This window comes from Pseudomonas sp. HD6422 (assembly GCF_025377065.1).
Classification (GTDB): Bacteria; Pseudomonadota; Gammaproteobacteria; order Pseudomonadales; family Pseudomonadaceae; genus Aquipseudomonas; species Aquipseudomonas putida_U.
In genome coordinates, this window is sequence record NZ_JAHWIW010000026.1 from 1 (window position 1) to 57,103 (window position 57,103).

Sequence of the window (57,103 nt, forward strand, 5' to 3'; positions counted from 1 at the left end):
GTCCCCGTACATGTGTCCACCATGTGTCCGGTCCATACACCAAGACAAAAGGGACCCGCCGTAAAGGCGGAAGGGGCTAGTAGCGCCGCTACACACAATGGATCAACTCACGATCTAAATGCCAAGCCAAGCCAAGCCAAGCCAAACCAAACCAACTCCCCGACACCCCGCGAAGAACCAAGTGTGTAGCGGTCCACCGCGGGTGCAGGTCAGCCGGCGAAGCCGCTACGGGCACCGATGCCTCACGCGTCGTCGGCCACCCCATCGGCGCGCCAGTAAGCTGCGGCCTTGAGCGCGTCGTCCGCCACGCCCCGGTCCAGCAGCAGCGCCTTGACCTGGCGGGTCAGGGATTTCTCCAGGGCCACCCAGCTATACAACTTGCCATCGGGCAGAGGCAGCGACTCGATCAGCGCCAGCAGGTTCTCCCCACGTTTCACCCAGAGCACCTCGAGCTGCGCCTGGCTTGGTAGCGGCTGGCGCTCCTGGTCGTCCTCGATCTGGATTACCGCCAGCACCTTGCGGCCCGCGGGCAGTTCCTCAAGGCGCCGACCTATGGCCGGAATGGCGGTTTCGTCGCCGATCAGCAGATAGCTGTCGAAGATATCCGGTACCACCATCGAGGCCCGTGGTCCGGCGATGTTCAACTCCTGCCCCGGAGCCGCCTGGGCCGCCCACGTCGAGGCAGGGCCGTCGCCGTGCAGTACGAAATCGATGTCCAGCTCGTTGATCGTAAGGTCGATTCGTCGCGGTGTGTATTCGCGCATGGTCGGCCGCACGCCGCCGTCCCGGCCCAGGCCGCCTGCCTCCAGGGCCTGTTGTTGCTCAGGCGTTTCGGCAAACAGCAGCTTGACGTGGTCATCGCTGCCCAGGCTGATGAAACCCTGCAGCTCGGGGCCGCCCAAAGTGATACGGCGCATGCGCGGGGTCAGATCGGTGACGCGCAGCACTTGCAGGCGACGGCGACGGATTTCGTGGTTGACGCGATGAATGGTGTCACTCATGGGGGATCTCCGTGACGGGTGCGGCTGGCCCGGAGGCGATGGCCTTGGCGGTTTCGTTGAGCAGGCCACGGACCCGTTCGATTTCTTCGGGGGTCCAGTGGCCACTGTGCATGTGCAGGGCATGGCGGAGGTTGCCCACCGCCTCGTGGATTTCTGGCGGACGGTCATGCCCACGCAGGGCTCGCTTGCTGACATCGATGCGCATGCGCACCCCATCCAGGGCGACGGCCTGTTCGGTCAGAGCCTGGCGGCCAGCATCGGTGATGCCATACAGGCGTTTGCTGCCTTGCACCTGGCCGCTGATCAACTCGGCTTCTTCGAGGAAGTTGAGGGTGGGATAAATGACCCCCGGGCTAGGGCTGTAGCTGCCATCGAAGAGTTTTTCGATTTGGCGGATCAGGTCGTAGCCGTGTCCCGGCTGCTCGGCCAGCATCGACAGGATCAGCAGCTTGAGGTCGCCAGGGGCGAAGACCCGAGGGCCGCGCTCACCCCGCCCTGGGCGGCGCTCCAGAGGGTCATGGGCGTAAGGGTCGCGCATGGGCAGAGGCTCCGTGTGTTTAGATATATCGGAAGATATTACTCAAGATATATCTAAACACAAGCCTCGGAATGCTGATGATTATCATCTAGCTTTTCGATGGGTTGGCCGAATGCATCGCCACCTGGGGCGGTTTGCATTCGTTCGGGTTGCCAGGTTGCAAATAGGGCATGAGGATCGGTGCCATGCCCTTGAGCACTTGCACCGGCAGCGCCGAGGTGAACGTGAAGGCCTCGGCGCTTCTGCCTGGGACGAAGGCGGTAAGGGTGCCGAAGTGGTTGTCGCCCAGGTAGAACACGAACGTGGCGGTCCGGTTGAGCGAACGCGAGCCGATCAACCGACCGCCGGCGCCGAAACTCTCGATACGGTTATCGCCGGTTCCGGTCTTGCCGCCCATGACCAGCGGGGTGCCGTCCTGCAGCTTGAAACTGCCGGAAATACGCCGCGCGGTACCGGCATCGACCACCTGCGACATCGCACCTTTCAGAGCCCGCGCCACTTCCACCGGCAAGATGCGCTGACCCCGGTCCGGATCGCTGATCAGTTTGGTCTCATAAGGCGTATTGGCAGCGAAGTGCAGCGTGTCGATGCGCAGCGTCGGCAGGCGCACGCCATCGTTCTGGATGATGCCGACCAGCTCGGAGAGGGCGGCAGGGCGGTCGCCGGAACTGCCAATGGCGGTGGCCAATGAGGGCACCAGGTGGTCGAAGGGGTAGCCTACGCGTTTCCAGCGTTGGTGGATCTCGGTGAAGGCTTCGATCTCGACCATGGTGCGGATGCGGCTGTCGCGTGCGCCTTGGTGGCGGCTCTTGAACAACCAGCCGTAGACCTCCTGGCGTTCGAAGTAACTGGCGTTGAGCATTTCGGTGAGGGTGGCGCTGGGGTTCTTCAGCAGGTAGCCCAGCAGCCAGAGGTCGAGCGGGTGGACCTTGGCGATGAAGCCCTGGTCGGGCAGATTGTACCTGCCTGGGCCGTAAGCGTCGTACATCTCCACCAGGCGGCTGTCGGTGAGTTTGGCCTGGGCTGCCTTGTCGTCCTTGCTGTGTGCACGAACGAAGGCGTTGAAGGTGTCCTGCCCGGCCTCCGGGAACAGGTAGCGGTGCACTGCAGCCAGTCGCTGCGGCGTGACCCGCATGCTGTCGAGGAAGGTATCCAGACGCTGCTGGGAAGTCTTGCGCTGGTATTTTCTCCAGAAGCGCATCAGGTAGGTGCTGCCTTCCTTGTTGGCGAAGCGCGCCAGGTACTCCTGGCGGCGTGGATCGGAATCATCCTTGAGCAGCGGTACTCGGTTGTACGGCTGCTGGTAGGTGACGTAACGCACGAGGTCACGCATCAGGCGGATGAAGGGCAGGTTGATCGATTCGCGCAGGGCATCCTTGAGCGTCGGGTTGCGGCCGTTGTCCTCTTTGCGGAAGTTGTTGAACACGTGCATGCCGCCACCGGTGAAGAACGCTTCGCCGGTGTTGGCCGAGTATTTGCGTTCGAGCGCCGCGTCGAGCATGGCGTCAAGGCTCTGGTTCTTGCTGTTGAGCGCCAGCCACTCCAGCGACCACTGGGTGATGCGATCGAGGTCGGCGACCTCGACCTTCTTCAACTCGGCAGGTGGCTTGCCGGCGTATTTGTCGTGCAGCTCGGCGATGATTTCCAGGTAGGTGGTGAGCACGCGGAGCTTGGCGGTCGAACCGAGCTCTAGTTTGCTGCCTTCGTTGATATCGAAGGGCTGGTCGGTACTGTCGGTTTGCACCCGTACCCGTGAGCCATCGGCGGTGCGCTCGAACAGGGTAAAGCTGTAGCTCACCTTGTCCGTGGTCTTGGCAGTCAGCAGGCGCTCGCCGATCAGCCCCAACTGCCCGGCGAACTCGGGGTCGGCGAGGTTTCTCAGGTACTGGCTGACCTGCACCTGCAGGTCGGCCTGCAAGGTACTGGTGGCTGACAGATCGAGGCGGTCGAGGTCGTAGAGAGGTCGGTTGAGCATGCCTGCCAGGCGGTTGCGGGCCAGGCTGATGCCCTTGTTGGTGACGATCGGGACGATGGTCGGCTGGGCCACCCAGTCGCGGTAAACCGCTTTGCTGGCCAGTGCCGCGTCGGCCAGCGGCTGGTCGATCACATGGTTGGCGGCCAGCACGCGAATGTGCGAGTCGGTGAGTTCGGCCAGGTCGATGCGGCCCTTGGACAGGTAATAAGACGGCCGACGTTGGGCGATCATCAGTGACAGCACCTCGCGCAGGGCCAGGCCACGTGCCGCCATGCTTTCGGCGTCGCTGGCGGTCGAGGTCAGGGCCTGGTTGACCTTGTCGAAGTCGGCGCCGTACCACACCCGAAGGCCTTCGGCCATGCCATGCACCTCGCCGTGCCCCGGCACCGCCGACAGCGGCACGCTGTTGAGGTAGTCGCGGACGATGCGCTGGCGTGCCTCGGTGGTGTCCGGGCCGCCCTGATAGGCGCGCACGCTGGCGGAAATCATCTGGCGAATCTTCTCGGCGCCCGAGACGGTCAGGCCGTCGGGCGAGTGACGGTACTTCTCCAGTTGTGTCGCCAGGGTACTGCCCCCGGCAGACTGGCCAGGCAGGGCAAGGTACTTGGCGACCTGGCTGTAGGCAGCCTTGGCGAAACGAGGCCAGTCCACTGCCGGGTTGTTGCGCGGGTCCTGGGCGTCCAGCAAGTCGCGGTTCTCGATGAACAGCAGGCTGTTGACCATCACTGGCGGGATGGCGGCGAAATTGGGGTAGACGTGCTGCGGGTAATTGTACTGGTAGAGCGATTCGCCTCGGCAATCGGTGATCGACAGGCCCGCCTGGCTTTTCTCGATGAAGGGTGGGAACAGGCCGTGCTCGACATAGCTCATCAGGGCCGGTGAAAACTTGACTTGGTCGCTGATCAGGTAGTCGCGCTTGAGCAGGCGCGGAAGAAATTCGCCCAGCGCGCTGTAGCCCAGGCGTTTGTCGAACGGGCCTTCGCCGGGGTACACGATGGCATCGCTGGGGCCAGGCTCCAGGGAGTAGGTCAGGGTGCTGGCCAGGCGGCTGAACTCGCGCGACTGCAGTTCCGAGGTGCGGAACTCGTCATAGGCGGCGAATCCGATGGCGACGAACGCCACCAGCAGGATCAGCAGGATCAGCCGCCACCACAGCCGGCGCTGACGGGGTGACTTGGGCTGTGGCGCTTCGGCCTGAGGTGTCGTGGGTGCTTCCGTTCTGCTTGGTTCCGATTGCCACAGTGCGCCCATAGTCTTCAATCCGGCCAGGTGTTTTCGTCTTGCTTGACTGAAGCTTAGACGGTCGCCAGATGAGGTGAAAAATTTGTCGAAGCCCCCGCAGGTCTATTCGTCAGGCGTGGCCAGCATGCCGTGCGCGCAGGCTGTTGATCTCACGTTCCCGAGGCTCACCACGCGTTTGGCTCAAAACTGTCGGCCCGGGCCATGTGCCACATCCGCGAATAGAACTCGCCGTCGATCTCGCCGGTCAGCAACTCGCCGGGTTTGAGAAACACATGCATCTGCGAGAACAGCTTGATCTCGGTGGCCGACACGCGTCGCACCAGGTGCTTGGCCTCCAGTTGCGCCGGGTGCTCCAGCCCTGCCGCAGCGAGCATTTCGGCCAGTGCGCGCAGGGTGTTGTGGTGGAAGTTCAGCACCCGTTGCGCCTTGTCCGGCACCACCAGCGCACGCTGGCGCAGGGGGTCCTGGGTGGCCACGCCGGTCGGGCACTTGTTGGTATGACAGCTTTGCGACTGGATGCAACCGATGGCGAACATGAAGCCACGCGCCGAGTTCGCCCAGTCGGCGCCGATGGCCAGTACGCTGGCGATGTCGAAGGCGCTGACGATCTTGCCGCTGGCGCCGAGCTTGATCTTGTCGCGCAGGTTGAGGCCGACCAGGGTGTTGTGCACGAACAGCAAGCCTTCGCGCAGCGGTACGCCGATGTGGTCGGTGAACTCCACCGGTGCTGCGCCGGTGCCGCCTTCCTTGCCATCGATGACGATGAAGTCGGGCAGGATGCCGGTCTCGAGCATGGCCTTGGCGATGCCCATGAACTCCCAGGGATGGCCCAGGCACAGTTTGAAGCCCACCGGCTTGCCTTCAGACAACTCACGCAGTTGGGCGATGAAGTGCATCATCTCGACCGGTGTGGAAAACGCGCTGTGGCGCGAAGGCGAAATGCAGTCCTCGCCCATCAGCACGCCACGGGTCTCGGCGATTTCCTGAGTCACCTTGTGCTTGGGCAGGATGCCGCCATGGCCTGGCTTCGCGCCTTGGCTCATCTTGATCTCGATCATCCGCACCTGGGGGTTGCGCGCCTGTTCAGCGAAGCGCTGTGGGTCGAATCGCCCATCGGCGGTGCGGCAACCGAAATAACCGCTGCCCAGTTCCCAAACCAGGTCACCGCCGTGTTCTCGGTGGTACGGGCTGATGCTGCCCTCGCCGGTGTCGTGGGCGAAGTTGCCGAGCTTGGCGCCTTCGTTGAGGGCACGGATGGCGTTGGCGCTGAGGGCGCCGAAACTCATCGCCGAGATGTTGAAGATCGAGGCCGAGTAAGGTTGGGTGCACTGCGGCCCGCCGATGATGATGCGAAAGCTCGCCGGGTCGGACAGCGGGGCCGGCCGCATGGAGTGGCCGATGAACTCGAAGCCCGACTGGTACACGTCGATCAGGGTACCGAAGGGCTTGTCCGCCCCTTCGTTCTTGGCCCGCGCGTACACCAACGAGCGCTGCGCGCGGGAGAACGGCAAGGCCTCGCTATCAGCCTCGAGCAGGTATTGGCGGATCTCTGGGCGGATGCCTTCGACCAGGTAGCGGATATTGCCGAGGATCGGATAGTTGCGACGCACCGCGTGGCGGGTCTGCAGCAGGTCGAACAGGCCGATCAGGCTGAGAACGCCGGTGGTCAGGGTGAAGGGCCACAGCCATTCGTGGTGCAACAGCGGCAGACTGGCCAGGGTGAACAACACACAGGCGGCGAAGACGGCATAGCGACTGAGAAGTGACAGGCTCATACAGGGTCCTTGCGATGGCTCGGTCAGGCTCAGGGCCTGGGCAAACCCCGACCATAGCCGGGATGGGCGGCGGTTGAAAATTAAAAATCGCGGTAGCGAAAATCATTCGCGGATGAAAGGGCTCAAAGCGTGTCGCGCAGCAGCTTCTGCCGCCAGCTCTCCTGTTCAATGGGCGGTGCGTCGACCAGGTAGGCGTAGTGCCCGGCAACCCGTGTCGCCACTGGCAGCCCGTCGCGGTACAGCAAGCGGTTGCCGCCGATTGCCGGAACCTTCGTCCCAGGCAGCAATGAGCCGACCAGGTTCAAGGGATCACTGGCGCTGATTACCGTCAGTGCGCCGTCGGGCGCGCGCCGACGGACCTGCCTGAGCAAGCCGACGGCCTCCGGCAGGGCGAATTGCTCGCCAGCCAGCCCAGCGATGAAGCGCCCGCCGCGGATCTCGCCGCGTGCCTCCAGACGGTGATAGCAGCGCAGCAGGTCGCGCCAGGGCGGCAGTACATCGCTTTCGCGCTCCAACAGCCGCCAGCAGATCACCCCATAGCGGCGCAGCAGCGCATGGGCGATATGCTCCAACCGCTGCTGCTCGTCCAGCGTACCTGAACCCCGGCGCAGCAGGGCCCAACGCCCAGCGTGGGCCATGCTGCTGGCGAGTGGCGCGTGGCCGCGCCGGCTATTGCGCGATGAGCGTTTAGCCGCCGGCGTGATCAGGCTGCGCAGGCCGCTGAAGCTGTCGGCACCGACCAGCCCGGCACCGACCAGCGCCTGCAGGGCGGTTTCGAGCTCGCTGGGCAACAGGTGGGCCTCCTGGCTCAGTTCATCGAAGAACAACGCCCCTTGCTCCAGCAATACGCCATGCACACGTTGCGCCCGGGCGCCCAGAGTGTCCGGCGCGACAGCCGGAGCGAGGCTGCGCCAATAGCCCAGGTGTTCCCTTGGCAGCAGTACCAGCGGTGTACTGGACAAGGTGCTGCTGGACACGCTCGTCGCCAGCCGACACCAGCTGAACTGGCCGCTGCGGCAGGCCTCATCGAGCCAATGCGGGCTATAGTCGGCGATTCGTGCTGGCAGCAGCTCGGCCTCCCACGCTCCCGCCGCACTGGGAAAACCCTGCAACTGGCCCAGCACCTCGGCCACCGCCTGAGGCCCACGCAAGCGCTCGGCGCCGGCCAGATGCTGCCAGTCGAAGAGAAAGCGCATGAAGTCCTGCAGGCTGACCGGTTCGATCTCCCGCCTCAGGCGTTTGACCGTGTAACGATGGATGCGCGCCAACAGGTGGCGTTCGCACCACTGCACATTGGCCTGTCCTGGGGTGAAATGGCCGCGCAGCACATAGCCTTCGGCTTCCAGGCGAGCCAGAGCCTGTTCGATTGCAGGTCCGGATTTGCCCAACGGCGCGGCAATCTGCGTCAGGGTCATGGGGCCATGTCCGCTCAGGCGCGCGCGCAGCAGTTCGCACAGTGCGGTGTCGGGGTCGATGACTTGGTCAAAACCAGGTAGCAGCTCCAGCGCGGGCTCCATCGGCAGGTTGGGATATAGCGCCTGCAACAGGTTCTGCCGCTCACGGGCCAGCCACAGTTTGTGTTGCGCCAGACGCAGGGCACGTCCGCCCTTGGCCAGTTGCCGCAGTAGCAGATCCCAGCTGGGGTTGGCCTGGACTTCATCCTGGCTGATAGCGCCCAGGCTCATCAGGGCTTCGTGCATCTCATCCGCCCCGTTGGGTTGTGGCCAGGCTTCCATGGCCACGGCAGCGATCGCATCGGCATCCAGCGCGCCCAGATCGTCGCCGCTGTGCACCTCGTTCCAGCGCCGGTTGAGCACCGCCTGGGTGCGCCGCTCCTCCAGCGGCGCATCGTCCAGGAAGGCATAGGGACGCGCATTGAGAATGGCCGAGGCCAGCGGCGAAGGGGCGGGCAGGTCGCGGCTGAGCAGGCGCACTTCACCACGCTCCATGCGCCGCAACAGGGCCAGCCAGCCTTCGCTGTCCATCGCTTCGTGCAAGCAATCGTCGAGTGTCTGTTCCACCAGGGGATGTTCGGGAATCTCCCGCTCGCCGGCGAGGTTTTCCAGGCAAGCGATCTGGTCGGGGAACACCGCGGCGATCAGGTCTTCGCTTTTCATCCTCTGGATCTGCGGCGCCACCTTGCGACCGCCCACATAGCGCGGCAAGGCCATGGCCACGGCGGCGTTCCAGCGCCAGCGCACGCCGAACAACGGCGCGTCGAGCAGCGCCTGGATCAGAATGGCTTCGGCGCTGCGGCTGTTCAGGTAACGCCACACCTCATCCAGTTCGAAACTGTGACTGGTCGACAGCGATAAGACGATCGCATCCTCGCTGGCTGCCGCCTGCAGCTCGAAGTTGAAGGTGCGGCAGAAGCGCTTGCGCAAGGCCAGCCCCCAGGCCCTGTTGATCCGGCTGCCGTAGGGCGAATGGATGATCAGCTGGGTACCGCCGGACTCGTCGAAAAAGCGCTCCATCACCAAGGTTTGCTGGGACGGCAGGGCACCGAGCACTTCGCGGGTACGCCCCAGGTAGTCGAGCAGTTGGCTGGCGCTGTCCTCGCCCAATGCGAAGGTCGCCTGCAGCCAGGCCAGCACCTGCGCGCAGTCGCCACCGGCCAGTGTCAACTGCTCATCGAGGCGAGCCTGCAGCCGCGCCACGGCGGCGGACAGTTCGTCACTGCGCCCCGGTGCTTCGCCAAGCCAGAATGGGATGGTCGGCGGCAGCCCGTGGGCGTCCTCCACGCGCACGCGCCCTGGCTCCACGCGCAGGATGCGGTAAGAAGCATTGCCCAGCTGAAAGATATCGCCGGCGATGCTCTCCACGGCGAAGTCCTCGTTGACGCTGCCGATGTTCAGCGCCTGGGGTTCGAGTAGCACGGCATAGTCGGCGGTTTCGGGAATGGTCCCGCCACTGGTCAAGGCGGTCAGCTGGCTGCCCCGGCGCCCGCGCAGCATGCCGCTGACGGCATCGCGGTGCAGGTAGGCGCTACGCACGCCCTGGCGACCGTTGTAGCCCTCGGCGAGCATGTGCAACAGAGCCTGGTAGTGGGCGAGGTCAAGGTCGGCGTACGGGGTGGCCTGACGCAGGCAATCGAACAGCGCCTGCTCGGCCCAGGGTTGGTTGCTGGTCTCGGCCACGATCTGCTGGGCGAGCACGTCCAACGGCGCCTTGGGAATGTGCAACTGGTCGAGTTCGCCCCGGCCGATGCAGTCGAGCAGCGCCACGCATTCGATCAAGTCGTCCCGCGAGGTGGGGAACAGGCGCCCTTTGGGAATGCCCTCGACTTGGTGGCCGGACCTGCCGACGCGCTGCAGGAATGCGGCAATCGAGCCCGGCGAGGCGATCTGGCAGACCAGGTCGACATCGCCGATGTCGATGCCCAGCTCCAGCGAAGCGGTCGCCACCAGCACCTGCAACTGGCCATTCTTCAGGCGTTGTTCGGCCTCCAGACGCAGCTCCTTGGCCAGGCTGCCGTGATGTGCGGCGACTGCGTCCTTGCCCAGACGGTCGCTGAGGTGGCGGGTCAGGCGCTCGGCCAGGCGGCGGGTGTTGACGAATACCAGCGTCGTGCGGTGTTCGCGGGCCAGGGCCGCCAGGCGGTCGTACACCAGGTTCCAGACATCGGTGGCCATGACCGCGCCCAGTGGTACAGGTGGTACCTCGATGGCCAGGTCGCGTTGGCGCGCATGGCCGACGTCGACGATCGCGCATGGCCGTTGCTGGCCAACCAGAAACTGCGCCACCCGTTCGACCGGGCGCTGGGTGGCGGACAGCCCGATGCGCCGCAGCGGTCGGCCGCACAGGCTTTGCAGGCGCTCCAGGGTCAATGTCAGGTGACAACCGCGCTTGTTGCCGGCCAAGGCGTGGATCTCGTCGACGATCACCGTGCGCACGTCGGCCAGCCCCTGGCGACCGGAGGCCGATCCCATCAGCACATACAGCGATTCAGGAGTGGTCACCAGGATGTGCGGAGCCAGCTTGCGCATGGCGGCCCGCTCCTTCTGCGGAGTATCGCCGGTGCGCACCGCGGTGGTGATGTGGGGTGCCGGCAGGCCTTGCTCGGTGAGGACCTGGCCGATGCCTTCCAGCGGGGCTTGCAGATTCAAGCGGATATCGTTGGACAGTGCCTTGAGCGGCGAGATATAGACCACCTGGGTGCGTGCGGGCAGCTCGCCGCCGTGGGCCAAGCCCTGGCGAAACAGCTCGTCCAGGACCGCGAGAAAAGCGCTGAGGGTCTTGCCCGAACCGGTCGGGGCGGCGAGCAGCATCGACTGGCCGGCATGGATCAGCGGCCAGGCGCGGGCTTGGGCGTCGGTGACCGTGGCGAAATGGCGACGGAACCAGGCGCCGACGGCTGGGTGGAACAGCTCGAGCACCGGGTGTTGGTGAGCTGGCAGGTTCATAGAGTGGTTATGGTGGGAACGACCGGTTTTAGCAAGGGGCCGTTCGTCGCGGATCACGGTAGACTGCTGCGCCTCTTCACTTCTGTCCAGCGAGCTCCTCATGCCCAACACCATTCGCATCGCCGCCGCCCTGCTGATCGACTCTCAAGGTCGCACCCTGCTGGTACGCAAGCGCGGCACCCAGGCCTTCATGCAACCCGGTGGCAAGATCGATGCAGGGGAGACGGCAGTCCAGGCCCTGGCGCGCGAGCTGCACGAAGAGCTCGGCCTGTGCATCGACCCGGCCCAGGCTGTCCATCTGGGCCAGTTCAGCGCCCCTGCGGCCAACGAGCCGGGTTTCGAGGTACAGGCGCAGTTGTATCGGGTCGAGACCGATGCCGTGGTCACCCCCGCTGCGGAAATCGAGGAAGTGTTCTGGTTGGCCCCCGATCAGGTGCCGGCCCTGGAGCTGGCGCCACTGACCCGTGACCTGATCCTTCCGTTGTACCGCCAGGCCATCAGCGCACTGCGCTGACGCCGTCGAGGGTGGCGAACGAGGTGTCCTTGGCGGTCAGCAGGAAGTCGCGCATGTACGGCGCATCGAGCATGTCGGTGCGCACCGCTGCGTAGAGTGTGGCGAACAGGCCTTTTTCGCCGAGGCGCTTGCCTTTCACGTAGCCGCGCGAACTGTACTCGTGCAATGCCCAGTGCGGCATGCCGCACACGCCACGGCCGCTGGCCACCAACTGCATCATCATCACCGTCAGTTCCGAGGTGCGTACCGCAGCCGGCTCGATGTCGGCGGGTTCGAGGAACCGGGTGAAGATATCCAGGCGATCGCGTTCCACTGGATAGGTGATCAACGTCTGGTCGATCAGGTCCTGAGGCACGATGTAGGGTTTGTTCGCCAGCGGATGCTGGTTGGCCACCGCCAGCATGGCTTCGTAGGTGAACAGCGGCACGTAAGTGATGCCTGCCAGGTCCAGGGGATCGGACGTCACCACCAGATCCAGGTCGCCGCGAGCCAAGGCGGGCAGGGGGGCGAAAGCGAAGCCCGAGGCCAGGTCCAACTCGACCTCAGGCCAGGCGTCGCGGAACTGGTCGATGGTCGGCATCAGCCACTGGAAGCAGCTGTGGCATTCGATGGCCATGTGCAGGCGTCCGGCGGTGCCGCCGGCCAGCCGGGCAATGTCGCGTTCGGCACCCCGCAGCAGCGGCAGGGTGGCGTCGGCCAATTGCAGCAGGCGCAACCCGGCACTGGTGAAGCGGATCGGCTTGGTCTTGCGCACGAACAACGGCAGGCCCAGACGCTCTTCAAGCTCCTTGAACTGGTGCGACAGCGCCGACTGAGTCAGGTGCAGGCGCTCGGCGGCCTCCACCAAGCTGTCGGCTTCGCGCAGGGCATGAAGGGTTTTCAGGTGGCGCATCTCCAGCACGGCTGACTCCGGGAACAAGAATAGGGTGATAGACGGGATAAGTTGAGTTTCCCTCATGTTGGCGGCGCTGTCGACAGGTGCTTGTCGCTGACCGCTCGGCAGCGGTCACCAAACTGTCACTGAACTGTGGCAGCGCGACCGTCGGGAATTCATCAGACTCCCGATCTACTGGGGATCTGCATTCTGGTGTTTTTTCATGCGGGCTTTACTTGCTTTTGTCTTCTTTCTGTTCAGCACCTGCACGGCGTTCGCCGAACAGCGTTGCGACACCTCTGTCACGGTGCAACGTGCCGAGGTGGGCGCAGTCAGCCTGGTCTATCAGAGCGTGGGCGCGCCCCGTGACCCGGCATTGCTGCTGGTGATGGGGCTGGGCGGACAGTTGATCCACTGGCCCGACGACGTGGTCGAGGCCTTGTGCCGCCAAGGCTTCCGGGTGATCCGCTATGACAATCGCGACGTCGGTCTTTCGCGTTGGAACCAGCCGCCACCGGGGGCCAACCTCACCGTCGAACTGCTGCGTTACAAGCTGGGGCTGCCGGTGGCTGCGCCCTACACCCTGACCGACATGGCCGCTGATGGCCTCGGCCTGATGGATGCACTGGAAGTCCGTCAGTTCCACGTGCTGGGCGTGAGCATGGGCGGGATGATCGCCCAGCACATGGCGGCCATGGCGCCTGAGCGGGTGCGCAGCCTGACCTTGGTGATGTCGAGCTCCGGTGCAGCTGGGCTGCCGGCCCCTGCCCCGGCGCTGGTCACCCTACTGGCCCGGCGTAGTGCGCCCAACCGCGAGATGGCCATCGAGCAGCAGGCCGATCTGCTGGCAGCGCTGGGCAGTCCCCAGGTCCAGGATGATCGTCAGGCGCTGTTGCAACAGGCCGCGGAGGCCTACGATCGGGCGTTCAATCCCGAAGGGGCGAAGCGGCAGATCATGGCGATTCTCGCCGAGCCGAGCAGGGTCGAGTTGCTCAACCGACTACGGGTGCCGACCCTGGTGGTGCATGGCACGGCCGATCCGTTGCTGCCGGTGATGCATGGCGTGCACCTGGCGGCGCACATCCGGGGCAGCCAGCTGCGGCTGATTCCAGGTTTGGCCCATCGCTTCCAGGAGCCGTTCAAGGCGCCTTTGCTGGGGGCCGTGCTGCCCTATCTGCAAGCGCACCGGCAGGACATGACCCATCTGGCCGGGCTGTAGGCCGGCGCTGCCTCAGTGCAGTCGCACCCACAGCGTCACCAGCACCGTCGCAGCCATCAGCCAGGCGACCGTGGCCAGGGCCAGCGAAGCCTCCAGGCGCAGGCGATCGACCAGCACATACAGCGTCGCCAGGTACACGAAGTACGGAATGATCGACCACATGCCGAAAGCGATGGTGGTCTTCAGGTCGTCCACGCCGCGCCCCTTGCCGACGATATAGTGGGCAATCAGGGCAAAGGTCGGGAACAGCGGTACCAGGCCCGCGATGTAGTAGTTGCGCGTCTTCGACAGAATCGCCAGCAGTACCACCACGCCAGCGCCCAGGGCAGCTTTGAAAACCAGGTCCACGTCGTCTATCCAGCAGAGGTTGAGGTCAGCCGAGGCCGTATTTTTTCACTTTGTCGAACAGAGTGGTCTTGGCCATGCCCAGCTCCTGGCTGGCCTGGCTGAGGTTGCCACCGGTGCGTTGCAATGCATCGCTCAGCAGGTTGCGCTCGAACGCCTCCACCGCCTCGGCGAATCCCAAGCCCTGGTTGGCACTGCCGCTGGGCCCTTTCTTGAATGCCGGCAGGCCAAGGGCATAGCGCTCGGCGACGTTGCGCAGTTCGCGCACGTTGCCCGGCCAGTCATGGGTCATCAACCGCGACAGGGTCTGGCTGTCGAGCGTCGGTACCTCCCGGTCGAAGCGCAATGCCGATTGCTGCAGGAAGTGCTCGAACAATTGCAGGATGTCTTCCCGGCGCTCGCGCAGCGGTGGCAGCTCCAGGGTCACCACGTTCAGGCGGTAGTAGAGATCGCTGCGGAACTGGCCGCTCTGGCCCAGGGCATCGAGGTCGGCCTTGGTGGCGGCGATCACCCGGCAATCCACCGGGATGCTTTGGTTCGAACCCAGGCGCTCCAGGGTACGTTCCTGCAGCACACGCAATAGCTTGATCTGCAGATTGATCGGCATGCTCTCGACCTCGTCGAGGAACAGCGTGCCGCCGTTGGCGTGTTCGATCTTGCCGATGCGGCGCTTGCCGGCACCGGTGAAGGCGTTGGCCTCGTGGCCGAAAATTTCGCTTTCGAACAGGTTTTCCGGCAGCCCACCGCAGTTCAAGGCGACGAAGGGTTTGCCCTGGCGTCGACTGGTGTCGTGCAGGCAGCGTGCGACCAGCTCCTTGCCAGTACCGGTCTCCCCTTCGATCAGCACGTTGGCCGAGGTGTCGGCGACGTTGGCGATCAGTTCGCGCAGCTGCTGCATGGCCGGCGAGCGACCGATGATCCGGCCCTCCAGGCTGCCCTGTTCGGCCAGTTGCCGGCGCAGGGCCGACACTTCGCGCGACAGCCCGCGTTGCTCCAGGGCGCGGCGTACCACGTCGACCAGGCGCTCGGGGGAGAACGGTTTCTCCATGAAATCGTAGGCGCCATTGCGCATGGCACCGACCGCCATGTCGATATCGCCATGACCGGTGATCAACACCACAGGCAGGCTACGATCGCGAGCCTTGAGGCGATTGAGCAGCTCCAGGCCGTCGATGCCGGGCAGGCGAATATCGCTGACGACGATGCCGGCGAAGTCATCGTCGATGCGCTCCAGGGCCTGCTCGGCGCTGCCGACGCCTTCACAGGCGATGTCTTCCAGGGCCAGAGCCTGTTGGCAGCCGAGCAACACATGCGGGTCGTCTTCGACGATCAGGACGGTGAGAGGCGTTGGCTTCATGGGTGCTCCGCAGGTTCCTGAAGGGGGTTGGTCAGGGGCAGGACGAGGATGAATGCCGTGCCGCCGCTGGCGGGGTGCTCGACGTTCAGGCTGCCCTTGGCGGCGGCGGCCAGGCTCGCCGAGAGAGTCAGGCCCAGGCCGAGGCCGTGCTCGCCGGGCTTGGTAGTGAAGAACGGCTCGAACAGGTGCTTGCGCGCCTCGTTGTCGATCCCGTGGCCGTTATCACGCACGCGCAGACGGTACTTGTCACCCTGCAGCTCGCCTTCAAGCCAGAGTTGCGGCTGCGGCTGGTGGGTCATGGCGTCGAGGGCATTGCCGATGAGATTGACCAGGATTTGTTCCAGGCGGGTCTGGTCGATGGCCAGGCCCACGTCATCGAACTGACTGTGCGTGCGCAACTGACAGGCGCTGATACGGTTACCCAGCACCTGCAGGCTGGCCTCCACGGCTTTGGCCAAGGACGCCTGGCCGCTGTCGTCGGCGCGTCGGGCGAACGAGCGCAGGCTTGCGGTGATCCGACCCATGCGGTCGATCAGGTCGTTCATGGTGCGCAGGTTGGTGCTGGCGGTGTCCAGCGCGCCGCGCTCGAGAAACCGCACGGTATTGCCCGACAACGTGCGCAGTGCGGCCAGCGGCTGATTCAGTTCGTGGGCGATACTGGTCGACATCTGGCCGATGGCCGCCAGTTTACCGGCTTGTACCAGTTCGTCCTGGGCATGACGCAGGGTCTGCTCGGCATGGCGGCGCTCGCGGATCTGGCCCTTGAGTCGTTCATTGCTGGCGCGCAGGTCGGCGGTGCGCTCGGTGATGCGCCGCTCCAGCTGGCTGTTGGCTTCTTCCAGCGCTTCGCGAGCAGCCAGTCGGGTGGCGATCACCTTACGCCGCTCGTTCCAGGCAATGCCGAGGATGGCCAGCAAGGCGAAGGCTACGCCGACCAGTATGCCCTGCACCATGGATTCACGGCGTAGGTCCTGCAGGGGGGTGAGCAGCGTGAAGTGCCAGGGGGTGTCCACCAAGCGCCGGGTCTGGGCCAGGTACGCCACTTCGTGGGGCTTGCCCTGTGCGATTTCGCTGTTGGCCGGGAAGGTGAGTTTTTCCACGCCGTCGGCGAGGATTTCGCGATCCAGCGGCTGCAGCTCGTTGAGCGGCCACCAGTAGTATTGCAGGCTGCGGGCGAGGCGCTCTTTGATCTGCGGGGTCAGCGGGCGCACCGACTTCAGGCGCCGGGCCGGATCGCTGGAGAGAATGATGATGCCGTTCTCGTCGCTGACGAAGGCTTCCAGACGGGCGCGCTGCCAGCGTTCCTCGAGAGTATCGAGGCGCACCTTGATCACCGCCACGCCAATGATCTTGCCATGCTCTTCCAGGCCGTGGGCCAGGTAGTAGCCGGCCTCCCCAGTGGTGCTACCGATGCCGTAGAAGCGCCCGGGTTCGCCGCGCACGGCAGTCTGGAAATAGGCACGGAACGACAGGTCTTCGCCGAGAAACGAGTCGGCATCGCGCCAGTTGCTGGTGGCCTGGACGCGGCCATTGGTATCGAGGACGAAGATCGCCCGGCTGCGGCTGCGCCGATTCAGGCCTTCGAGGTATTCGTTGACGGTCTGACGGTTACCGCCGTCGGGATTGGTGAGCAGTTGCGAGACGCTGTCTTCGAGTTCCAGCAGGCTCGGCAGGTAGGTGTACTTGCTGATTTCGCTCTCGACCGTGCGCGCGTGCAGCTCGAGCTGGCGCTCGCCGTTTTCGCTCAGGGTGCGGATGCCGTTGTTCTCGCTGATCAGGTAGCCGGCAAAACCCAGGCCGACCATCAGCAGGATGATCAACGGTGGCAGCAGCAATTGGCGGATCAGGCGGGATTTCACGACAGGCTTGGCAGGGAGAAGAAGCGAGGGGTCGCATTTCATCACAGTGGCCTTGTCACGACCAGCGTCCGCTGCCCGAAGGCGCTCGGGCAGCGGAAACGGGAGCCGACTTAGTGTTGCAGGATCTTGCTGAGGAAGTGCTGAGTGCGTTGGTCGCGGGCGCTCTGGTCACCGAAGAACTCTTCCTTGGTGCAGTCCTCGATGATGCTGCCTTTGTCCATGAAGATGACCCGGTTGGCGACCTTGCGGGCAAAGCCCATCTCGTGGGTCACGCACATCATGGTCATGCCCTCCTGAGCCAGTTGCACCATCACATCCAGGACCTCGCTGACCATCTCCGGGTCCAGTGCCGAGGTCGGTTCGTCGAACAGCATGACGATCGGGTCCATCGCCAGTGCACGGGCAATCGCCACGCGCTGCTGCTGGCCACCGGAGAGCTGGCCAGGGTGCTTCTTGGCGTGGGCACTGAGGCCGACGCGCTCGAGCAGGGCCAGGCCTTTCTTGCTGGCCTCCGCCTCGCTGCGACCGAGCACCTTGCGCTGGGCGATGGTCAGGTTCTCGGTGATGGTCAGGTGCGGGAACAGCTCGAAGTGCTGGAACACCATGCCCACCCGTGAGCGCAGTTTCGGCAGGTTGGTCTTGGGATCGGCAATGGAGGTGCCATCGACCACGATGTCGCCCTTCTGGAACGGCTCCAGCGCGTTGACGCACTTGATCAGGGTCGATTTACCCGAGCCCGATGGGCCGCAGACCACCACCACCTCACCCTTCTTGACCTCGGTGCTGCAGTCGGTCAGTACCTGGAAGTCGCCGTACCACTTGTTGACGTTCTTGATGGAAATCATACGGTGATCCTTTTTTGCAGGCGCTTGACCAGCCAGGAAGCGGAGAAGCTGATGAGGAAGTAGACGACGCCGGCGAAAATCAGGAACTCGTGTGAGCGCCCGATGATGTCGCCGTTGGAGCGTGCCGAATTGAGGAAGTCCACCAGGCCCACGGTGTACACCAGCGAGGTGTCCTGGAACAGGATGATGCTCTGCTGCAGCAGCAATGGGGTCATCTTGCGGAAGGCCTGGGGCAGGATGATCAGGCGCATGGTCTGCGCGTAATTCATGCCCAATGCCTGCGCCGCGCCCATCTGTCCTTTGGAGATCGACTGCACGCCGGCACGGACGATTTCGCAGAAGTAGGCGGCCTCGAACATCATGAAGGCGACCACGCAGGAGGTGAACGCACCGACCGGGGTATCCTCGCCGGTGATCCAACGCAGCACGAACGGCACCGCCAGGTAGAACCAGGTGATCACCAGCAGCAGCGGGATCGAACGGAAGTAGTTGACGTAGGCGCCGGCCAGATTCGACAGCAGCTTGCTCGAGGACAGCCGCATCAACGCCAGTATGGTGCCCAGCACGATACCGCCGATCACGCCCATGACCATCAACTTGAGGGTCATGATCATGCCGTCCCAGAGGGCGGGCAGGGCGGGGATGATTTCGCTGAAATCCATGTCCATTTACTTGCCTCCCACGGAAATCAGACCGGGCACGGCGACTTTCTTCTCGACCAGACGCATGAGCAACATCAGGCCCATATTCAGGGTGAAGTAGATCAGCGTGGCGAGGGTGAACGCCTCGAACAGGTTGGCGGAGAATTCGGCGGTCTGCTTGGTCTGCGCCAGCAGCTCCATCAGGCCGATCAGCGAGGCCACCGAGGAGTTCTTGAAGACGTTGAGAAACTCGGAGGTGAGCGGCGGAATGATGATCCGGTAGGCCTGTGGCAGCAGCACGTTGTTGTAGATCTGCGGGAGGCTGAAGCCCATTGCCCGGGCGGCGGCTTCCTGGCCTCTGGGCAGCGCCTGGATACCGGTACGTACCTGCTCGCAGACCCGCGCGGCGGTGAACAGCCCCAGGCAAATGACCACGCTGATCAGTGCCGAGGTCGTCGGGTTGAGGTCTTGCTTGAACCACACCTGCAGGCCCTCGGGCAGCAGGTCCGGCACCAGGAAGTACCAGATGAACAGTTGCACCAGCAGCGGTACGTTGCGGAACAGTTCCACATACGCGGTGGCGATACCCGATACCAAGCGGTTGGGTACGGTACGCATGACGCCGAGGACCGACCCCAGCAGCAGCGCGATGATCCAGGCGGTGATGGCGATGGCGATGGTCCAGCCCAGACCGGTGATGTACCAGTCCAGATAGGTTTCGCTGCCCACGCCGGTGGACTTGAAGAACACGCCCCAGTCCCAGTTGTAATTCATCGGGATTTCCCCTCAGACGGTTGTTTCACGGGCACCTTCGAACATCCGGGGGCGCGAACGCCCTCGGATGAAAGGTTAGACACTAATGGGTGGCCTGCAGGATTGATTGGCGCCCGTGGGCGCCGGGCCACAATCAGAGGGTCAGGACTTCTTCTCGTCCGCCGCCTTGTCGGTCGGCTCGGCGATCAGCTTCTTCAACTCGTCGCTCATCTTGAAGTTGAGGTTCAGGCCTTTCGGAGGAATCGGTTGCTGGAACCACTTGTCGTAGCTCTTGTTGACCTCGCCCGACTTGAAGTAAGCCACGATGGCATCGTCTACGGCTTTCTTGAACGGAGCATCGCCCTTGCGCATCATGCAGCCGTAGATTTCGTAGGACTGAGGGGTCCCGGTGATGACCCAGTCCGACGGCTTGCGGGCTTTGGCCATTTCGCCGGCCAGCAGGGCGTCGTCCATCATGAAGGCGACAGCGCGGCCGCTCTCGAGCATGTTGAAGGCTTCGCCGTGGTCCTTGGCGGAAATCACGTTCATCTTCATCTGCTTGTCGGCGTTCATCGACTTGAGAATGCGCTCGGAAGTGGTGCCCGCGGTGGTGACCACGTTCTTGCCAGCCAGGTCCTGGAAGTCCTTGTAAGCGGGTTGACCATCCTTGACCTTGGTCAGCAGGCGGGTACCGACCTCGAAGATGCCGACCGAGAAGTCAACCTGCTGCTGGCGCTCGACGTTGTTGGTGGTGGAGCCGCACTCAAGGTCGACGGTGCCGTTCTGCACCAGCGGAATACGGGTCTGGGAGGTGACGAGGTTGTAGCGCACCTTGATGTCGGTGCCCAGTTGCTTCTTCAGGGCATCGACGACAGCCAGTTGGATGTCGTGGGAGTAGCCCACCGGTTCCGGCTTGCCAGCCAGGTAGGAAAACGGAATGGAGGAGTCGCGGTGGCCCAGGGTAATGGTGCCGGATTCCTTGATCTTCTTCAGGGTGCCGGTCAGCTCATCGGCCATGGCCGGCGAAGCGATGACCGCAGCCGCGATAGCGGCACCCAGCAATTGACGAACGATACGCATCAAATTTTCCTCGACGTGTTTGTTTTTCTTATGGAGCCGTTGGCGGGGCTCTTCGTTCAACGAATACAGCATGAAGCGATGTGCATTCGGTTGAAGAGTGTAGAGCATGAGTCGTGCCAAGCTACCGATATCGATCATAGCGCCCGAGAACCCTAGGTATCAGAGTTTTCATACAGATTAAATCGGACGTAAATCCGAACGATGCGCACTTGGGCGTCCGGAAATCCGAATGAATGGTCTCCGTGACATATCCTGTTACCTCAATGGTCGCTGCATTGCTCGTCTAATGGTGTGCTTTCTTGTCAAGGAGGCCCCATGGTCGCTGCGAGCTTCGCCCCAGATACAATCGACGCCCTTATCACAACGCGCCTGCCAGCATGGCTTCGTACGGCGAGCGTTGACAGGTTCAACGGCTTGCGCAGGGCGCTACTGCGCCAGCAGCAAGCCTCCTATCTGCTCCAGGGCATACTTGGCCAGATCCCTGACTTGGATACCTTTGCCGAGCCATTGCTCACGCAGGCGCTGGGCAAGGTGGGCCTGACGGAGGTCCAGCCACGCCAGGCGCAGGTATGGATCGAGCAAACCCTCGTGTTGCCAACAGCGGCCCCCCATTTACCGCCCCCCAGGGTGCCGCATTGTTCCAGGCAGTCCCTGCTGACGGCAGCGTTGCACAATTACCACAGCGACGAGACGCGTAATGGCTTGCAGCGGCGCGGCTACTTGCGAGCTGCGCAGAAGGGGCCGGACCTGCCCTTGTCCTTCGAGCGGTTCGCCAGTCTGTGTCGATCGTTGGATATCGGTAAGCGCTACCAGACAGTGTTGAAACATCATCTCAAGCCCATGGATGGCCCAGGGGAGCCTGTCGGGCAAGCCGCAGGCAGGGTGCGTGCGCGCATAGCGTCGAGCGTGCAGGCGCATTTCGAGGTCGCCATACGCCAGGCTGCCCTCCAGGGGGAGCTGGATGAATCGGTATTTCTGCAACTGTTGCCGTTGGTATCGTCCAAGCCCGTCGTACCGCCTGCTGCCGGGACGCGGACGGCTCGGCAGTTGTACCTGTTGGGCAAGTGCGTACGCGGCATCGTCACCGTCGAGTTACGGCAAAAGCCCGATGGACCGGTTACCGGTATCGTGGTCTGGATCCCTGGCGACCCGCGCGCTAGCGTGGGCCACTACGGTTCCTGGCAAGCCTTGTCCGATGAGTTGGGCATGCGGTTGGCGGTTGTCGAGTACAGGCAATTCTTCGGCCGATTCATCAGCGAACGCGATCGCCCGCAGTTCTTCGGCGTCCTTAAGCAGCGCTTGGAGTCGGGTTCGACGGCCGCGAAGGTTGAGCTCGATGGTCGCAATCTGCCCATTGAGACGGGACTGTTCGATCACTTGGCCAACCAGTTCGTGGAAAAGTTGCTCGATGATGCCCGGGTACTGGCCGTGCCAACCGACGATGAAGATGAGCCGGCGCGCCGCCGGCGGCTCGATGCCTACGTCGAACTGTCGCTGGATGTGGTCAGTCTGGCGGCGCTGTTCGTGCCAGTGTTGGGCGAGGTGCTGCTGGCGGTCGGCGCCGTGCAGATTGCGGGGGAGGTCTACGAAGGGTATCAGGATTGGCAAATCGGCGATCGGCAAGGCGCGCTGGATCACCTGTTCAATGTAGCGGGCAATGTCGTGGCAGGGCTGGCCATAGGCGCTGGCAGTTCCGTGGCCATGGGCGCGTTGGCCCGGGTTCCCTTTGTCGACGATCTGGTACCGATTCGCAACGCTTCGGGGCAGGTCAAGTTGTGCGCGAAGGACTTGCCTGGATATCGCCTGGGTGAAGCGGATCTGGTGTCCCTGGCGCCCGCTTCGGACCCCTCGTATTGGCAGTTGCATCAAGGTGACGCCATCTTCAAGGCTGAGACGGATCCCGCGACCGGAGCGAGCCGGCTACGCCATCCGCAACGCAGCGGCGCATACGCCCCGGCGCTGGAGGAAAATGCTGCCGGCGGCTGGCGGCACGCCTTGGAGCAGCCACAGGAATGGCAAGGCGCCCGCAAGCTAATGCGTCGCTTGGGGCTGGCGCTATCCGAACTGGACGATACGACTGCCGAATACCTGATGCTGACGACCGGGTTCGACGAGGCCCGTTTGCGCCGTCTGCACCTGGAAAATGCCAATGTCCCGGCCAGGCTGCTCGATGCCTTGGAGTGGTATCGACTGCATGAGCAGTTCACGACGTTGCCTCGCAATGGCTTGGAGATGCAGATCAGCGCGCGTCAGGCACAGCCAGGTTCACTGGAGGCCCTGTTGTTGCGCGATTTTTCAGGTCTATCGGTACGCACAGCGCGCGAGCTCGTCAGCCAGGCCAGTGGCGACGAAATGGATGCCATGGTGGCTCGCCGACGCGTGCCGTTGACGCTAGCGGAGCGAGCGCGCTGGGTGGCCCGTGACAGCCGCTTGGACCGCGCCTTGGCCGGGGTGCGGTTGCCTCGTCTGATGAACGCCGACGGTGAGCGCCTGGTCCTGGGATTGTTGCCCGAGACAGGATCGTGGCCCAGTGAGGTCGGTATCGAACTGCGTGACGGGGCGGCCGGCGGGGCGTTGCTGGGTAGGCTGGGCGCGGAGGCTGCGCAAAGCCTTCGGCACATCATCCGGGGGGCTGAAGGTTACCAGTTGGCGGGTAGTTCGACGTCGCCTTCAGGTTTGCTGCAGGTTGTGGTGCAATGCCGGCCTGAGGTCGATGTTGCGCTCACATCGGAGCAATTGGCCTCGCGCCTGTTGGCGCTCGCCGCAGCCGATCGCGAACGAGCTGCTCAGTTAGTTGGCATCGCGCCGATAGGCGGTGGCTTCCGTCCTCCCAGGCGTCTGGGCGATGGCCGACTGGGTTATACGCTGAGCGGGCGCGGTGAAAGCAGTCGCCAGGCCATCCGGCGCGGCATTCACCAGATTTTCCCTCTGATGAGCAATGGGGAGCTGGATGCTTACCTGATGGCATTGCTCGAGCGTCGGGAGGATCTCTGGGCGCACTATGCACGCTTGCAGGAGCAGTTGACGGGTATCCGCACCAGCCTTCGCGCATGGCAACGCACTGCGAGCAACCCGCTGGACGCCATCCGCAGGCGTCGAGTCGCCAACCAGCTGCGCAGAAGTTGGCGCCGCAAGCTTGTCAATGAGGGCGGAGAGTACGTACTGGTGATCGAGGGCGAGCGGGTGGGGCAGATGCCAAGCTTGCCGGACGGCGTTGACTATTCCCATGTCAGGCGTCTGGTGCTGCGCGGTATGAATCTCGCTGATCTCGACGAATCGTTCCTGGGGCGTTTCACCCGGTTGTACGAATTGGATCTGCGGGACAATCACCTGACCGCTATCCCTCCGGGCATCGAACTCATGAGCCAACTGCGTCAACTTCATTTATCGAGCAACCGCATCGTCATGGACGTGTCGGGTGAGCGTCGGCTTTCGGCCTTGCGCCACTTGCAGGTGCTGGATCTGAGTCATAACCCGCTCGGGCGTGCGCCCATTCTCCCGCGACTGCGTAATCTACGTGACGTGCGGCTGCGCAGCGTCGGATTGCAGGTCTCGCCTTCGCGCAGTTACTGGCGAGCCTATATCGACGCCCGTGATAACCGCATTCGAGAGTTGCGGCAGGGACTGCGCCAGCTGGGGGACAGGTTGGGGCGAATGGCTCTGCACGATAACCCACTCGATCAAGCCAGCGCTGCTTTGGTCGAGGGCCAAGGGGGCGTCCATCCGGGTGCACGGCGTAGCCCCGCTTATCAACATGAAGCGGTGACGGAGACTGTGCGCGACCGTTGGCTGGGAAGTGTCCACGTGAGTTTACGGGCCGAGCGGGAGCGGCGCTGGGAAGCCTTGCGGGCCGAGCCGGGTTCTGATGGGTTGTTTCGCTTTCTGGCCGATTTCTCTCGTAGCGAGGACTTCGATGCCCATCCGGGCCACTATCGAAACAGGGTGTGGCGCATTCTGGAATTCTGCGAGCTTCATGAGCACGTTCGCACCCGTCTGTTCCACGAGGCATCCGGCCCGCGCACCTGCGAAGATCGCTTGCTGTATACCCTTGGCCAGCTTGAGCTTGGGGTGTTGGTCGAGCGAGCGACAGGTGAAGGAGGGCGAGCGATAGCGGAGTCTCGGCTGGTGCGTCTGGCGAGGTCGTTGTTCCGCTTGGATGAGGTCGATCGGCTTGCTGCCCGGCATTTGCAGCGTATGCGTACACAGGCTTCGCGCCTGGTGGACGATATCGAGGTGCGAATGTTCTATCGAGCCAAATTGCGGCGGCCACTCGGGTTGCCGATTGAGCCTGTATCAATGCATTACGAGGCATTCGCCCACGTCGACATGGCAGATGTGCTCGCTGCACAGGAGCAGGTCATCGCTGCAGAAACCGCCGAAGCGCTGATCGACTCGCTTGCCCAGCGTCCTTTTTGGGAAACCCATGTGCGTGAGTACCACGCCGCACGGTTCGAGCAGGCGACCGAGCGCTTTCAGAGCCAGCTCGAGGCGAATGAATCCGAGCGGGAACGGGGGGCGCTTGGTGAGTGGGAATTTCTCCAGCGCAGCAATGCACTGATGCACGAGTATGAGGAGGCCGAACGTGCACTGATACGCACTTTGGCCCGTGAGGCTTACGAACGGCTCGAGCCTTGATTGCGTAAATGGTTTGGGCAGGCCGACATGGCCTGCCCAATTGACTACAGCCGGTCAGGCTGCTTGGGTCTGCCTGCTCTGTGCGTGCATTCGCTGCAAATACTCGCGTAACGCCTGTTGTTCCGCGGCACTGGTGAAGAGGCCCAATTTCGTCCGGCGCCAGAGGATGTCGTCGACATCCGTCACCCATTCTTCGCGGCACAGGTAATCCACTTCCCGGGAGAACAGGCCTCCACCAAAGGCCTGGCCCAAGTCATCCGGTCCATGAACGCTGTCGAGCAATTGCCAGACGCGGCTGCCGTAGGTCACCGCCCAACGCTTGGCGATCTCTACCGGCAACCAGGCATGTTTGCCCTGCAGCTGCTCGACCAGCGCTTGCGCGGTGGTCATGTGTTCGCCACCGGGCAGCGGCGCGTCGGCAGTCCAGCTACCGCCCATGGTGCTGAAGAATGGCTTGAGTTCGGCCATGGCCGATTCCGCCAGCTTGCGGTAGGTAGTCAGCTTGCCGCCGAATACCGACAACAGCGGCGCCTCGCCGGTGCTGGCCGAGAGGGCCAGGGTGTAGTCGCGGGTTACCGCCGAAGGGTTGTCCGACTCGTCATTGCACAGAGGGCGCACGCCGGAGTAGGTGTGCAGGATGTCCGCACGGCTCAACGGTTGATTGAAGTGCTGGTTGACCACCTTCAGCAGGTAATCGGTTTCCTCCTCGGTAATTGCCACCTTGGCCGGGTCGCCGCTGTACTCGCGGTCTGTGGTGCCGATCAGGGTAAAGCGCTCGAGGTAGGGAATGCAGAAGACGATCCGTTGATCTTCATTCTGCAAAATGTAGGCATGCTCGCCTTCGTACAGACGCGGCACGATGAGATGGCTGCCCTGGATGAGGCGAATGCCATAAGGCGCATCGAGTTTGAGGTCGTCTTTGATGAAGGTCGCGACCCAGGGGCCGGCGGCGTTGACCAGCGCCCGCGCGCGGATGCTGCGCTGGGAGCCATCGGCCAATTGCAGTTCGACCTGCCACAGGCCGTCGACGCGTTCAGCATGCAGGCAGCGTGTGCGGGTATGGATGTGCGCGCCGTGTTCACGGGCAGCCATGGCGTTGAGTACCACCAGGCGGGCATCGTCGACCGCGCAATCGGCATATTCGAAACCACGGGTGATCTGCGGCTTGAGCGGGTAGCCCGGGCCGAAACGCAGGCTACGTGAGGCGCCCAGGCGCTTGCGCTTACCCAGGTGGTCGTACAGGAACAGGCCTGCGCGAATCATCCAGGCCGGGCGCAGATGCGGGCGGTGCGGGAGTACGAAGCGCATCGGCTTGACGATATGCGGAGCCTTGGCCAGGAGTACCTCGCGCTCGGCGAGTGCTTCACGCACCAGGCGGAATTCGTAATGTTCCAGATAACGTAGACCGCCATGGATCAGCTTGCTGCTGGCCGATGAGGTGTGCTGGGCAAGGTCGTCTTTTTCGCAAAGGAACACCTTCAGCCCACGCCCGGCGGCGTCGGCAGCGATGCCCACGCCATTGATGCCTCCGCCGATCACGGCGAGGTCGTAGCAGTCGGCAAGGGGCGGCTGGGACGAAACGGGCTGGGACACGGGCAAGGCCTCCTGAGGCTGTTCACATCGAATATGAACATTGATGTTCGTTTTCGAAAATACTAGCGCAACAAGGCACTGCTCGCCAGTCAGTCTTTATAGAAAATACTGATCGGACTACAGCAAAATGAACAAAAGCGAACATGGGGTGAGTGGGTTTCACAGCTGCCAAGCTGCGCACAGCGAGCACCGCCGGCGCGGCGCTCGACCGAAGGAAGCCAGGAGTATCGCGGTCTGCGCGGCCGGCGCTCAGACCACCTCGAGCCGCACCTTGTAGCGGTTCAGCAGCTCGCCCAGTGCCACTGTCGGCGCCTGGTCGGTCACCAAACAATCGACCAGGTTGATCGAACCCAGGCGAACCATGGCGTTGCGCCCGAACTTGCTGGAGTCTGCGGCCAGGATCACCTGCCGTGCATTGGCGATGATCGCCTGGGAAACCCGCACTTCCTGGTAGTCGAAGTCGAGCAGGCTACCATCTTCGTCGATACCGCTGATGCCCACCAGGGCGAAGTCGACCTTGAACTGGCTGATGAAGTCGACACTGGCCTGGCCCACCACGCCGCCATCACGACGCACCGTGCCGCCGGCCACCAGGACTTCGAAATCGTCCTTGGCAGCGAGGATCGCCGCAACGTGCAGGTTGTTGGTGATCACTTTGAGGTGGCTGTGGTTGAGCAGTGCCCGGGCGATGGATTCGGTGGTGGTGCCGATATTGATGAACAGGGAAGCATGGTCCGGGATCTGCCGTGCCACCGCTTCGGCGATACGCTGCTTCTCATCGCGCATCTGGTCGGCACGCATGGCATAGGCGGTATTCTCGATACTCGAATCGTAGGCAGCACCGCCATGATACCGGCGCAGCAGGTTGAGTTCTGCGAGCTGGTTGATATCGCGGCGGATGGTTTGCGGGGTGACGACGAACAGCTGCGCCATTTCTTCGATGCTGACGTAACCGCGTTCGCGCACCAGCTCGAGTATTTGTTGTTGGCGAGGAGGCAGATTCATGGGCGGTCCTTTTGGGCTGCCGGACAAATTCTGCAATGATGCCGTAGGAAATGGATGACGGCCAGTGACGATCGGGGTACGAAACGTCCGGATACCGGTCAGCCGTTTCCCCTTCGGAGCCGCAGCTGGGGTGAAAACGCTGCGGCATCCGGGGGATCCGGCTTGTCGGTGAACGTCGGTCGCGGGTGATCAGGCTTCGTGATCTTCCCAGTCTCGGGTGCGCTCGACCGCCTTCTTCCAGCCGGCATAGAGCTTTTCTTTGTGGGCCTCGTCAAGCTGCGGGCTGAACTCGCGCTCGATGATCGCCTTGTTGCGCAACTCGTCCAGGCCGCTCCAGAAGCCACAGGCAAGGCCAGCCAAGTACGCTGCGCCAAGTGCTGTGGTCTCACGCATTTTCGGGCGTTCGACGCAGGTGCCGAGGATGTCGGCCTGGAACTGCATCAGGAAGTTATTAGCCACTGCACCGCCATCCACGCGCAGCTCCGACAAGCGCTCGCCGCAATCCTGTTGCATGGCGTCAAGGACATCGCGGGTCTGATAGGCGATCGATTCGAGTGCCGCCCGGATGATGTGGTCGACTTTCACTCCGCGAGTCAGTCCAAACAGTGCGCCGCGGGCATAAGGGTCCCAGTACGGGGCGCCGAGGCCGGTGAATGCCGGCACCAGATAGACTCCGTTGCTGTCCTTGACCTTGCTGGCGAAGTACTCGGTGTCCAGGGCGTCGTTGACGATCTTCAGTTCGTCGCGCAACCACTGCACAGTGGAGCCGCCGTTGAATACCGCACCTTCCAGGGCATAGGCCACCTCGCCCCGAGGACCGCAGGCGATGGTGGTGAGCAGACCATGGGACGACTTCACCGCCTTGTCACCGGTGTTCATCAGCAGGAAGCAGCCGGTGCCGTAGGTGTTCTTGGCCTGGCCGGGCTCTACGCACATCTGGCCGAACAGTGCCGACTGCTGGTCGCCGGCGATACCGGCGATGGCGATACCGCTCTTGGTGTGGCCGTAGATTTCCGAGGACGGGCGGACCTCGGGCAGCATCTGCCGGGGGATGCCGAGAATCTCCAGCAGCCTCTCGTCCCACTGCAGGCTATGGATGTTGAACATCAGGGTGCGCGAGGCGTTGGTGTAGTCGGTGACATGCACTTTGCCGCCGGAGAATTTCCAGATCAGCCAGGTATCGATGGTGCCGAACAGCAATTCGCCGCGTTCGGCGCGCTCACGCACGCCTTCCACGTTGTCGAGGATCCATTTCAGCTTGGTGCCGGAGAAGTAGGGATCGGTGACCAGGCCGGTGGTTTCGCGAATGTAATCCTCATGCCCATCGCGCTTGAGCTGGGCGCAGATTTCGGTGCTGCGGCGGCACTGCCAGACGATGGCGTTGTACACCGGGCGACCGCTTTCCTTGTCCCAGACCACCGTGGTTTCACGCTGGTTGGTGATGCCCAACGCCGCGACTTGAGCATGGCTGATGCCTGCCTGGGCCAGCGCCTCGACCATGGTCGCGCTTTGCGTGGCGAAGATCTCCATGGGATCGTGCTCGACCCAACCGGCTTGCGGGTAGTGCTGGGCGAACTCGCGCTGGGAGGTGCCGACCACGTTGGCATCACGATCGAAAATGATGGCTCGCGAGCTGGTGGTGCCCTGGTCCAGGGCGATGATGTAGTTCTTATCCTGGGTATCTGTCATGGTCATAGGCCTTGCAAATGAGGAGGTCGGGGGCGTGTAGGATGGCCAGGTCAATTGACCTGGGCATCGGCCCGGCGATTGTCGTTCGGTTCAGCGTCAGCGTCCGGTGCCTGCGGCAAGTTGCGGGCAATCAGGCCGCGATAGATGGCTGCACCCAGGCATGCGCCCAGGATCGGTGCGAACACCGGTACCAGGAAATAAGGAACGCTGCGTCCACCCGTGAAGGCGATTTCGCCCCAACCGGCGAAGAAAGTCATTAGTTTTGGGCCAAAATCGCGGGCGGGATTCATCGCGAATCCGGTCAGCGGGCCCATGGCGCTGCCGATCACTGCGATCAGCAAACCAATCAGCAGCGGCGCCAGCGGGCCGCGTGGCAGGCCATTGTTATCGTCGGCAAGGGCCATGATCACTGCCATGAGGATAGCGGTGATCACCACTTCGACCAGAAACGCCTGGCCGATGGAGAGCGCAGGGTGTGGGTAGGTGGAGAACACCGAAGCCAGCTCCAGGCTGGCCGGGCTGCCGCGCAACATGGCGTGGGCTTGTTCGAAGTCGAAGAACAGGTTGCTGTACAGGGTGTACACCAACGCGGCACCACAGAAGGCGCCGGTGACCTGCGCGAGAATGTAGAAGGGCAGTTTGCGGCGTTCGAACCCACTGAACACCGTCAGCGCGATGCTCACCGCCGGGTTCAGGTGCGCACCGGACACACCGGCGGTGAAGTAGATCGCCATGCTGACCCCCACCCCCCAGATGATGCTGATTTCCCAAAGCCCGAAGCTGGCGCCCGCGACTTTGAGGGCGGCGACGCAGCCGGTTCCGAAGAAGATGAGGAGCGCGGTGCCGAGAAATTCCGCCAGGCACTGGCTGGACAGCGTAGGTTGGCGCAGAGCAGTCGTCATGTATGACCTCGTTTGTTTTTGTTGTGAGGCACGTGGCGCTCGACAGCAATGCCCGGTATCGATCCCCATTGAGACCGGGCAGATGTTGAAATATGCACATTTTGAGTGCACTGATTATTCACAAACGAAAAAATATAGACAAGAAACGCTGATGTCAAAGGTCGAAAGTGAACGCTCGGTCACGATTTGGCCCCGCATCACGGGTGCATATCCCGCCCTAGACGCATTGCTGCGTGTCTGGTTGGCTGGCGGGCGGGATTTGCCCTAAAGTAGCCGCCGACCTGTACCAGATCGGAGCACCACATGACCCCAGCCCTCGACCTGCTCAAGAAGGTGCGCGCCAAACACCGGGTGCGCAGCTACGAGCACGACCCCAAGTCGGCCTCTTATGGGCTTGAAGCGGCAGAAAAGCTTGGCCTGGATCCACGCCAGGTGTTCAAGACGTTGCTGGCGGCCAGCGAAAAGGGCGAATTGCTCGTGGCGGTCGTGCCGGTGGGCGGCACCCTGGACCTCAAGGCCCTGGCCCAGGCCGCCGGGGTGAAGAAGTGCGAAATGGCCGACCCGATGGCGGCGCAACGCGCCACTGGCTACTTGGTCGGAGGCATCAGCCCGCTGGGACAGAAGAAACGCTTACGCACGTTCATCGATCAATCGTCGCAAGACTTTTCGACCATTCATGTCAGTGCTGGGCGGCGAGGCTTGGAAGTGGAACTGGCCGCGGCGGTGCTGGCCGAGCATACCCAGGGGGTGTTTGCCGGGATCGGTCGGGAATGAAGGAGCCTGGAGCTGCGGCGCAGCCCCAGGTCATAGGATCAGCTGGCTGAGCTGTAACGGCGCACGCTGGTTTCCTGGCGCGACAGTTGGGCGGCGACACTGCCCGGTACCGGGAACAGCACCAGGTGATCGGCGGCCACACTGATGCCGACCTCGTCGCCAACCTGGTGATCGATATGGCTTGGGAAGATCGCCTCCAACTGGCTGCCGGTGGGCAATTGCAGGCGGTACAGGGTCGAGGCACCAAGAAAGCTCTTGCCAGTGATGCTGGCACGCAGGCCACTGTTGGGGGCGTACACGATGTCGTCGGGGCGCAGCAACACGTCCACCGAGCTGCCGGGTGCCATGGTATAGGCGCGGTTGCCACGCAGCTCGCCCAGCTCGGTATTGACCGCTTCGTGACTGCTCATCTGGCCGCGAATGAAATAGCCCTGGCCGACGAAGCTGGCGACGAAGGGGGTCTGCGGTTCATGGTAAAGGTTGTAGGGGGTATCCCATTGCTCCAGGCGGCCTTCCTTGAACACCCCGACGTGATCGCTGACGGCAAAGGCTTCTTCCTGGTCATGGGTGACCAGGATCGCACTGGTGCCTCGGTTCTTGAGAATGTCACGTACCTCGTGACTCAAGCGCCGGCGCAGCTCGACATCAAGGTTGGAAAACGGCTCGTCGAGCAGCAGCAACTGGGGTTCCGGGGCCAGAGCGCGAGCAAGCGCCACCCGCTGTTGCTGGCCGCCGGAAAGTTCATGCGGATAGCGTCCGCCCAAGCCGCCGAGCTTGACCAGTTCCAGCATCTCATCGATCACCTCACCCTGCCGGGGATGTTTGGCGATGCCGAAGGCGATGTTCTGGGCCACCGTGAGGTGAGGAAACAGTGCATAGTCCTGGAACACCATGCCGATCCGGCGTTTTTCCGGCGCAAGCGTGAACCCGGCTCGGGATATGACTTCGCCCGCCAGCTGGATTTCACCGGCATGCACTGGCTCGAAGCCGGCGATGGCGCGCAGGGTGGTGGTCTTGCCGCAACCGGAGGAACCCAGCAGGCAACCGATGTCGCCTGCGTTCAGGTGCAGATTGAGGTTCTGGACGATGCGCTGGTCGCCATAGCCGCAGGCAAGGTCGCGCAAGTTGAGCAGTAGGGTTTGACTCATGCGTGGTGGTAAGCCGGTTCTACAAGGAATTCGAGAAGGGCCTTCTGCGCATGCAGGCGGTTCTCAGCCTGGTCCCAGGCGACCGAGCGAGGGTCGTCGAGCAGGTCCTGGCTGATTTCCTCGCCGCGGTGGGCGGGCAGGCAATGCATGAACAGGGCGTCGGGTGCCGCCAGGTCGAGCAGTTCGCGGGTGACCTGATAAGGCGCGAAATGCGCCAGGCGCCGTGCAGTTTCCTCTTCCTGCCCCATGGAAGTCCATACGTCGGTGGTCACCAGGTGCGCGCCCCTCACCGCTTCACGCGGATCGCGGACGATCTGTACGCGCTCGCCACCCAGGGCCAGGAAGCGTGGATCGGGCTCATAGCCTTCCGGACAGGCGATGCGCAGCTGGAAATCGAACTGCACGGCTGCTTCGATGTAGGAGTTGCACATGTTGAAGCCGTCACCGACCCAGGCCACGGTCTTGCCCTGGATGGCGCCACGGTGCTCGAGGAAGGTCTGCATGTCGGCCAGCAGTTGGCAGGGATGCGACTCGTCGGACAGTCCGTTGATCACAGGGACGCGGGAATTGGCGGCGAACTCGGTCAAGGTGGCGTGGGCATGGGTACGAATCATCACGGCGTCGAGCATGCGCGACATGACGATGGCACTGTCGCTGATCGGCTCGCCGCGGCCCAGTTGGGTGTCGCGTGGCGAGAGGAAGATCGCCTGGCCGCCGAGTTGGATCATGCCGGCTTCGAACGACAGGCGGGTACGCGTCGAGGATTTCTCGAAGATCATGCCCAGCACCCGGTTCTTCAGCGGTTCGAACAGTACGCCGCGGTTACGCAGGTCCTTCAGCTCGATGCCTCGACGGACCACGGCGAGCAATTCGTCAGCGGTGAAATCCATCAGGGAGAGAAAGTGCCTAGCGCTCATGTTTGACTACCTTATCTGCAACGGTATGCAGGTCGACCGTATGGTTTTTTTTGACAACGGGAGTGACCTGCGGCGTAAGCCGCACGGGGCGGACGAAATAGGGAAAGGCGCAATACTATAATTAAATGTCGCCTGAAACCAAGGGGGAGAACAGCATCACTGTTGCAAGGGGTGTCATGACAGGCAGTGTCGACGCTGTTCTTTATTTGCTACAGAGGTTTGTACACGGCTTGTCGCCGATTTGGCAAATGCGTGTCGCCAATGACCAGCCTGATGTCGCCTGATTCACGGCGCAAAGCGCACTGGCCGGGGGTCTGGCCTGAGCGCATAGTCGTGGCTGGACAACCACGAGGCCGAGGCGGCCATGACCAAGACCCTTCACCACCGCGCCTGTCATCTGTGCGAAGCGATTTGTGGATTGAACATCGAAGTCGGTCGAGACGACGACGGGCGGTCGCGCATTCATTCGATCAAGGGTGACCCCGAGGACCCCTTCAGCCGAGGACATATCTGCCCCAAGGCGGTCGCGTTGCAGGATATCCAGGACGACCCGGATCGTCTGCGCCAACCCCACAAGCGCGTTGGCTCGCAGTGGCAAGCCATCGGCTGGGACGAAGCCTTCGAACTGGCTGCCGAGCGGCTCTGGGCAATTCAGCAGGCCCATGGGCGCAATGCCGTGGCGGTCTACCAGGGTAATCCGAGCGTGCACAACTACGGCCTGATGACCCATAGCAACTATTTCCTTGGCCTGCTCAAGACCCGCAATCGCTTCTCGGCCACCTCGGTCGACCAATTGCCGCAACATCTGACCAGTCATCTCATGTACGGTCATGGCCTGCTGCTGCCGATTCCGGACATCGACAGTACCGATTTCATGCTCATCCTGGGCGGTAATCCGCTGGCCTCCAACGGCAGCATCATGACCGTCCCGGATGTCGAAAAGCGCCTCAAGGCCCTGCGCGCTCGCGGTGGCCGACTGGTGGTGGTAGACCCACGACGCAGCGAAACAGCAGCGATCGCCGACAGCCACTTGTTCATCCGGCCCGGTGGCGACGCCGCGCTGTTATGCGGCTTGCTCCACACCTTGTTCGATGAGGGCCTGGTCCGCGGCTCGCACCTGCCGATCGCAGGGTTGCAGGCGTTGCGCTCTGGCATTGCAGCGTTCGATGCCGAGTCGATGAGTGCGCATTGCGGCATCGACGCGGCCAGCATACGCCAGCTGGCCCGCGACTTCTCGGCGGCTGACAAAGCGGTCTGTTATGGCCGCATGGGCGTCTCGACCCAGTCTTTCGGCACGCTGTGTCACTGGCTGGTGCAGGTGATCAACCTGGTCACGGGCAATCTTGATCGAGAGGGTGGGGCGCTTTGCACCGAACCGGCGGTGGACCTGGTGGCGAGTACCTCGGGGGGGCATTTCAATGCCTGGCAGAGCCGCGTCTCCGGTTTGCCTGAATATGGCGGTGAGCTGCCGGTGGCCGCTTTGGCCGAGGAAATCCTCACCCCCGGCGAAGGCCAGGTGCACGCCCTGGTGACGGTGGCGGGTAACCCGGTGCTGTCCACGCCCAATGGGCGGCAGTTGGACAAGGCATTGGAAGGGCTGGAGTTCATGCTCAGCATCGACCTGTACATCAATGAAACCACCCGCCATGCCGACCTGATCCTGCCCTCGACCTCGGCGTTGGAAAACGATCATTACGACACGACCTTCAACCTGCTGGCGGTACGCAACGTCACCCGCTTCAACCGGGCGATCCTGGACAAGCCGGAGGGTGCGCTGCACGACTGGGAAATCTTCGTCGGCCTGGCCCAGGCCTTTGCCAAACGGGCCGGGCTGGAGCTCAAGCCGACCGTCCCGCCGGCGCGGATGATCGATCAAGCCCTACGCAGTGGGCGCTATGGTCAGGATTCGGCCTGGAATCTGTCCCTGCAGGCATTGGACCACTACCCCCATGGGCTCGACCTTGGACCACTGCGTGCCAACCTCGCGGCACGCCTGGCGACGGCCAGTAGAGCGGTCGAGGTCGCACCGCAGGTGTTGCTGGACGATCTGCAGCGGCTGGGCCGGCAGGCCCCCGCTGCACCCGACGAACTGCTGTTGATCGGACGCCGCCATGTGCGCAGCAACAATTCATGGATGCATAACTTCCACCGCCTGGTAAAAGGCAAGCCGCGTCATCATTTGCTGATGCACCCATTCGACCTGCAGCAACGGCGCTTGCAGGATGGCCAGCGGGTCGTCGTGCGTTCGCGTACGGGGACGTTGGAAGTCGAGGTGCAGGCGTGCGAGGACATGATGCCTGGGGTGGTCAGCCTGCCCCATGGATTCGGCCACGGACGCCAGGGCGTGAGGTTGCAGGTGGCCCAGACGCAACCTGGGGTGAGTGCCAACGACCTGACCGATGAACGTCTGCGCGATCGGGTATCGGGCAACGCGGCGCTCAATGGCGTCCCTGTGCAGGTCGGTGCCGCTTGATGAACGGTAAGGCCGAGCATGCTGATCGGGTTTCCGTTACAATGCGTCACCGTGCCGACATTTGCGTCGGAAAGTTCAGCCGAGGTGCTACATGGATATCATCGAAACGATCAAAGAGCAGATTGCCAACAACACCATTCTGCTTTACATGAAAGGCTCGCCGAATGCTCCGCAGTGCGGCTTCTCTGCGCGTGCTTCGCAGGCCGTGATGGGTTGTGGCGAGAAGTTCGCCTACGTCGACATCCTGCAGAACCCGGAAATCCGCGCCAACCTGCCCAAGTACGCCAACTGGCCGACCTTCCCACAGCTGTGGGTTGCCGGTGAGCTGGTCGGTGGCAGCGACATCATGCTGGAAATGTTCGAAAAGGGTGAGCTGCAGACCCTGATCAAGGACGCTGCCGCCAAGGCCAAGGCTTCCGAAGCCTGATCCTCATTCCCGAGGCATGAAAAAACCCGCCATGAGCGGGTTTTTTCATGCCTCGAGTCAGCGTGTGCGAATCATTCTTCGCCCATCTGCGACTGCAGGTAGTTCTCGATGCCGATCTTGTCGATCAGCCCCAGCTGAGTTTCCAGCCAGTCGATGTGTTCTTCCTCGGACTCCAGAATGTCCTCGAGCAGATCACGCGAACCGAAGTCGCCTTGTGTTTCGCAATGGGCGATGGCCGCCTTGAGGTCGACCAGGCCTTTCTGCTCGATCTTGAGGTCGCACTCGAGCATTTCCTTGGTGTGTTCGCCGATCAACAACTTGCCGAGGTCCTGAACGTTAGGAATGCCTTCGAGGAACAGAATACGCTTGATCAGTTTGTCAGCGTGCTTCATCTCGTCGATGGATTCCTTGTACTCGTGCTTGCCGAGCTTGTTCAGGCCCCAGTCTTCGTACATACGGGCGTGCAGGAAATACTGGTTGATTGCGACCAGCTCGTTTCCGAGGATCTTGTTGAGATGCTGGATGACGCTTACGTCGCCTTTCATTGCGGGTTCCTGCCCTTGAGATGAGTGCCAATGCAGGAAGTTTGAGCCCGATAGTAAGGGCTGTCAAACCTAAGTTCTTGAATAATAAGTGAAAATTAATAGGAATAAGAATGTTTGTGAACCGCGTTGGTAGCCTAACTTATTGAATTTAAGGCATAAAAAAACCGGACGCAGGGTCCGGTTCTTTGAAATCGGGCAATTCAGGCAGCGGTGAATTCCACAGGGTAGGGCAGGGCCGCCTGTTGGCTTACCTGCACACTCGTCAGGGTCTCGCGCACCACCTCTTTGGCCAAGCAAGCGCATTTGCCGCATTGGCTGGCGACGCCGGTCGCGGCTCGAACTTCCTTGTAGCTGCAGCATCCTTCATAGATCGCATCGCGGATCTGGCCGTCGGTCACGCCGACACAAAGACACACATACATAAAGTCGGACCATCGCTGGTTGAGTCGATGGGTTGGAGAGTAATGGTAATGAGAATGCTTGTCAAAGGGCTTTGCGGGAGCGCCGTGCTTGAGCGACCGGCGGTTCGATTCGGCCTGTCATGAGAAGCCGTGTATGATGGTCGGCCTTTGTTGGATGTCTGGCCTTTCCGCTTGGCCCGGCAAACGGTTCTTCACCCTCATCAGGAGATTACAATGAGCGTACTCGTTGGCAAACAAGCCCCCGATTTCACCGTCCCGGCCGTCCTCGGTAACGGCGAGATCGTCGACAGCTTCAACCTGGCCTCGGCCATCAAGGGCAAGTACGGCCTGGTGTTCTTCTACCCGCTGGACTTTACCTTCGTCTGCCCGTCCGAGCTGATCGCCCTGGACAACCGCATCCCTGACTTCGCCGCCCGTGGCGTGGAAGTGATCGGTGTCTCGATTGACTCGCACTTCACCCACAACGCCTGGCGTAACACCCCGGTCAACAATGGCGGCATCGGTCAGGTCAAGTACACCCTGGCTGCCGACATCTCCCACGAAATCTGCAAGGCCTACGACGTCGAGTCCGAAGGCGGTGTAGCGTTCCGTGGTGCCTTCCTGATCGACAAGAACGGCGTTGTCCGTTCGCAGATCGTCAACGACCTGCCACTGGGCCGTAACATGGACGAGCTGCTGCGTCTGGTCGACGCCCTGCAGTTCCACGAAGAGCACGGCGAAGTCTGCCCTGCCAATTGGAAGAAAGGCGACCAGGGCATGACCGCTTCGCCAGAAGGCGTCGCTGCTTACCTGAGCGAGAACGCCGGCAAGCTGTAATTGCCGAGCGCATAAAAAAACCGGCCTCGATGGCCGGTTTTTTTTGCTTCAAGGTGCAGCTTCAATCGTTGAAGTCGCGCCAGCCGCCCATTTCTTTCCAGCGGTTGACGATGCCGCAGAACAGTTCGGCGGTCTTCTCGGTATCGTAGCGTGCCGAGTGCGCCTCACGACCATCGAAGTCGATATCTGCGCTCTGACAGGCTCGCGCCAATACGGTTTGGCCATAAGCCAGTCCGGCCAGGGTGGCTGTATCGAAGCTGGAGAACGGGTGGAACGGATTGCGCTTGATGTCGTTGCGTGCCACTGCCGCGTTGAGGAAACCCAGGTCGAAGCTGCTGTTGTGGCCGACCAGGATTGCCCGCTTGCAACCGTTGGCCTTGAGCGCTTTGCGCACGCCACGGAAGATGTCGGTCAGGGCGCTTTCCTCGCTCACTGCCATGCGCAGGGGATGGTCCAGCTTGATGCCGGTGAACTCCAGCGCTGCCGGCTCGATATTGGCGCCTTCGAACGGCTCGACCCGGAAGAAATAGGTGTGCTCCGGGAACAGGAAGCCTTTCTCGTCCATGCCGATGGTCACCGCGGCGATTTCCAGCAAGGCATCGGTGGCGCTGTTGAAGCCGCCGGTCTCGACGTCCACCACTACCGGCAGATAGCCGCGGAAGCGTTCGGCCATGGGGTGGCGTGAAGCGCTGCCCGACTGGACATCCTGATCGTCTTCGTAGAGGTCTTCGCTCACGCGTTGTCCTCCAGCAGGCGCCAACGCAGTTGCTCGCCCGCGCGCAGCGGCACCACGGTCTGCTCGCCGAACGGCAGGCTGTCCGGGGCGGTCCACTCCTCGCGGACCAGGGTGATGGTGTCGGTGTTCGCCGGCAGGCCGTAGAAGGCAGGGCCGTGGAGGCTGGCAAAGCCTTCGAGTTTATCCAGTGCGTTGCGTTGTTCGAACGCTTCGGCGTACAACTCGATCGCCGCATAGGCGGTGTAGCAACCGGCGCAACCGCAGGCGTTTTCCTTGGCGTGGCGTGCGTGCGGGGCGGAGTCGGTGCCCAGGAAGAACTTCGGATTGCCGCTGGTGGCCGCGTCCAGCAACGCCACCTGGTGGGTGTTGCGCTTGAGGATCGGCAAGCAATAGAAGTGCGGGCGGATGCCGCCAACCAGCATGTGGTTGCGGTTGTAAAGCAAGTGTTGGGCGGTGATGGTGGCGCCGACGTTGGCCGGGGCCTCGCTGACGAACTGCGCGGCGTCGGAGGTGGTGATGTGCTCGAACACCACCTTCAGGGTCGGGAAACGCTCGACGACACGGCGCAGATGCTCGTCGATGAAGCGCTTCTCGCGGTCGAACACGTCGATCTCGCTGCGCGTGACTTCACCGTGCACCAACAACGGCATGCCAGTTTCGGCCAGTGCCTCGAGCGCGGGGAAAATATTGTCGATGCTGGTCACGCCGGAGTCGGAGTTGGTGGTGGCGCCGGCCGGGTACAGCTTGGCGGCGTACACGAAGCCACTGGCCTTCGCTGCACGGACGTCCTCTGGGCTGGTGCGGTCGGTGAGGTACAGCACCATCAGCGGCTCGAAGCGGCTGCCGGCCGGGCGAGCGGCGAGGATGCGCTCGCGATAGGCGCCGGCTTCTTCGGCATTGCGTACCGGCGGAACCAGGTTGGGCATGATGATGGCACGGGCGAAGGTACGCGCCACATCGCCAACGGTATGAGGCAGGACGGCACCATCACGCAGATGGATGTGCCAGTCGTCGGGACGCAGGAGGGTCAGGCGATCGGACATTGGGGATTCCAGGCGGGTCGAACTCAAGGACCAATGCTACCGGAAAACCCTGGGCCGAGCACGGGCTTCAAGTTTTCCGCCAAGCGCCCGATAGCCTCCAGGTAAGCCGTCAAATAAGTGGAGCCGCCCGTGCGCCAGCGTTATCTAGCCCTGTTCACCTTGTTCGCCAGCATTCCGGCGGGCGCGCTGACCTTCCAGACCCGCATGGAAAATGTCGCCTGGACGGTCGAAGGCGATCAGTTCGAATGTCGCCTGATCCAGCCGATCGACGGCTTCGGCAGTGGCGAGTTCGTGCGTCGGGCAGGTGAACAGCCGGTGTTCCAGCTGCGCTCGGCCAGCAATGTGCTGGGTGCCGGCTCTGCCACCTTGCTGGCAGCGGCCGCGCCTTGGCAGCCGGGGCGTGGCGATGTCAATTTGGGCGTGGTGCGCATGTCCCGCACCGGCGTGTTGTTCACGTCATCCCAAGGCCAGGCCAGCCGATTGATCAATGGCCTGCTCGATGGGCGCAGCACGGTGGTGCGCAATTACACCGGCGAAGGCGGCAGGGCAATGGAAGTGCGGGTGTTGCCAGTCAGCTTCAGCAAAGCCTACAACGACTATCAAGCCTGCGCGGCCAAGATGCTGCCGATGAACTTTGACCAGATCCGCCAGACCCAGGTCGGCTTCCCCGGTGGCGGTATCGAGCTGGATGCCTCGGCTCGGGCGCGGCTGGACGTGATTCTCGATTACCTGAAGGCCGATCCTTCGGTGAATCACATCGAGCTCAATGGTCACTCCGACAACAGCGGCAACCGCTTGACCAACCGCGATACCTCGCGCCGACGCGCGCTGGCCGTGGCCGATTACTTCAAGGCCCATGGCGTGCCGGAAGAGCAGATCGTCGTGCGCTTCCATGGGGAGCGCTATCCGCTGGTCAGGAACAACAGTGCCGCGAACCGGGCACGCAACCGCCGGGTGAACATCGAGCTCGATCGCGTGGCGCCGGTCGAGAAGCCCGCTCAACCCGCCCAAGCGGCGCCCGCGGCCGACGCCAAAGCCTCGCAACCGCCAGCGAAATCGTCCTGATCGGCCGTCCGTCGCACCTTCGACAGATACTGTCGCTTTGTCGTCAGAAGCTGTCGCCCCACTGTAAATTCGTGCGCAAGACCGGTAGAATCGACCGCTTTCCGTACAACCCCGTGGAGTGATGGCATGGCGGACGTAAAAAAGGTCGTACTGGCGTATTCCGGCGGCCTTGATACTTCGGTGATTCTCAAGTGGCTGCAAGATACCTACGACTGCGAAGTGGTGACCTTCACCGCTGACCTGGGCCAGGGCGAAGAGGTCGAGCCAGCCCGCGCCAAGGCCCAGGCGATGGGCGTCAAAGAGATCTACATCGATGACCTGCGCGAAGAATTCGTGCGTGACTTCGTGTTCCCGATGTTCCGCGCCAACACCGTCTACGAAGGCGAGTACCTGCTGGGTACTTCGATCGCCCGTCCGCTGATCGCCAAACGCCTGATCGAAATCGCCAACGAAACCGGCGCAGACGCCATTTCCCATGGCGCTACCGGTAAAGGCAACGACCAGGTTCGTTTCGAGCTGGGTGCCTACGCACTCAAGCCAGGCGTCAAGGTCATCGCCCCATGGCGTGAGTGGGACCTGCTGTCCCGCGAGAAGCTGATGGACTACGCCGAGAAGCACGGCATCCCGATCGAGCGTCACGGCAAGAAGAAATCGCCTTACTCGATGGACGCCAACCTGCTGCACATCTCCTACGAGGGCGGTGTCCTGGAAGATACCTGGACCGAGCACGAGGAAGACATGTGGCGCTGGAGCGTCTCCCCGGAGAACGCCCCTGACCAGGCGACTTACATCGAGCTGACCTACCGCAACGGTGATATCGTCGCCATCGACGGCGTCGAGAAGACCCCGGCGACCGTGCTGGCCGATCTCAACCGCATTGGTGGTGCCAACGGTATCGGTCGCCTCGACATCGTCGAGAACCGCTATGTCGGCATGAAGTCCCGTGGTTGCTACGAAACCCCGGGCGGCACCATCATGCTCAAGGCCCACCGTGCGATCGAATCGATCACCCTGGACCGTGAAGTCGCTCACCTCAAAGACGAGCTGATGCCCAAGTACGCCAGCCTGATCTACACCGGTTACTGGTGGAGCCCGGAGCGTGTGATGCTGCAGCAGATGATCGACGCTTCGCAGGTCAACGTGAACGGCGTAGTGCGTCTGAAACTGTACAAGGGCAATGTCACCGTGGTGGGTCGCAAGTCCGACGACTCGCTGTTCGACGCCAACATCGCGACCTTCGAAGAAGATGGCGGCGCCTACAACCAGGCTGACGCCGCTGGCTTCATCAAGCTCAACGCTCTGCGCATGCGTATTGCTGCCAACAAGGGCCGTTCGCTGCTCTGAGGCATTGCTGCTGTACCGACCCCGGCTCAGGCCGGGGTTTTTTTTTGTGTCTGCCCCAGGCCGCTCAGAGCGTTTCCGCTGTCGCCTCACCGGGCAATTTGCTAAGTGAAAAATGGATGCATTGGCGTGTCTCAAGGTTGCAGAAAACCCACTGGCAGGTATGCCCACCAGGCTGAGCCAGGGAGTGACAGATTTGGCTCTCGATCATTCGTTGCGCTGCAGGTCCTGTCAGTGTAACGGTGAACGGCGCGCTGGACGCTGCCTCGCTGGCCTCTATCATTCGCTCGGCGAGCGCATCGCGGCTCGCTTGATTGCGTTTCGCAGTGGCCTGGCGCGGGTCAGGCTTGTAGAACGATTTGTAGTTGAAGTTCAGCGTAATGAAGAACAGCGCCGTCAGGAAAAAGGGGAAGCCCACCAGAAACCAGGTATACAGCGCTTGGCTGTGTTCGCTGAGAAACGGCAATGTAGCCAGCGCGGAAGCCTCGGCTATCCCGGCGAAGATCGCAATGATCGTGAGTGGGGCGACTGGTTGTAAACGGGCCAAGGATACAGCCTCCGTCAGTGTGTCCGACTATCGATAGCCCTTATGTCGGCCGCACTGAAGTGCCAAGGCTTTCCTGTAGCTGAACGCTTTCCCGGTAACTTTCCAACGTTGAAGCGGAAACGAAAAATCCTTCACGCCGGTGCTGCTATGGCAACTGGGCCGGTTCCCGTAGCTTTGTTAGCGTTTAGTCAGTTCATGGAAGAAGTGGAAAACAGATTGTTTTCCATGAGTCGCGTGTAGGAATTTTCTCTGAGTTATGTAGGTTTTATCTATTCGTGCGTTTAAGCAGGGGATGGTTACGCGCTTAGGGGGGTTGCTCGGTTATTGTGGCGGCTCGTGACTAATAAAATCGTTGAATGGATATCGCATGAATAAAGTCGTTATTGTGGATGATCATCCGGTCATACGCCTGGCCGTACGCATGCTGATGGAGCGGCATGGATACGATATCGTCGGCGAGACCGACAACGGTGTGGCAGCCTTGCAACTGGTGCGGGAATATCTGCCGGATATCGTGGTACTGGATATCGGCATACCCAAGTTGGATGGCCTGGAGGTCATCACCCGTGTCACGGGGGTCAGCCCACGTAGCCGGGTACTGGTCCTGACATCGCAGGCCCCAGGGCATTTTTCGATGCGGTGCATGCAGGCGGGTGCTGCAGGGTATGTCTGCAAGCAACAGGAACTCACCGAGCTACTCAGCGCAATCAAGGCGGTGCTTTCCGGATATAGCTATTTCCCCAACCAGGCCCTGCACAAAACGCGTGGCCGACTGGGTGGCTGCAGTGAAACGGAAATGGTCGACCGCCTTTCGGCCCGCGAGATGACGGTGCTGCAACAACTCGCCAGGGGCCGGTCCAACAAGGAAATTGCCGAAAGCATGTTTCTCAGCAACAAGACGGTCAGCACCTACAAGACTCGCTTGTTGCTGAAGCTCAATGCCCGTTCGCTGGTCGACCTGATCGAGCTCGCCCAGCGTCATGGTCTGGCATGACCGACACCCGACATCGCTCGGAAAGCCCCCGTTGGCGGCTTTCCTGCAGGTTTAGAGGTCGTAGTCGAAATCGGCCAGTTGCTTTTGCAGGCGACGCTCTTCCAGCAGGTTATCGATGGTGCGTCGCTTGCTCAGGTTGGTCTTCGCCGTTTCCACCTGAGGCTCTGCGTCGTCATCGACGATATCAATGTCATCTTCGATCGACAGGTCTTCTTTGTCGGTACTCATGATTCGCTCCAAGCCAAGGGGCCATTGGCCGTCCTTATAGCGAGAAAGCGAAGCCTGGTAAAAAAGATTTTTTCAATCGCCACTACCGCTTTTTTACTATCGGCTCAATCGTCGGAAGTCTTCTGTTTGAATTCGCACAGATCCTCTATCCGGCAACTTCCACAGCGCGGCTTGCGCGCCTGGCAAACGTAGCGCCCATGGAGAATCAGCCAGTGGTGGGCGTCCAGCAGATAATCCTTGGGTACGAACTTGATCAGTTTGCGCTCGACCTCCAGTACGGTTTTGCCGGGGGCGATGCCGGTACGGTTGCTGACCCGGAAAATATGCGTGTCCACCGCCATGGTCGGTTGACGGAAAGCGGTGTTGAGTACCACGTTGGCGGTCTTGCGGCCAACCCCCGGCAATGCCTCCAGGGCTTCGCGAGTTTGTGGAACCTCGCCACCGTGACGTTCGATGAGCAGGCGGCACGTCTCGATCACGTTCTTGGCCTTGCTGTTGTACAGACCGATGGTCTTGATGTACTGGCTCAGGCCCTCGACTCCCAGGGCGTAAATGGCCTCGGGGGTATTGGCGACCGGGAACAGCCGAGCCGTGGCCTTGTTGACCCCAACGTCGGTCGATTGCGCCGACAAAGTCACGGCAACCAGCAATTCGAAAGGTGTGGTGTAGGCCAGCTCGGTCTTCGGGTCGGGATTGTCTTCGTGCAGCCTGCGAAAGATCTCGAGGCGTTTTGCGGCATTCATGGGGTCAGGGCTTTCCTTCACGGCTTGGTCGGGCAATGCCCGTTTTCGTTCGATTGTACAAGGCCAGGAGTAATCCGAGCAGTATCAATGCGCCTGGCGCAAGGCCTGCCAACTGCAGGCCTGCCCAATGTCCAAGCCACTGGCGGCAGGCGCCGAGCAGCAGGCTGCTGCCCAGCAGGCTACCCAGGTACAGCGCCAGCGGTCGCCAGCCGCGGGTTCTGCCGAGCAGGTGCTCGACCAGTAGGCATTGCACGGCGAACAGCACTGGCCAATGCCCAAGTGCTATGGCCAGAGGCAGGTTCCAAGTGGCGAGGGCCAACTGCAGGCAACTGCTGAGGGCGGCCAGGATTACCAGGCTGGCCAGACGGCAGGCACCGCTGCTTAGTCGGCGGCGCAGCGGTGCCACAAATGCTTGGTGCAGTGCCGTCAGGCAAACGGCGTACAGGCCGAACAGGCAGCCTTGAGCCAAGGTCTGGGTGGCTCCCAGCAGAGGCACGAGGCCGACGGCGAGCAGATAAAGACTAGTCATGGTCGGAGTTGCCCAGCAGCGCATGGCGGTGTTGATCGAAGTAGCTCAGGGCCTCGCGCAGTGCTGTCATCACCGCTCGGGATGTGACTGTGGCACCGGCCAGCTGGTCGAAGTCGCCGCCGTCACGCCTGAGGGACCAATGGTCTGTCGACCGGTGTCCGGCGAACTGCGTCAGCCAAGCCAGTTGCGGTTCGCCAAGACGCCCGCCGAGCCCCGGCGTTTCCTGTTGCCCGATGACACGACTGGCCAATAGGCGGCCGTCGGGCGCGATGGCGATGCTCAGGGTGATGGGGCCGGTATAGCCTTGGATCTGGCTGATCAGCAGGATCGCCTTGGGCCGATTGGCCAGGGTCGCGAGGTAGCCCGCCTGGAGGCGGCTGTTGGGTAGCTGCGATTCCGCCAGCGCGAGCGGGGCATCCAGTGGACGATTGTCATAGCTGTGTGCAGGCAGCACGGCCAGTCGCTGCTCGGTTTGCAGCTGGACCTGGGCACGGGCCCTGGCGGGTTCGGTCCAGTGTCGCCAGGCCAGCGTTGCCGACACTGCCAGCGCGGTTATCACGAGCAGGCCGAGGATATTACGTCCGTGGTTGTTCATGGCGCCACCTGCTGGCGGCGCATGGCGAGGCGTTCGAGGCTCGGTACGGCCAGGTTCATCAACAGCACCGCAAAAGCGGTACCATCGGGGTAATTGCCCCAGGTGCGGATGAGATAGATCAGCAGCCCGGCGGCAAATCCGTACAGCAGCTTGGCCAGCGCGGCCCGTGGCGCCGAGACCGGTTCGGTAATGATGAAGAAGGCACCCAGCATCGTCGAGCCGGAGAACAGGTGAAGCAGGGGGGAGCCATTGGAGTCGGACCCCGAGCCGTTCCAGGCCAGTAGGCTGAACAGGGCCAAACCCGCCAGCAGGCCCGCGGGTGCGTGCCAGGTGATGACTTTGCGTTGCAGCAGTACCAGTCCGCCGAGCAGGAACCCAAGGTTGGCCCACTCGCTACCGCGTCCGCCGACGGTGCCAAAACCGGGATGACGGGTGAACAGCTCATCGATCGTCAGGCTGCGGTTATGACGCAGGCCATCGAGTACCGTGGGTTGAGCCCAGGCATCGGCCTGTTGGCCGCTGCCGAATACCGCTTGCCAGGTATCGAGCAAACCGTGCGCCTGGTCGGGCCAGTGATTCATCTGCAGGGGGAAGCTCAGCAGGACGAAGGCATAGCCCACCATGGCCGGGTTGAACAGGTTGCGGCCCACCCCCCCAAAGGCCTGTTTGCCCACGCCAATGGCGACGGCTGCGGCGGTCACGGGTAGCCACCAGGGGGCGCCTGGGGGCAATGCGGCAGCCAGCAATACGGCAGTGACCAGCGCGCTCGTGTCGGCGAGGGCGGTGCCGATGGGGCGTTGGCGCCACGCCAGCAACAGCGCTTCGCTGGCCACGGCGGACAGTGAGCACAGCAACAAATTCACCGCGACACCCCAACCGTACTGCCAGAGCAAGGCCAGCACGCCGGGAATGCATGCCAGCAGTACCAAGACCATGGTCTGGCGTAAGCGCTGGGCATCGCTGCGTTGTGTCTGGCTCATGGCCTGAGCAACCCGCTGAGTCCGCTGAACGCCATGGTCATCACGCCGACGCCGAGCAATTCGATGGGCAATCCACGCAGGCAGGTTGGCACGTCGTCGTGTCGGGTGCGCTGACGCAGGTCGTCGAACAGAACCAGCGCCAACCACAAGCCTAGGCCGCCCAATACGGCGCAGCCCAACGTCGTCAGCCAGCTTCCAGTGTTTTCGCCAAGCTGCAGAATCAACCCTAGCACCAGCACGTTTATCGCCAGCGGCTGTTGCGCAGATCGATCCCCCCAGGCAAGGCCCAATCGGGTCAAGGCATGCGGCATTGTCCAGCCAAGCAGAGCCAGCCAGGGCAGCAGTATGAACAGACGCAGGTCTTGCAGGTGCCAGGGCGTCAGCAGCCAGGCGTCGAGCAGATAGCCACTGCTGACGCCGAGGGCGACGTAAAGCGCACAGAACAGCCCCAACCCATGGCGATCGGTTGCGCAGGTGTTGGTGGCCAGGTGATTGATCAGCACGGCGCTGACCAGCAGCAAGACGGCATCGTTCATGGCAATTACGATAGTCGTCCGTGGGCAGGTGTGTCGTCTTGGCGCGACGGGTGAAAGCAAAGCCCCGGCACTGAGGCCGGGGCTTGGGGCTTACTTGATGCGTTGACCTGGTTTGGCACCGCTGTCGGGGCTAAGCAGGTAGATCTCTTCGCCACCTGGGCCGGCTGCCATGACCATGCCCTCGGAAATGCCGAAGCGCATTTTTCGCGGTTTGAGGTTGGCCACCATCATGGTCAAGCGGCCTTCCAACTGCGACGGGTCGGGATAGGCCGACTTGATGCCGGAGAACACATTGCGGCGCTCGTCACCGATGTCCAGGGTCAGTTGCAGCAGCTTGTCGGCACCGGCAACCGCCTCGGCCTTGACGATCAGCGCCACGCGCAGGTCGACGGCGGCAAAGGTATCGAATTCGATCTCGGCCGACAGTGGATCCTTGGCCAGCTCGCCGTTACCCGCAGGTACTGCAGTCTGGGTAGCGGCCAGGTCTTCCTTGCTGGCGGCGACCATCGCCTCGACCTTGGCCGGCTCAATGCGGCTCATGAGCGGTTTGAAGGCGTTCAGCGTGTGGTTTTCCAGGCGTGACAGGTGATCGTTCCAGGTCAGTGGCGCCACATTGAGGAAGGCCTCGGCATCTGCGGCGAGTACCGGCAACACCGGCTTGAGGAAGATCACCAGTTGGCGGAACAGGTTGATACCTTGGGCGCAGATCGCCTGAACCTCGGCCTGCTTGCCGTCCTGCTTGGCCAACGACCAGGGTGCTTTGTCGGCGATCCAGGCGTTGGCGCGGTCGGCCAGCGCCATGATTTCGCGCATGGCGCGGGCGAAGTCGCGCCCTTCGTAGGCCTCGGCGATCGACGGCGCGGCGGCCAGGAAGGCTTCGGTCAGTTCCGGGGCGGCGTCGCCTGCCACCAGTACACCGTCATTGCCCTTGTGCACGAAGCCGGCGCAACGGCTGGCAATGTTGACGACCTTGCCGACCAGGTCGGAGTTGACCTTCTGCACGAAGTCTTCGAGGTTCAGGTCCAGGTCGTCGACGCCCCGGCCCAGTTTGGCTGCGTAGTAGTAACGCAGGTATTCAGGCTGCAGATGGTCCAGGTAGGTGCGCGCCTTGATGAAGGTGCCCCGCGACTTGGACATCTTGGCGCCATTGACGGTCAGGTAGCCATGCACGTTGATGCCGTTGGGCTTGCGGTAACCTGCGCCCTCGAGCATGGCTGGCCAGAACAGGGCGTGGAAGTTGACGATGTCCTTGCCGATGAAGTGGTACAGCTCGGCTTTGGAATCGGCATTCCAGAACGCGTCGAAGTCCAGCTCCGGACGACGCGCGCAGAGGTTCTTGAAGCTGGCCATGTAGCCGATCGGCGCATCCAGCCAGACGTAGAAGTACTTGCCAGGCTCGCCGGGGATCTCGAAGCCGAAGTACGGCGCGTCACGGGAGATGTCCCACTCCTGCAGGCCCGAGTCGAGCCATTCGGCCAGCTTGTTGGCCACGGCGTCCTGCAGGGTACCGCTGCGGGTCCACTGCTGCAGCATGGCCTGGAAGTCGGGCAGCTTGAAGAAGAAGTGCTGGGAGTCGCGCAGTACCGGGGTCGCCCCGGAAATCGCCGACTTGGGATTCTTCAGTTCGGTGGGCGCGTAGGTCGCCCCGCACTTCTCGCAGTTATCGCCGTACTGGTCTTCGGCCGCGCACTTGGGGCAGGTGCCCTTGATGAAGCGGTCGGCCAGGAACATGCCTTTTTCCGGGTCGTAGTACTGGGTGACCGAACGGGTGGCGATGTGCCCGGCATCTTTCAGACGGGTGTAGATGAGCGTGGACAGCTCGCGGTTTTCTTCGCAGTGGGTCGAGTGGAAGTTGTCGAAGTCGACCAGGAAATCGGCGAAGTCAGCGCTGTGCTCGGCCTGGACATCGGCAATCAATTGCTCCGGGGTGATGCCTTCCTTTTCGGCGCGCAGCATGATGGCCGAGCCGTGGGCGTCGTCGGCGCAGACGTAGATGCACTGGTTCCCGCGCAGCTTCTGGAAGCGCACCCACATGTCCGTCTGAATGTACTCGAGCATATGGCCAAGGTGAATGGATCCATTGGCATAGGGCAGGGCGCTGGTAACGAGAATCTGACGTGGCTCGGACATGGTGGCTCGGCTACTTATCTGGCGACGGGGTAAAAAACAGGTTGATCGGCCACTATAAAGGGCCGGCGAAGATATTTCACCCCAAGGACGCATCTGCTGACGATTGACGGGTTAGGATAGGCGCCTGATTCACTTACTCGTTTGCCAATGGGAGTCTCCATGAGTGCCGTCACCCGTGCCGCCGTCGAAGGTGTGCTTCGCCAGTACACCGACCCCTATCTGAACCAGGACCCGGTCAGCGCCGGGTGCGTGCGCACCCTCGACATCCAGGGAGGCAAGGTCACCGTCCAACTGCAGCTGGGCTACGCGGCCGGCCTGTTCAAGGGCGGTTGGGCGCAGGTATTGCGCACCGCCATCGAAAACCTCGACGGCGTCGACAGCGCCGACGTGTCGATCGACTGCGTGATTGCCGCGCACAAGGCTCAGGCCCAGGTGCCGGGAATGGCCAACGTGAAGAACATCGTCGCGGTCGCCTCGGGCAAGGGCGGTGTCGGCAAGTCCACTACCGCAGCCAACCTGGCGCTGGCCCTGGCCCGTGAGGGCGCCCGGGTGGGGATTCTCGATGCCGACATCTACGGTCCCAGCCAAGGTGTGATGTTCGGCATCGCCGAGGGGACCCGGCCGCAGGTGCGCGAACAGAAGTGGTTCGTGCCGATCAAGGCCCATGGTGTGGAAGTCATGTCGATGGCCTTTCTCACCGATGACAACACGCCCATGGTCTGGCGCGGGCCCATGGTCTCGGGCGCGCTGCTGCAACTGGTGACCCAGACCGCCTGGGACGACCTTGACTACCTGGTGATCGACATGCCGCCAGGCACCGGCGACATTCAGCTGACCCTGGCGCAGAAAGTCCCGGTGGCCGGCTCGGTAATCGTCACCACCCCTCAGGACCTGGCATTGCTCGACGCCAAGAAGGGCGTGGAGATGTTCCGCAAGGTCAACATCCCGGTGCTGGGTGTGGTGGAGAACATGGCCGTGCACATCTGCTCGAACTGCGGCCATGCCGAGCATCTGTTCGGCGAGGGCGGCGGGGAGAAGCTGGCGGCCCAATACGGCGTCGAACTGCTGGCCTCGCTGCCGTTGTCGATGCTGATCCGCGAGCAGGCCGACAGCGGCAAGCCCACGGCCATTGCCGAGCCGGAGAGCCAGATCGCCTTGGTCTACCAGGAACTGGCACGTCAGGTCGGAGCGCGGATCGTGCTGCAGGAGGCGGCCGCGCCAGCGATGCCGAGCATTACCATCAGCGAGGACTGATGTGCCAGGGTGGTCGCCGGCTGACTGGCGATCACCCTGCAGCGGTTTTCGACCAGAATGAAAAAACCCGCCAGAAGGCGGGTTTTTTTGAAAGCGAGGAAGCGAGATCGACTTAGGCGATCTGAACTTCTTCAGCCTGCATGCCTTTCTGGCCGCGGGTAGCGACGAAAGTAACAGCCTGGCCTTCTTTCAGGGTTTTGAAGCCGTCAGCTTGGATGGCTTTGAAGTGCACGAACAGGTCGTCGCCCGACTGAGGGGTGATGAAGCCGTAGCCCTTCTCATCGTTGAACCACTTGACGGTACCGGATTGACGGTTGGACATTTTTCTGTCTCCTTGGACAAAGTTGATTACGGTCAGGAAAAAACCTGCCCGGGACTGAGCGCAAAGAGAGCAGAAAATTCAGCGATGGGCCGATCAGGATCGTGCATCAAACTAGAGATTCTCGGTGTCACGTGCAGCACAGTGGCGCCACCTTAACCCACTTTCCGCGGCCTGCCAATGGCCAGAAGACGCTTTAGAGAAATTCGGATCGGCGGCCGTGGCGGCCCCGTCCGGCGCGGGATGCGGCATGGAACTTTAACCTGGGCGCCGGGACCGGTAAGATGCGCGTTGATTTTTTCCCCGCAACTCTTCAGGACTCCCCCCGCCATGAGCATCAAATCGGACAAGTGGATTCGCCGCATGGCGCAGGAACACGGCATGATCGAACCGTTCGTCGAGCGCCAGGTGCGCGGCGAGCACGACAGTCGTGTCATCTCCTTCGGTGTTTCCAGCTACGGCTACGACGTGCGTTGCGCCGATGAATTCAAGGTATTCACCAACATCAATTCGGCCACTGTCGACCCCAAGAACTTCGACGCCGGCAGCTTCGTCGACGTCAAGAGCGACGTCTGCATCATCCCGCCGAACTCCTTCGCCCTGGCCCGCACCGTCGAGTACTTCCGCATTCCGCGCAATGTGCTGACCATCTGCCTGGGCAAGAGCACCTACGCGCGTTGCGGCATTATCGTCAACGTCACGCCCCTCGAGCCGGAGTGGGAAGGTCACGTGACCTTGGAGTTCTCCAACACCACCACGCTGCCGGCGAAGATCTATGCCAACGAAGGTGTCGCACAGATGCTGTTCCTGGAATCCGATGAAGAGTGCGAAGTGTCTTATAAAGACCGTGGCGGCAAGTACCAGGGCCAGCGCGGCGTCACCCTGCCACGCACCTGAGCCGACGAGCGCGGGGAATTCCTTCCCGCATTGGCACTCCAACCCTTTGAACAGTGCCGAATGCGCATGACGCGTATCGGCCCCTGTCAGGAGTCGCCAATGAAACTAGATCCCGCAATCAGCGCGAAGCTGGCTGTACTGCAGCCCAATCAGGTCGGCCTGCTGGCCTGGAGCCTGCTGGCGCATCCGCTGCCGATGCACGCAGGCGGCATCCCGGGACAGCCCGATCCCGATCCTTCGCCCGCGCCGCAACCCGGCGACGATCCGCCTATGGAGCCCGGTGAGCCCACCCTTCCGGACGATCCTCCACCTGCACCGGTGGCCTGATCAGCCCTTTAGCGCCCAGACCTGATCGGCACCTGCGAGAAATATCCGGTCGCCCGACGCAGGGGCGACCGTCCATCCTCCGGTGAACTCACCAAAAGCCGGCAGCAGGCTGACCCGTGCATCGATCACGAAGCATGGCAGCCGCAACCGCTGCCGGGCCCGTCCGCGTAACACGAAGACCGGATGCACGTGTCCGGCCAGCACTGCGTGGGTGGGATGGGGCTCGGGTTCGTGACACAGGGCGAACGGTCCGACCAGCCAGGGTTCGTTGGTCATCTCGATGCCCAGATCACTTGGCGGGTCGCCTGCATGCCGGTCATGGTTGCCGCGTACCAGCACGATGTGCATCCCGGCATGCTGTGCCCGCCAGTCCCGCAGGCGGGCCAGGGTCGCTGGGGCATGGGCGTGCCGGGCATGGAGAAAGTCGCCAAGCACGATCAACTGCTGGCAATCCAACTCGCCCAGCAAGGTGTCCAGGCGCGCCAGCGTCGCGGTGGTGGTGCCCCTAGGCACCGGCTGGTGTAGCGCACGGTAGCTGGCGGCTTTGCCGATGTGTACGTCGGCCACCAGCAGGGCCTTGCGCGCCGGCCAGTAGAGGGCTTTGTCCGGCAGTAACCAGAGCGTCTGGCCGCAATGTTCGATCGCCAGATAGTTCATTCCGCCAGTTTCTCCAGATCCGAAACCATGCGCGCAATGCGGTCCGCCAGCTTTTCAGTGCTCAGCGTCTCGCGCATGCCCTCGACCAGCAAGGTGAAGGCCAGTGGGCCAGGGCGCCGCAGCGGGTGCAGGTCCAGTTGCAATTGACTCATGTCCAGCAAATGGCGCTGCAGGCGTTCGATTTCCAACTCCTCGCGGAGCACCTCATCCCGCGCCTGACCGAGCAGCAGGTTGTCGGCATCGTGCTTGCGAAACACTTCGTAGAACAACCCGCTGGAAGCTTGGATCTGCCGTGTGCTTTTTTGTGCGGCGGGGTAACCGCCGAATACCAGGCCGGAAATCTGCGCAATCTCGCGAAACCGTCGCAGGGCCATTTCCCCCGCGTTGAGGCTGGCCAGCACGTCCTCCAGCAAGTGTTCGGTCGACAGCGCAGCGGGAAGGCACCTGGCCCAATCCACGTCACTGGGACTGAGCAGTTCGAAACCATAGTCGCTCACCGCGATCGACACCGACAGCGGCTGTACCCGGCTCACGCGCCAGGCGATCAGATTGGCCAGGCCCAGGTTGGCCATGCGCCCGGCGAAGGGGTAGAGGAACAAGTGCGAGCCCTGGCGCGTGGTCAGAGTCTCGGCCAGCAGCGTCCGCTGCGTGGGCAGCGCTGACCACTGGGATTGGAGCGTGAGCAAGGGGCGCACGGCGCGCATTTCCGGGCTGTCGTAGCGGCCTCGTGCTGCGGCGTCGAGCTGTGCGACCAGGGCGTCGGCCAGCTCGCTGGACAGTGGCATGCGCCCGCCGCTCCAACGTGCCACCGCCGCCTTGCGTGAGGTACTGCGGCGCACGTAGGCGGTCATGTTCTCCACGCGTACCAATTCCAGCACCCGGCCGGCGAACAACAAGGTGTCGCCGGGGCGCAGGCGGGCGATGAAAGCTTCTTCCACGCTGCCCAGGTGTTTGCCACCGCCCCCCTTGCTCCAATACTTGAGCTGCAGGCTGGCGTCACTGACGATGGTGCCGATGCCCATCCGATGGCGCCGCGCCAGGCGTTCGCTGGCGACCCGCCAGACCCCGTCGGGGTGGGCCTCGACGCGCTGGTAGTCGGGGTAGGCGCTCAGCGAATTGCCGCCATGGCGGACGAAGTCCAGCGCCCACTGCCATTGACTGTCGCGCAGCTCGCGGAAGGCCCAGGTGCTGCGTACCTCGGACAACAGCTCGGACGGGCGAAAACCGCTACCCAAAGCCATGCTGACCAAGTGCTGGACCAACACGTCCATGCTCAGGCGCGGCGACTGGCGCGCCTCGATATGGCCGGCGGCAAGGGCACTGCGCGCTGCGGCTGCCTCGACCAGCTCCAGGCTGTGGGTGGGTACGAGCGTGATGCGCGACGGCCGCCCCGGCGCATGGCCAGAGCGGCCAGCACGTTGCATCAGGCGGGCGATCCCCTTGGCCGAGCCGATTTGCAACACCCGTTCGACCGGTAGAAAGTCCACGCCCAGGTCGAGGCTGGAGGTGCACACCACGGCCTTCAACGTGCCCTGCTTGAGGCTGCGTTCGACCCAGTCGCGGGTGTCGCGGGCCAGTGAGGCGTGGTGCAAGGCGATCAGCCCCGCCCAGTCGGGTCGTGCGTCGAGCAGCGCCTGGTACCAGAGCTCGGCCTGGGCACGGGTGTTGGTGAACACCAGGGTGCTGGCGCTGGTGTCGATTTCGGTCGCGACCTGGGCGAGCATTTTCAGGCCCATGTGCCCGGCCCAAGGGAAGCGCTCGATGGCCTCTGGAAGCAAGGTGTCGACCAGCAGGCGCTTGTCCTGGCGACCCTCGATCAGCCGCCCGCCAGCGGGCACCAGCACGTCGAGCGCGTGCTGCAGGTTGCCCAGGGTCGCCGACAGCCCCCAGACCACCAGTTCGGGATGCCAGCGGCGCAGGCGTGCCAGGGCCAGTTGCAGTTGCACGCCACGCTTGTTGCCGAGCAATTCGTGCCACTCGTCCACGACGACCAGGCGCAGGCTGGCGAAGTCCTCGCTGGCCTGGGTGCGGGTCATCAGCAGGGTCAGGCTTTCCGGCGTGGTGATCAGGGCACTGGGCAAACGTCGCGCCTGGCGCGCGCGTTCGGCGCTGCCGGTATCGCCACTGCGCACGCCGACGGTCCAGTTCAGCTCGAGTTCATCCAGCGGCGCCTGCAGCGCACGGGCGGTGTCGGCAGCCAAGGCGCGCATGGGGGTGATCCATAACACGCGCAACGGCGCGGGCAGGCGTCCGCCAGGTGAGTTGGCGAAGGCGCGCAGCGCGGCCAGCCAGACGGCGTAGGTCTTGCCAGCACCGGTGCTGGCATGCAGCAAACCCGACTCGCCTCGTTCGACCGCCGCCCAGACCCGGCGCTGGAACGCGAACGGTGTCCAGCCACGGGTTGCGAACCAGGCATTGGCGAGGTCGGAGGAGGCGGGCATCGAGCAAAGCATCCTTGGCAGGGTGTGCTTCTACAGACCGCGCCCCAGGCGTTTTGGTTTTACCGGATCAGTTGGCCAGCAGGTAGCCGCTGCGGCACACGTCTTCGCCTGCGACGTGGGCGATGACCATGCCGGTGGTGGCCATCCGTCGGACGCTGCGCGCATACAACAGTCCGGCCTGGCCGGTATGCACGGGCGTGACCCGATCATTGAGCGGATCGATGACTTCGGCGATCAACTGGCCGGCTTCGAGGAACTGTCCGGGGCGTGCATGATAGACCAGCAGGCCGCCGAGCGGCGCCGCCACCGGCTCGACTGCAGCCAGCGGCGTTGCAGCACGTGCCAGGGACGGCAGCGGTGGGACAGGACCTTCGATCACCCCGGCATGGGTGAGAAAGTCGAGGATGGCTTGGCAGTCCTTGCCCGCCAGTTCGTGGCTGACATCGGCCTGGCCGCGAAGCTCGACGGTGACCGAGAAGCTGCCCAGAGGAATCGGATAGCGTTTGCCGAAGCGCTGCTGCAACTGCCACCAGACCAGGCTGAAGCATTCGTCGAACGATTGCCCGCCCGAGTCGGTGGCCAGCAGGCTGGCCTGGGCACCGAGGTAGCGGGCCAGGGGTTCGACCTGCGGCCATGCCTCGGGTGTGGTGTAGAGGTGTTCGACGGCTTCGAAGTCGCAGTGCAGGTCGAGCACGATGTCCGCGTCGCAGGCCAGGCGCTGCAAGGTCAGGCGCTGGGATTGCAGCGGCGTGTGCACCGGATGGGCATCCAGGCCGCGGCGCAGGTATTCGCGAATCAGCGCGATGTTGTGGGCGGGATCCTGGGTCAGGTGGCCGTCGATCAGGTCGCCGATGCTGTCGGACAGGTCGACGAAGTTGCGGTTGAAATTCTCGCCGCTCTGTAGTTCGAAGCGCCCCAGCGGTGCATCCAGCAGTACCTGCTCCAGGCCGACCGGATTGGCCACCGGCACCAATACGATTTCCCGCTGCAGACGTCCTTGGTGTTCCAGGTCGGTCAGGCGGCGTTTGAGGTGCCAGGCTACCAGCATGCCAGGCAGTTCGTCGGCGTGCAGAGAGGCCTGGATGTACACCTTGCCACCACCCCGGGGGCCGAAGTGAAAGCTGTGGAGCTGTCGGGTGATGCCGGGTACGGGAGAGAGCAGGTCGTGGGTCGAATGGTGCATGGTGGTCCTGGCTGCGTGGCGAAAACGGTCTGCGACACGGGTCGGCAGAAAGATAGAAGCACAGTTTGGTCGATTGTGCTTCACCGTTTCGCGTATCGTCGACCGGTCGACGTCCCAGCTCAGGCCAGCAGCGCCTGCAAGGTCGCCAGGTCATCGGCTTCGTCCGCCGGTTTGTCCTGACGCCAGCGCAACATGCGAGGAAAGCGCACGGCAATTCCGCTCTTGTGACGCTTGGACAGCGCAATGCCTTCGAAGCCCAGTTCGAACACCAGGGTTGGGCTGACGCTGCGCACCGGGCCGAAGGTTTCCACCGTGGTCTTGCGGATGATGGCATCGACCTTGCGCATCTCTGCGTCGCTGAGCCCGGAATAGGCTTTGGCAAAGGGCACCAACTTTCGCTCGGGCGTGCCGGCCGGTGCATCCCACACGGCGAAGGTATAGTCACTGTAGAGACTGGCGCGACGGCCATGGCCGCGCTGGGCATAAATCAACACCGCGTCCACGCTGAACGGGTCGATCTTCCATTTCCACCAAAGACCCATGTCCTTGGTCCGGCCTACGCCGTAGAGGGCCTCACGCTGTTTCAGCATCAGTCCTTCGACGCCCAGGCTGCGGGACTGCTCGCGCTGGCGGGCGAGGTCGGCCCAGTCGGCGCCGGCGAGCAACGGAGACAACAGCAAGGGCGCGAGCGGATACGCCTCGACCAGGCGTTCCAGTTGCATGCGGCGGGCATACTGTGGCCGATTGCGCCAGTCCTCGCCCTGCCACTCGAGCAGGTCGTAGGCTTGCAG

At 62.8% G+C, this 57,103-nt stretch carries 49 protein-coding genes (1 of these 49 cut by a window edge); 13 read left to right on the forward strand and 36 right to left on the reverse strand.

The features are described 5' to 3' along the window. Window positions 1-242: 242 nt before the first annotated feature. The 5 genes from KY379_RS18720 to KY379_RS18740 all read right to left on the reverse strand — a co-directional run bounded on the left by KY379_RS18720 (window position 243) and on the right by KY379_RS18740 (window position 10,934). The gene (locus tag KY379_RS18720) at window positions 243-1,001 is read right to left on the reverse strand and encodes a siderophore-interacting protein (protein WP_261241161.1); all 759 of its coding nucleotides are present in this window, start codon (window positions 999-1,001) and stop codon (window positions 243-245) included. After that, window positions 994-1,539, reverse strand: coding sequence for a PadR family transcriptional regulator (locus KY379_RS18725; protein WP_133331860.1), 546 nt, complete (start codon window positions 1,537-1,539; stop codon window positions 994-996). The genes KY379_RS18720 and KY379_RS18725 overlap by 8 nt, the downstream gene beginning before the upstream one ends. Before the next feature lie 88 nt (window positions 1,540-1,627). Further along, window positions 1,628-4,765 carry a transglycosylase domain-containing protein gene (locus tag KY379_RS18730; RefSeq protein WP_261241160.1) on the reverse strand — a complete coding sequence of 1,046 codons (3,138 nt, stop codon included), beginning with the start codon at window positions 4,763-4,765 and terminating at the stop codon, window positions 1,628-1,630. Window positions 4,766-4,920: 155 nt separating this feature from the next. Further along, on the reverse strand, window positions 4,921-6,531 hold the full coding sequence (locus KY379_RS18735; protein WP_261241159.1) for an FMN-binding glutamate synthase family protein: 1,611 nt from the start codon (window positions 6,529-6,531) through the stop codon (window positions 4,921-4,923). A gap of 122 nt (window positions 6,532-6,653) precedes the next feature. Further along, a complete protein-coding gene (locus KY379_RS18740; RefSeq protein WP_261241162.1) occupies window positions 6,654-10,934 on the reverse strand; it encodes a DEAD/DEAH box helicase in 4,281 nt (1,426 codons plus the stop codon). Window positions 10,935-11,034: 100 nt separating this feature from the next. On the opposite strand from KY379_RS18740, the gene KY379_RS18745 reads away from it, so the two are divergent. Then, on the forward strand, window positions 11,035-11,448 hold the full coding sequence (locus KY379_RS18745; RefSeq protein WP_133331856.1) for an NUDIX hydrolase: 414 nt from the start codon (window positions 11,035-11,037) through the stop codon (window positions 11,446-11,448). Here the strand turns inward: KY379_RS18745 and metR are convergent. Beyond that, entirely contained in the window at window positions 11,432-12,349 is a 918-nt protein-coding gene (gene metR, locus KY379_RS18750) for a transcriptional regulator MetR (RefSeq protein WP_133331855.1), read from the reverse strand. The genes KY379_RS18745 and metR overlap by 17 nt on opposite strands. Before the next feature lie 196 nt (window positions 12,350-12,545). Between metR and KY379_RS18755 the strand changes: the two genes are divergently transcribed. Then, window positions 12,546-13,541 (forward strand): alpha/beta fold hydrolase, encoded by a 996-nt coding sequence (locus KY379_RS18755; protein ID WP_261241158.1) that lies wholly within the window; start codon window positions 12,546-12,548, stop codon window positions 13,539-13,541. A gap of 12 nt (window positions 13,542-13,553) precedes the next feature. Here the strand turns inward: KY379_RS18755 and KY379_RS18760 are convergent, their stop codons facing one another. From KY379_RS18760 to KY379_RS18790, 7 genes are all read right to left on the reverse strand, one after another. Next, window positions 13,554-13,889 carry a GlpM family protein gene (locus KY379_RS18760; protein WP_133331853.1) on the reverse strand — a complete coding sequence of 112 codons (336 nt, stop codon included), beginning with the start codon at window positions 13,887-13,889 and terminating at the stop codon, window positions 13,554-13,556. A 25-nt stretch (window positions 13,890-13,914) separates the two neighbouring features. Further along, window positions 13,915-15,243: a sigma-54-dependent transcriptional regulator gene (locus KY379_RS18765; RefSeq protein ID WP_261241157.1), complete on the reverse strand. Its 1,329-nt coding sequence runs from the start codon at window positions 15,241-15,243 to the stop codon at window positions 13,915-13,917. Beyond that, window positions 15,240-17,144, reverse strand: coding sequence for an ATP-binding protein (locus KY379_RS18770; RefSeq protein ID WP_133331851.1), 1,905 nt, complete (start codon window positions 17,142-17,144; stop codon window positions 15,240-15,242). Before KY379_RS18770 ends, KY379_RS18765 begins: the two co-directional genes overlap by 4 nt. 68 nt (window positions 17,145-17,212) lie before the next feature. Further along, a complete protein-coding gene (locus KY379_RS18775) occupies window positions 17,213-17,947 on the reverse strand; it encodes an amino acid ABC transporter ATP-binding protein (RefSeq protein WP_133331850.1) in 735 nt (244 codons plus the stop codon). Then, entirely contained in the window at window positions 17,944-18,615 is a 672-nt protein-coding gene (locus tag KY379_RS18780; protein ID WP_261241156.1) for an amino acid ABC transporter permease, read from the reverse strand. Before KY379_RS18780 ends, KY379_RS18775 begins: the two co-directional genes overlap by 4 nt. Beyond that, window positions 18,616-19,362: an amino acid ABC transporter permease gene (locus KY379_RS18785; RefSeq protein ID WP_133331848.1), complete on the reverse strand. Its 747-nt coding sequence runs from the start codon at window positions 19,360-19,362 to the stop codon at window positions 18,616-18,618. Window positions 19,363-19,503: 141 nt separating this feature from the next. Beyond that, the gene (locus KY379_RS18790; RefSeq protein ID WP_133331847.1) at window positions 19,504-20,421 is read right to left on the reverse strand and encodes a glutamate/aspartate ABC transporter substrate-binding protein; all 918 of its coding nucleotides are present in this window, start codon (window positions 20,419-20,421) and stop codon (window positions 19,504-19,506) included. A 414-nt stretch (window positions 20,422-20,835) separates the two neighbouring features. On the opposite strand from KY379_RS18790, the gene KY379_RS18795 reads away from it, so the two are divergent. Beyond that, a complete protein-coding gene (locus KY379_RS18795) occupies window positions 20,836-25,056 on the forward strand; it encodes an NEL-type E3 ubiquitin ligase domain-containing protein (protein WP_261241155.1) in 4,221 nt (1,406 codons plus the stop codon). Window positions 25,057-25,110: 54 nt separating this feature from the next. Here KY379_RS18795 and glpD read toward each other — a convergent pair whose 3' ends face one another. From glpD to KY379_RS18815, 4 genes are all read right to left on the reverse strand, one after another. Then, entirely contained in the window at window positions 25,111-26,649 is a 1,539-nt protein-coding gene (glpD, locus tag KY379_RS18800; RefSeq protein ID WP_261241154.1) for a glycerol-3-phosphate dehydrogenase, read from the reverse strand. 249 nt (window positions 26,650-26,898) lie between these two features. After that, window positions 26,899-27,654, reverse strand: coding sequence for a DNA-binding transcriptional repressor GlpR (glpR, locus tag KY379_RS18805; protein WP_133331844.1), 756 nt, complete (start codon window positions 27,652-27,654; stop codon window positions 26,899-26,901). A 189-nt stretch (window positions 27,655-27,843) separates the two neighbouring features. Then, window positions 27,844-29,343 (reverse strand): glycerol kinase GlpK, encoded by a 1,500-nt coding sequence (gene glpK / locus KY379_RS18810; RefSeq protein WP_133331843.1) that lies wholly within the window; start codon window positions 29,341-29,343, stop codon window positions 27,844-27,846. Window positions 29,344-29,393: 50 nt separating this feature from the next. Next, a complete protein-coding gene (locus KY379_RS18815; protein ID WP_133331842.1) occupies window positions 29,394-30,245 on the reverse strand; it encodes an MIP/aquaporin family protein in 852 nt (283 codons plus the stop codon). A gap of 303 nt (window positions 30,246-30,548) precedes the next feature. Between KY379_RS18815 and ybaK the strand changes: the two genes are divergently transcribed. Further along, window positions 30,549-31,019 carry a Cys-tRNA(Pro) deacylase gene (gene ybaK, locus KY379_RS18820; RefSeq protein WP_261241153.1) on the forward strand — a complete coding sequence of 157 codons (471 nt, stop codon included), beginning with the start codon at window positions 30,549-30,551 and terminating at the stop codon, window positions 31,017-31,019. A 38-nt stretch (window positions 31,020-31,057) separates the two neighbouring features. Here ybaK and KY379_RS18825 read toward each other — a convergent pair whose 3' ends face one another. Beyond that, on the reverse strand, window positions 31,058-32,167 hold the full coding sequence (locus KY379_RS18825) for an ABC transporter ATP-binding protein (RefSeq protein WP_133331840.1): 1,110 nt from the start codon (window positions 32,165-32,167) through the stop codon (window positions 31,058-31,060). Continuing rightward, window positions 32,164-33,084, reverse strand: coding sequence for an ornithine carbamoyltransferase (gene argF, locus KY379_RS18830; RefSeq protein ID WP_133331839.1), 921 nt, complete (start codon window positions 33,082-33,084; stop codon window positions 32,164-32,166). Before argF ends, KY379_RS18825 begins: the two co-directional genes overlap by 4 nt. Before the next feature lie 364 nt (window positions 33,085-33,448). Between argF and KY379_RS18835 the strand changes: the two genes are divergently transcribed. Both KY379_RS18835 and grxD read left to right on the forward strand, forming a co-directional pair. Then, the gene (locus tag KY379_RS18835) at window positions 33,449-35,557 is read left to right on the forward strand and encodes a molybdopterin oxidoreductase family protein (protein WP_261241152.1); all 2,109 of its coding nucleotides are present in this window, start codon (window positions 33,449-33,451) and stop codon (window positions 35,555-35,557) included. Between the two features lie 91 nt (window positions 35,558-35,648). Beyond that, a complete protein-coding gene (gene grxD, locus KY379_RS18840; RefSeq protein WP_010952251.1) occupies window positions 35,649-35,984 on the forward strand; it encodes a Grx4 family monothiol glutaredoxin in 336 nt (111 codons plus the stop codon). A 71-nt stretch (window positions 35,985-36,055) separates the two neighbouring features. On the opposite strand, the gene bfr is transcribed toward grxD, so the two are convergent. Both bfr and KY379_RS18850 read right to left on the reverse strand, forming a co-directional pair. Then, entirely contained in the window at window positions 36,056-36,529 is a 474-nt protein-coding gene (gene bfr, locus KY379_RS18845) for a bacterioferritin (RefSeq protein ID WP_133331837.1), read from the reverse strand. A 200-nt stretch (window positions 36,530-36,729) separates the two neighbouring features. Beyond that, entirely contained in the window at window positions 36,730-36,951 is a 222-nt protein-coding gene (locus tag KY379_RS18850) for a bacterioferritin-associated ferredoxin (RefSeq protein ID WP_133331836.1), read from the reverse strand. A 213-nt stretch (window positions 36,952-37,164) separates the two neighbouring features. Between KY379_RS18850 and KY379_RS18855 the strand changes: the two genes are divergently transcribed. After that, entirely contained in the window at window positions 37,165-37,767 is a 603-nt protein-coding gene (locus KY379_RS18855; protein WP_133331835.1) for a peroxiredoxin, read from the forward strand. 61 nt (window positions 37,768-37,828) lie between these two features. Here the strand turns inward: KY379_RS18855 and rnt are convergent, their stop codons facing one another. Together rnt and pyrC are read right to left on the reverse strand one after the other, a co-directional pair. Beyond that, window positions 37,829-38,440 carry a ribonuclease T gene (rnt, locus tag KY379_RS18860; protein ID WP_230385459.1) on the reverse strand — a complete coding sequence of 204 codons (612 nt, stop codon included), beginning with the start codon at window positions 38,438-38,440 and terminating at the stop codon, window positions 37,829-37,831. 59 nt (window positions 38,441-38,499) lie between these two features. Next, window positions 38,500-39,546: a dihydroorotase gene (pyrC, locus tag KY379_RS18865; protein WP_133331833.1), complete on the reverse strand. Its 1,047-nt coding sequence runs from the start codon at window positions 39,544-39,546 to the stop codon at window positions 38,500-38,502. Window positions 39,547-39,675: 129 nt separating this feature from the next. Here pyrC and KY379_RS18870 point away from each other — a divergent pair, with 129 nt between their 5' ends. Then, window positions 39,676-40,611, forward strand: coding sequence for a flagellar protein MotY (locus tag KY379_RS18870; protein ID WP_133331832.1), 936 nt, complete (start codon window positions 39,676-39,678; stop codon window positions 40,609-40,611). A gap of 126 nt (window positions 40,612-40,737) precedes the next feature. Then, a complete protein-coding gene (locus KY379_RS18875) occupies window positions 40,738-41,955 on the forward strand; it encodes an argininosuccinate synthase (RefSeq protein WP_133331831.1) in 1,218 nt (405 codons plus the stop codon). 64 nt (window positions 41,956-42,019) lie between these two features. Here the strand turns inward: KY379_RS18875 and KY379_RS18880 are convergent, their stop codons facing one another. Continuing rightward, complete coding sequence (locus tag KY379_RS18880) at window positions 42,020-42,499, reverse strand: hypothetical protein (RefSeq protein ID WP_261241151.1); 480 nt, start codon at window positions 42,497-42,499, stop codon at window positions 42,020-42,022. A gap of 367 nt (window positions 42,500-42,866) precedes the next feature. On the opposite strand from KY379_RS18880, the gene KY379_RS18885 reads away from it, so the two are divergent. Further along, window positions 42,867-43,493 carry a response regulator transcription factor gene (locus KY379_RS18885; protein WP_133331829.1) on the forward strand — a complete coding sequence of 209 codons (627 nt, stop codon included), beginning with the start codon at window positions 42,867-42,869 and terminating at the stop codon, window positions 43,491-43,493. Between the two features lie 51 nt (window positions 43,494-43,544). Here the strand turns inward: KY379_RS18885 and KY379_RS18890 are convergent, their stop codons facing one another. The 7 genes from KY379_RS18890 to metG all read right to left on the reverse strand — a co-directional run bounded on the left by KY379_RS18890 (window position 43,545) and on the right by metG (window position 49,234). Continuing rightward, window positions 43,545-43,721 carry a PA3496 family putative envelope integrity protein gene (locus tag KY379_RS18890; protein WP_165976115.1) on the reverse strand — a complete coding sequence of 59 codons (177 nt, stop codon included), beginning with the start codon at window positions 43,719-43,721 and terminating at the stop codon, window positions 43,545-43,547. Window positions 43,722-43,825: 104 nt separating this feature from the next. Beyond that, window positions 43,826-44,464, reverse strand: coding sequence for an endonuclease III (gene nth, locus KY379_RS18895; protein WP_133331828.1), 639 nt, complete (start codon window positions 44,462-44,464; stop codon window positions 43,826-43,828). A gap of 4 nt (window positions 44,465-44,468) precedes the next feature. Further along, entirely contained in the window at window positions 44,469-44,993 is a 525-nt protein-coding gene (locus tag KY379_RS18900; RefSeq protein ID WP_261241150.1) for an Rnf-Nqr domain containing protein, read from the reverse strand. Then, the gene (locus tag KY379_RS18905; protein WP_261241149.1) at window positions 44,986-45,588 is read right to left on the reverse strand and encodes an RnfABCDGE type electron transport complex subunit G; all 603 of its coding nucleotides are present in this window, start codon (window positions 45,586-45,588) and stop codon (window positions 44,986-44,988) included. Before KY379_RS18905 ends, KY379_RS18900 begins: the two co-directional genes overlap by 8 nt. After that, the gene (locus tag KY379_RS18910; protein WP_133331825.1) at window positions 45,585-46,568 is read right to left on the reverse strand and encodes an RnfABCDGE type electron transport complex subunit D; all 984 of its coding nucleotides are present in this window, start codon (window positions 46,566-46,568) and stop codon (window positions 45,585-45,587) included. The genes KY379_RS18905 and KY379_RS18910 overlap by 4 nt, the downstream gene beginning before the upstream one ends. Next, window positions 46,565-47,104 carry an Rnf-Nqr domain containing protein gene (locus tag KY379_RS18915; protein WP_133331824.1) on the reverse strand — a complete coding sequence of 180 codons (540 nt, stop codon included), beginning with the start codon at window positions 47,102-47,104 and terminating at the stop codon, window positions 46,565-46,567. Before KY379_RS18915 ends, KY379_RS18910 begins: the two co-directional genes overlap by 4 nt. Before the next feature lie 90 nt (window positions 47,105-47,194). Then, window positions 47,195-49,234 (reverse strand): methionine--tRNA ligase, encoded by a 2,040-nt coding sequence (metG, locus tag KY379_RS18920; protein ID WP_133331823.1) that lies wholly within the window; start codon window positions 49,232-49,234, stop codon window positions 47,195-47,197. 159 nt (window positions 49,235-49,393) lie between these two features. Between metG and apbC the strand changes: the two genes are divergently transcribed. Then, window positions 49,394-50,488, forward strand: coding sequence for an iron-sulfur cluster carrier protein ApbC (gene apbC, locus KY379_RS18925; protein ID WP_196173018.1), 1,095 nt, complete (start codon window positions 49,394-49,396; stop codon window positions 50,486-50,488). Between the two features lie 112 nt (window positions 50,489-50,600). Here the strand turns inward: apbC and KY379_RS18930 are convergent, their stop codons facing one another. Further along, on the reverse strand, window positions 50,601-50,810 hold the full coding sequence (locus KY379_RS18930) for a cold-shock protein (protein ID WP_016488765.1): 210 nt from the start codon (window positions 50,808-50,810) through the stop codon (window positions 50,601-50,603). A 327-nt stretch (window positions 50,811-51,137) separates the two neighbouring features. Here KY379_RS18930 and dcd point away from each other — a divergent pair, with 327 nt between their 5' ends. Next, a complete protein-coding gene (gene dcd, locus KY379_RS18935; RefSeq protein ID WP_012313046.1) occupies window positions 51,138-51,704 on the forward strand; it encodes a dCTP deaminase in 567 nt (188 codons plus the stop codon). A 99-nt stretch (window positions 51,705-51,803) separates the two neighbouring features. Then, window positions 51,804-52,031 carry a hypothetical protein gene (locus tag KY379_RS18940; RefSeq protein ID WP_133331821.1) on the forward strand — a complete coding sequence of 76 codons (228 nt, stop codon included), beginning with the start codon at window positions 51,804-51,806 and terminating at the stop codon, window positions 52,029-52,031. On the opposite strand, the gene pdeM is transcribed toward KY379_RS18940, so the two are convergent. The 4 genes from pdeM to KY379_RS18960 form a co-directional block, all read right to left on the reverse strand. After that, window positions 52,032-52,688 carry a ligase-associated DNA damage response endonuclease PdeM gene (pdeM, locus tag KY379_RS18945; protein WP_261241148.1) on the reverse strand — a complete coding sequence of 219 codons (657 nt, stop codon included), beginning with the start codon at window positions 52,686-52,688 and terminating at the stop codon, window positions 52,032-52,034. It abuts the gene before it with no gap. Then, window positions 52,685-55,129: a ligase-associated DNA damage response DEXH box helicase gene (locus tag KY379_RS18950; RefSeq protein WP_261241147.1), complete on the reverse strand. Its 2,445-nt coding sequence runs from the start codon at window positions 55,127-55,129 to the stop codon at window positions 52,685-52,687. Before KY379_RS18950 ends, pdeM begins: the two co-directional genes overlap by 4 nt. Before the next feature lie 67 nt (window positions 55,130-55,196). Then, window positions 55,197-56,312, reverse strand: a complete 1,116-nt coding sequence (locus tag KY379_RS18955; RefSeq protein ID WP_133331818.1) for a succinylglutamate desuccinylase/aspartoacylase family protein — start codon at window positions 56,310-56,312, stop codon at window positions 55,197-55,199. Window positions 56,313-56,431: 119 nt separating this feature from the next. After that, window positions 56,432-57,103, reverse strand: the final stretch of a protein-coding gene (locus KY379_RS18960) for an ATP-dependent DNA ligase (RefSeq protein ID WP_261241146.1). It continues 987 nt past the right edge of the window; the window shows 672 of its 1,659 coding nt (coding positions 988-1,659); its start codon lies beyond the right edge, outside the window; its stop codon occupies window positions 56,432-56,434.

What these genes read in the sequence shown, in the direction of transcription:
- pyrC (WP_133331833.1), bottom strand. Translation starts at nt 39,546, where the DNA reads ATGTCCGATCGCCTGACCCTCCTGCGTCCCGACGACTGGCACATCCAT.
- KY379_RS18790 (WP_133331847.1), bottom strand. Translation starts at nt 20,421, where the DNA reads ATGCGTATCGTTCGTCAATTGCTGGGTGCCGCTATCGCGGCTGCGGTC.
- dcd (WP_012313046.1), top strand. Translation starts at nt 51,138, where the DNA reads ATGAGCATCAAATCGGACAAGTGGATTCGCCGCATGGCGCAGGAACAC.
- KY379_RS18815 (WP_133331842.1), bottom strand. Translation starts at nt 30,245, where the DNA reads ATGACGACTGCTCTGCGCCAACCTACGCTGTCCAGCCAGTGCCTGGCG.
- KY379_RS18930 (WP_016488765.1), bottom strand. Translation starts at nt 50,810, where the DNA reads ATGTCCAACCGTCAATCCGGTACCGTCAAGTGGTTCAACGATGAGAAG.
- KY379_RS18725 (WP_133331860.1), bottom strand. Translation starts at nt 1,539, where the DNA reads ATGCGCGACCCTTACGCCCATGACCCTCTGGAGCGCCGCCCAGGGCGG.
- KY379_RS18780 (WP_261241156.1), bottom strand. Translation starts at nt 18,615, where the DNA reads ATGGACATGGATTTCAGCGAAATCATCCCCGCCCTGCCCGCCCTCTGG.
- KY379_RS18755 (WP_261241158.1), top strand. Translation starts at nt 12,546, where the DNA reads ATGCGGGCTTTACTTGCTTTTGTCTTCTTTCTGTTCAGCACCTGCACG.
- KY379_RS18775 (WP_133331850.1), bottom strand. Translation starts at nt 17,947, where the DNA reads ATGATTTCCATCAAGAACGTCAACAAGTGGTACGGCGACTTCCAGGTA.
- KY379_RS18850 (WP_133331836.1), bottom strand. Translation starts at nt 36,951, where the DNA reads ATGTATGTGTGTCTTTGTGTCGGCGTGACCGACGGCCAGATCCGCGAT.
- KY379_RS18890 (WP_165976115.1), bottom strand. Translation starts at nt 43,721, where the DNA reads ATGAGTACCGACAAAGAAGACCTGTCGATCGAAGATGACATTGATATC.
- KY379_RS18835 (WP_261241152.1), top strand. Translation starts at nt 33,449, where the DNA reads ATGACCAAGACCCTTCACCACCGCGCCTGTCATCTGTGCGAAGCGATT.
- KY379_RS18720 (WP_261241161.1), bottom strand. Translation starts at nt 1,001, where the DNA reads ATGAGTGACACCATTCATCGCGTCAACCACGAAATCCGTCGCCGTCGC.
- KY379_RS18855 (WP_133331835.1), top strand. Translation starts at nt 37,165, where the DNA reads ATGAGCGTACTCGTTGGCAAACAAGCCCCCGATTTCACCGTCCCGGCC.
- KY379_RS18910 (WP_133331825.1), bottom strand. Translation starts at nt 46,568, where the DNA reads ATGAGCCAGACACAACGCAGCGATGCCCAGCGCTTACGCCAGACCATG.
- KY379_RS18955 (WP_133331818.1), bottom strand. Translation starts at nt 56,312, where the DNA reads ATGCACCATTCGACCCACGACCTGCTCTCTCCCGTACCCGGCATCACC.
- KY379_RS18730 (WP_261241160.1), bottom strand. Translation starts at nt 4,765, where the DNA reads ATGGGCGCACTGTGGCAATCGGAACCAAGCAGAACGGAAGCACCCACG.
- KY379_RS18785 (WP_133331848.1), bottom strand. Translation starts at nt 19,362, where the DNA reads ATGAATTACAACTGGGACTGGGGCGTGTTCTTCAAGTCCACCGGCGTG.
- KY379_RS18905 (WP_261241149.1), bottom strand. Translation starts at nt 45,588, where the DNA reads ATGAACAACCACGGACGTAATATCCTCGGCCTGCTCGTGATAACCGCG.
- ybaK (WP_261241153.1), top strand. Translation starts at nt 30,549, where the DNA reads ATGACCCCAGCCCTCGACCTGCTCAAGAAGGTGCGCGCCAAACACCGG.
- glpK (WP_133331843.1), bottom strand. Translation starts at nt 29,343, where the DNA reads ATGACAGATACCCAGGATAAGAACTACATCATCGCCCTGGACCAGGGC.
- KY379_RS18740 (WP_261241162.1), bottom strand. Translation starts at nt 10,934, where the DNA reads ATGAACCTGCCAGCTCACCAACACCCGGTGCTCGAGCTGTTCCACCCA.
- pdeM (WP_261241148.1), bottom strand. Translation starts at nt 52,688, where the DNA reads ATGAACTATCTGGCGATCGAACATTGCGGCCAGACGCTCTGGTTACTG.
- KY379_RS18825 (WP_133331840.1), bottom strand. Translation starts at nt 32,167, where the DNA reads ATGAGTCAAACCCTACTGCTCAACTTGCGCGACCTTGCCTGCGGCTAT.
- KY379_RS18900 (WP_261241150.1), bottom strand. Translation starts at nt 44,993, where the DNA reads ATGACTAGTCTTTATCTGCTCGCCGTCGGCCTCGTGCCTCTGCTGGGA.
- KY379_RS18765 (WP_261241157.1), bottom strand. Translation starts at nt 15,243, where the DNA reads ATGAAGCCAACGCCTCTCACCGTCCTGATCGTCGAAGACGACCCGCAT.
- KY379_RS18885 (WP_133331829.1), top strand. Translation starts at nt 42,867, where the DNA reads ATGAATAAAGTCGTTATTGTGGATGATCATCCGGTCATACGCCTGGCC.
- metG (WP_133331823.1), bottom strand. Translation starts at nt 49,234, where the DNA reads ATGTCCGAGCCACGTCAGATTCTCGTTACCAGCGCCCTGCCCTATGCC.
- KY379_RS18875 (WP_133331831.1), top strand. Translation starts at nt 40,738, where the DNA reads ATGGCGGACGTAAAAAAGGTCGTACTGGCGTATTCCGGCGGCCTTGAT.
- glpR (WP_133331844.1), bottom strand. Translation starts at nt 27,654, where the DNA reads ATGAATCTGCCTCCTCGCCAACAACAAATACTCGAGCTGGTGCGCGAA.
- KY379_RS18745 (WP_133331856.1), top strand. Translation starts at nt 11,035, where the DNA reads ATGCCCAACACCATTCGCATCGCCGCCGCCCTGCTGATCGACTCTCAA.
- grxD (WP_010952251.1), top strand. Translation starts at nt 35,649, where the DNA reads ATGGATATCATCGAAACGATCAAAGAGCAGATTGCCAACAACACCATT.
- bfr (WP_133331837.1), bottom strand. Translation starts at nt 36,529, where the DNA reads ATGAAAGGCGACGTAAGCGTCATCCAGCATCTCAACAAGATCCTCGGA.
- KY379_RS18915 (WP_133331824.1), bottom strand. Translation starts at nt 47,104, where the DNA reads ATGAACGATGCCGTCTTGCTGCTGGTCAGCGCCGTGCTGATCAATCAC.
- KY379_RS18940 (WP_133331821.1), top strand. Translation starts at nt 51,804, where the DNA reads ATGAAACTAGATCCCGCAATCAGCGCGAAGCTGGCTGTACTGCAGCCC.
- KY379_RS18770 (WP_133331851.1), bottom strand. Translation starts at nt 17,144, where the DNA reads ATGAAATGCGACCCCTCGCTTCTTCTCCCTGCCAAGCCTGTCGTGAAA.
- apbC (WP_196173018.1), top strand. Translation starts at nt 49,394, where the DNA reads ATGAGTGCCGTCACCCGTGCCGCCGTCGAAGGTGTGCTTCGCCAGTAC.
- nth (WP_133331828.1), bottom strand. Translation starts at nt 44,464, where the DNA reads ATGAATGCCGCAAAACGCCTCGAGATCTTTCGCAGGCTGCACGAAGAC.
- rnt (WP_230385459.1), bottom strand. Translation starts at nt 38,440, where the DNA reads ATGGCCGAACGCTTCCGCGGCTATCTGCCGGTAGTGGTGGACGTCGAG.
- argF (WP_133331839.1), bottom strand. Translation starts at nt 33,084, where the DNA reads ATGAGCGCTAGGCACTTTCTCTCCCTGATGGATTTCACCGCTGACGAA.
- KY379_RS18735 (WP_261241159.1), bottom strand. Translation starts at nt 6,531, where the DNA reads ATGAGCCTGTCACTTCTCAGTCGCTATGCCGTCTTCGCCGCCTGTGTG.
- KY379_RS18950 (WP_261241147.1), bottom strand. Translation starts at nt 55,129, where the DNA reads ATGCCCGCCTCCTCCGACCTCGCCAATGCCTGGTTCGCAACCCGTGGC.